A 56,969-nucleotide genomic window follows, 5' to 3' on the forward strand; every position below is an offset into this window, starting at 1 on the left:
TCGTTGCGACCGAAGACGTCAGAGGAAAGCGTAATCAGCGCGCCGGACAGGGACTGGTGCGCAAATCCACCGATGCACAGCAGCGCGATAGCGACGTAGGGGCTGGTGAACAGACCAATCATGCCCGGGCCAATCATCAGCAGGGCGCCCATGGTCACCACCATCTTACGGGAAACAATCAGGTTCACCCCAAACCAGCGCTGGAACAGCGGTGGCAGGTAGCCGCCTACAATACAGCCGAGGTCAGCGAACAGCATCGGCATCCAGGCGAACATCGCGATCTCTTTCAGGTTAAAGCCGTAGACTTTAAACATAAACAGTGGGATCCACGCGTTGAAGGTGCCCCAGGCCGGTTCAGCCAGGAAGCGCGGCAGGGCGATACCCCAGAACTGACGGGTGCCCAGGATCTGCCAGACGGACATCTTCTTGCCATTGTTGGTCTGATGCTGCGCTTCCTGACCACCAATAATGTATTCGCGTTCTTCCTCGGAGAGTTTTTTCTGATCGCGCGGGTGTTTATAGAAAACCAGCCACGCCATTGCCCAGGCAAAGCTCAGCACGCCAGAGATAATGAATGCCATCTGCCAGCTGTGCATCACGATGGCCCACACCACCAGCGGCGGCGCAATCATTGCGCCGATGGACGAGCCCACGTTAAAGTAGCCCACCGCGATGGAACGCTCTTTTGCCGGGAACCACTCAGAGCTGGCTTTCAGCCCCGCCGGGATCATTGCGGCTTCTGCCGCACCGACCGCGCCACGGGCCAGCGCCAGACCGCCCCAGCTGCCTGCCAGTGCGGTTGCACCGCAGAATACCGCCCAGGCGATGGCGAAGAAGGCATAGCCGATCTTGGTACCCAGAATATCGAGAACATACCCAGCAACAGGCTGCATGACGGTGTAAGCGGCAGAATAGGCCGCGATGATGTAAGAGTATTGCTGCGTGGAGATATGCAGCTCTTCCATCAACGTTGGCGCCGCGGCTGCCACGGTGTTACGTGTCAGGTAGCCCAGCACGGTGCCCAGCGTCACCAGTGCGATCATATACCAACGTAACCCTTTAATTTTACGCATCTAAAACCTCATCGTTATGTTATTTCCGCGCCAGAGCACGGCAACCTCTCAACCGTTGCCGGGAGCAGTTGTGTAACGGGAGGGGCGTAGCCGGGAGAATGTCCCGGAACGGCCCGAACCTTGCCATAAGTAAGCGTGCATAAGTCGGTATCCGTACCGTTAAATCCGATGTGTCTCACACCGGTAACGCATTCCGTCGGCTTAGTGTTTGCGACGGCGAAACGATAACTTGTCATACAACTTTAAAAGGTGAGTGACATCACAAATGTATGATTCTTTGTAGGGACATTAATCGCTGCGCGCAAAGCCAGCAATGGCGCGGCCTGTAGAAGGGTTTACCCCATTGAGGGTAATTTATTTGTTAGCGTTTATTGATCTCACTCACGAAAAAAGCTTCGGTGGGTGGAAATTGGTGTGATAACTTTGCAGCATATGAACATACGCTTTCTGACGCTCTCGTAATGAGGAAGACGATAATGACGCCGTTTATGACCGACGATTTTCTGTTAGATACCGAATTTGCCCGCCGCCTGTACCACGACTACGCTAAAGACCAGCCGATTTTCGACTACCACTGCCACTTACCGCCGCAGCAGGTTGCCGAAAATTACCGTTTCAAAAACCTGTATGATATCTGGCTGAAGGGTGACCACTATAAATGGCGCGCAATGCGCACCAACGGCGTGGCTGAGCGACTGTGTACCGGCGACGCGACCGATCGCGAGAAGTTTGACGCCTGGGCGGCGACCGTGCCGCACACCATCGGTAACCCGCTATACCACTGGACGCACCTCGAACTACGCCGTCCGTTTGGCATCACCGGCAAGCTGCTTTCTCCCGCTACGGCGGATGAGATCTGGGACCAGTGCAATGCGCTGCTGGCGCAGGATAACTTCTCCGCGCGCGGCATCATGAAGCAGATGAACGTGAAGATGGTGGGCACCACCGACGATCCGATTGACTCCCTGGAGCATCATGCCGTTGTCGCCAAAGACACCTCTTTTGACATTAAAGTGCTGCCAAGCTGGCGCCCGGACAAAGCCTTCAACATCGAACAGGCCACCTTCACCGACTACATGGCGAAGCTGGCGGAAGTGTCCGATACCGACATCCGTCGTTTCGCCGATCTGCAAACCGCGCTGACCAAACGTCTGGACCACTTCGCGGCGCACGGCTGTAAAGTCTCTGACCACGCGCTGGACGTGGTGCTGTTCGCGGAATCCAACGAAGCTGAACTGGACAGCATCCTGGCGCGTCGCCTCTCCGGTGAATCGCTTAGCCAGCATGAAGTAGCGCAGTTCAAAACGGCGGTGCTGGTGTTCCTCGGTGCGGAATACGCCCGTCGCGGCTGGGTACAGCAGTACCACATCGGCGCGCTGCGCAATAACAACCAGCGCCAGTTCAAACTGCTGGGCGCGGACGTGGGCTTTGACTCCATCAACGACCGCCCGCTGGCGGAAGAGCTGTCAAAACTGCTGAGCAAACAGAACGAGCAAAACCTGCTGCCGAAAACCATTCTCTACTGCCTGAACCCGCGCGATAACGAAGTGCTGGGCACCATGGTGGGCAACTTCCAGGGCGAAGGTATGCCGGGCAAGATGCAGTTCGGATCCGGCTGGTGGTTCAACGATCAGAAAGACGGCATGGAGCGTCAGATGACGCAGCTGGCGCAGCTCGGTCTGTTAAGCCGCTTCGTGGGTATGCTGACCGACAGCCGCAGCTTCCTGTCCTATACCCGTCATGAATATTTCCGCCGCATTCTGTGCCAGATGATTGGCCGCTGGGTGCATGCGGGTGAAGCGCCAGCGGATCTCCAGCTGCTGGGCGACATGGTGAAAAACATCTGCTTTAACAATGCGCGTGACTACTTCGCCATTGAACTGAACTAAGGCCGTCTGAGGTTGATATGCAATACATCAAAATCCATTCGCTGGATAACGTGGCCGTCGCGCTGGCAGATTTAACCGAAGGCACGGAAGTGGCCTTCGATAACCAGTCGGTCACGTTGCGCCAGGCCATTGGACGTGGACACAAGTTTGCCCTGATCCCCATTGCAAAAGGGGAGAACGTGGTGAAGTACGGTTTGCCCATCGGCCATGCGCTGGCGGATATTGCGCCGGGTGAATATATTCATTCCCACAATACCCGCACCAATCTCAGCGATCTGGACGAGTACAGCTATCAGCCTGAACTACCGAAGGCAGGCGTGCAGGCGGGGGATCGTGAGGTGCAAATCTACCGTCGCGCAAACGGTGATGTGGGGATCCGCAACGAGCTGTGGATCCTGCCGACCGTCGGCTGCGTGAACGGCATTGCGCGTCAGATCCAGACCCGCTTTCTGAAGGAGACCCACGATGCCGAGGGCATCGACGGGGTACATCTGTTCAGCCACACCTACGGCTGCTCCCAGTTGGGTGACGACCACATCAACACCCGCACCATGCTGCAAAACATGGTGCGCCACCCGAATGCGGGCGCGGTGCTGGTGATCGGCCTCGGCTGCGAGAACAACCAGGTCGACGCCTTCCGCGAGACGCTGGGGGAATTCGACCCTGAGCGCGTTCACTTCATGGTGTGCCAGCATCAGGACGACGAAGTGGAAGCGGGCGTTGAGGAGCTGCATCAGCTGTATGAGGTGATGCGCCACGACAGGCGCGAGCCGGGCAGGCTGAGCGAGCTGAAGTTTGGTCTGGAGTGCGGCGGGTCTGACGGTCTTTCCGGCATTACCGCCAACCCGATGCTGGGCCGCTTCTCGGATTACGTGATTGCCAACGGCGGCACCACGGTGCTGACCGAAGTGCCGGAGATGTTTGGTGCGGAGCGCATTCTGATGAGCCACTGCCGTGACGAAGAGACGTTTGAGAAGACCGTCACCATGGTGAACGACTTCAAACAGTACTTTATCGCCCACAATCAGCCCATTTACGAGAACCCGTCGCCGGGAAACAAGGCGGGCGGAATCACCACGCTGGAGGAGAAATCCCTCGGCTGCACCCAGAAAGCGGGGGCCAGCCAGGTGGTGGACGTTCTGCGCTACGGTGAACGCCTGAAAACCCACGGCCTGAACCTGCTGAGCGCACCGGGCAACGATGCGGTCGCCACCAGCGCGCTGGCGGGGGCGGGTTGTCACATGGTGTTGTTCAGCACCGGTCGCGGTACGCCGTACGGCGGTTTTGTGCCGACGGTCAAAATCGCCACCAACAGCGAGCTGGCGGCGAAGAAAAAGCACTGGATCGATTTCGACGCAGGCCAGCTGATCCACGGCAAAGCGATGCCGCAGCTGCTGACGGAGTTCGTGGATACTATCGTGGAGTTTGCTAACGGCAGGCAGACCTGTAACGAGAAGAACGACTTCCGCGAGCTGGCGATCTTTAAGAGTGGTGTGACGCTTTAAGTGTTTTGTCGGGTGGCGCTAGCGCTTACCCGACCTACTGAACTTTAATCGGTGCGGCCTGATGCGCTCACCCTGACCCTCTCCCTGTGGGAGAAGGTACAAACACTAAAAACGGCAACCTCAGGGTTGCCGTTTTGCTGTTAACCTCGCAGCGCGTTCTTCGCTAAACGCGCGTCTTCCGCCTGACAGGCCGCTGCGGTGAACAGCACGTCTGTAGAGGAGTTCAGTGCAGTTTCGCAGGAGTCCTGCAGCACGCCGATGATGAAGCCGACGGCCACAACCTGCATGGCGATCTCGTTCGGGATGCCGAACATATTGCACGCCAGCGGGATCAGCAGCAGCGAACCGCCCGCCACGCCGGATGCGCCACAGGCACACAGCGACGCCACCACGCTCAGCAGCAGCGCCGTTGGCAGATCCACAGGAATACCCAGCGTTTGCACGGCCGCCAGGGTCAGCACGGTGATGGTGATCGCCGCACCCGCCATGTTCACGGTCGCACCCAGCGGGATCGACACGGAATAGGTATCGCGGTCCAGGTTCAGCTTCTCCGCCAGCGCCATGTTAACCGGAATGTTTGCCGCCGAGCTGCGGGTGAAGAAGGCGTATACGCCGCTCTCGCGCAGGCAGGTGAGCACCAGCGGATACGGGTTACGGCGGATCTGCCAGAACACCAGCAGCGGGTTGATCACCAGCGCCACCAGCAGCATACAGCCGACCAGCACCATCAGCAGCTGCGCGTAGCCCCACAGCGCGTCAAAGCCGGTTGTGGCCAGGGTAGACGACACCAGGCCGAAGATACCGATGGGCGCAAAGCGAATCACGACCTTAACGATAAAGGTCACGGCGTTGGACATGTCGTTGACCAGGTTTTTCGTCGTTTCGTTGCCGTGACGCAGGGCGAAGCCCAGGCCGATCGCCCACACCAGGATGCCAATGTAGTTGGCATTCAGCAGGGCATCAATGGGGTTCGTAACCATGCTCATCAGCAGGCCGCGCAGCACTTCCACAATGCCTGAAGGCGGCGTGACGTCGCCCGCCGCAGAGGTCAGATGTAGCGTGGAGGGGAAGAGGAAGCTAAAGACCACTGCGGTCAGCGCAGCAGAAAACGTGCCCAGAAGATATAAAAAGAGAATCGGGCGAATGTTGGTTTTTTGTCCGTGTTGGTGATTGGCGATAGAAGCCATGACCAGCATCAGTACCAGCACCGGCGCAACGGCCTTCAGCGCGCCCACGAAAAGCGTTCCGAGAAGCCCCGTCGCTTCCGCGGCAGGTTTTGACACCAGCGCCAGCAGAATACCCAGAACCAGACCTACCAGGATTTGTTTAACCAGGCTACCCTGCGTCAGACGCGCAAGCAGGCCCTTAGATTGTGTGCTCATACTAAATTCCTAAGTGAAATTGTGTTCCATCCTGGATGTGCTCTCAGTCACATTTATTTCAGGATGTAAATATTTGTTTGCCTGGTTGAGTATCAAGGAAAGCGGGGAAAGGCGGAAGAGTAAAATGCTGGATTTTACGTGTCACATCATATTTTTTAACTATTGAGTCACAAAAGTGTGTTAACCCTCTCCCCTTTGAGGAGAGGGTTAGGGTGAGGGGATTACTCCGCCTGCTGCTTTTTATCGTGCTGGCGGTTAACCCAGGTATTGATAACCAGCGTCACCAGCAGAATGCCGAACACCACGCCAAGCGAAATGGCGATCGGGATGTGGTAGAAATCCACGATCAGCATCTTGATACCGATAAACACCAGGATCACCGACAGACCGTACTTCAGCATCGAGAATCGCTCTGCCGCGCCTGCCAGCAGGAAGTACATCGCACGCAGGCCGAGGATCGCAAACAGGTTAGAGGTCAGCACGATGAATGGATCAGTCGTCACTGCGAAGATTGCCGGGATGCTGTCTACCGCGAAAATCACGTCGCTCAGCTCGACCAGAATCAGCACCAGCAGCAGCGGGGTAGCAAACAGCAGGCCGTTCTTACGCACGAAGAAGTGCTCGCTCTCGATCTTGTCCGTCATGCGCAGATGACCACGGATCCACTTCACCAGCGGCTTATCACCGATACCGGTATCGTCTTCTTTCGCCAGCGCCATTTTGACCCCGGTAAACAGCAGGAACGCGCCGAACACGTACAGCAGCCATTCGAACTGGGTAATTAGCCAGCTGCCGGCGAAGATCATGATGGTACGCAGGACAATGGCACCCAGCACGCCGTAGACCAGCACGCGGCGCTGCAGGGCTGCAGGCACAGCAAAGTAGCTGAACAGCATCAGCCAGACGAAGACGTTATCAACCGCCAGGGCTTTTTCAATCAGATAACCGGTGAGGAAGGCGAGCGCCTGAGGATCGGCCACCGCACGGCCTTCAGTCGAGGCCAGATACCACCAGAAGGCGGCGCAAAAGAGGAGCGAGAGGGTAACCCAGACCAGCGACCAGACGGCGGCCTGCTTAACGCTCATGCCGTGCTCGCCGCGACGACCCTGCAAAAAGAGGTCGATCGCCAGCATGATGAGCACGACAACCGCGAATCCGCCCCACAGCATTGGAGTGCCGACAGAATGCATACTATTTTCCTTACACGTAAAAAACAAAAACGGCCATGGTCAGAAGACGATAGCCGTTAGCTTTTTATGCATAGACCTCGCCTTCCGGCAAGGTCTCACTTACAACCACGAAGGTTGCCCGGCGACCGGATGCATATTTAACGCATCGTAATGACGATCCACCGGCGAAGAAGTTACTCCCCTTTGCAGGTAACAAAATATGTCAGACCATCGGTTTCGTCAATGGCCTGCGCCGTTTCATTACACAGCTTTACGCGATCGCTTCCGCGCCTATGCCGTCTGCCGGGAACACCACGCCGGTCTGGCGGCGGATCTCGGTTTGCAGCTTCGCCGTGGTGCGGCTTACCGCAAGGCCTGGGTGATTCACTTCGTTGTCTTCCACCAGACGGGCGAAGACCTCTGCCTCATAGAGCATAGTGTTAATATGCTGAGGCTGCGTCAGTTCCTGCGCTTTGCCGCCGCGCGGCACGAAGCTCACCTTCTGGCATTCGGAGATCTTCTCGATGACCAGCGACCCGGCTTCGCCCTGAATTTCGCTCGGCAACACGGAATCGCTCACCTTGGAGTGCTGCAGCGTGACGCTGAAATCACCGTAATCCAGCACCACCAAACCGTGTGCATCCACGCCGCTCTCCAGCAGGCTGGCGGTGGCCGTAACGCCGTGCGGCTCACCCCACAGCGCTACGGCAGAGGCCAGGCAGTAAAAACCGATATCCATAATCGAGCCGTTTGAGAAGGCCGGGTTAAAGGTATTCGGATTCTCGCCGTCCAGATAGCGCTGATAGCGCGACGAATACTGGCAGTAGTTGATAAAGGCTTTGCGCACTTTGCCAATTTTCGGCAGGGACTGCTGCAGCAGAAGGAAATTCGGCAGGCTGGCGGTTTTGAACGCTTCGAACAGCACCACCTGGTTTTCGCGGGCAAGCGCAATGGCCGCTTCCACTTCCTCAATATTCGAGGCCAGCGGCTTCTCGCAAATTACGTGCTTTTTGTGGCCGAGAAACAGCGCCGTTTGCGGGAAGTGCAGGGAGTTCGGGCTGGCGATATAGACCGCGTCAATGGCGTCGCTTTGCGCCATTTCATCCAGGGAGGTGAAGAGATGCTCGACGAGGTAGTCGTTAGCAAAGCTCTGCGCCTGCTCAAGGCTGCGGGAATAGACTGCGGTGAGTTTAAGTTTGCCGGTTTCGTGGGCGGCGTCGACGAACTGGCGCGTGATCCAGTTCGTTCCAATGACTGCGAAACGTATCATAAACGTTTACGTACTCCGTAGCGGGGAACCTTTAGCCACTGTAGCACGGGATTATTGCAAAACCAGTGCGCTATTCCGCATTACCATTTAACGATAAATGCGTAAGCCACAGGCGGGTATCAAACTCCAGCTGGTGATACTGCGGCTCCATGTGGCAGCACAGGGAATAGAACGCTTTGTCGTGCTCTTTCTCTTTCAGGTGCGCCAGCTCATGCACCACGATCATCCGCAGAAAGGCTTCCGGCGCGTTACGGAAAACCGTCGCCACGCGGATCTCCGCCTTAGCCTTCAGCTTGCCGCCCTGTACGCGGGAGATGGCGGTGTGCAGGCCGAGCGCATTTTTCAGCACGTGGATCTTGTTGTCGTACATCACCTTGTTGATCGGCGGCGCGCTCTTCAGATACCGGCTTTTCAGATCCTGCGTATACTGCCAGAGCGCCTTATCGGTCGCGAAATCGTGCGTGCCGGGATAGCGTTTTTCCAGCACCGCGCCGAGCTTCTGCTCGGCAATCAGGCTGCGAACCTGAGTCAGTAAATGCTCCGGGTAGCCCTGGAGATAAGTAAGTTGGTTCATCAAAAGCCCAAATTAATGCGAAAACGGGTATACTCACGCACCCTTTTCAGGGATACGCCAAATTTTACCATTCAGGAGGGCCGATGAGCCACTTAGACAACGGTTTCCGTTCACTCAACCTTAAACGTTTCCCGGAAACGGACGACGTTAACCCGCTTCAGGCGTGGGAAGCGGCGGATGAATATCTGCTGCAGCAGTTGGATGAGACTGAAATCCGCGGCCCGGTTCTGATCCTGAATGACGCGTTTGGTGCCCTGGGCTGCGCCCTGGCAGAGCACACGCCTTACAGCATTGGCGATTCCTACCTGAGCGAACTGGCGACGCGTGAAAACCTGCGCCATAACGACATCGACGAGTCCAGCGTGAAGTTCCTCGACAGCACCGCGGACTACCCGCAGGCGCCGGGCGTGGTATTGATCAAGGTGCCAAAAACCATGGCGTTGCTGGAGCAGCAGCTGCGCGCGCTGCGTAAAGTCGTCACGCCGGAAACCCGCATCATTGCGGGTGCCAAAGCGCGCGATATTCACACCTCAACGCTGGAGCTGTTCGAGAAAGTGCTCGGCCCGACCACTACCACGCTTGCCTGGAAAAAAGCGCGCCTGATCAACTGCACCTTCAGCGCACCGGAGCTGGCCGACGCGCCGGAGACGCTGAGCTGGAAACTGGAAGGCACCGACTGGACCATCCATAACCATGCGAACGTTTTCTCCCGCACCGGGCTGGATATTGGGGCGCGTTTCTTTATGGAGCACCTGCCGGAAAACCTGGAAGGGGAGATTGTCGATCTGGGCTGCGGCAATGGCGTGATTGGCCTGACGCTGCTGGCGAAGAATCCGGAAGCCAGCGTGGTGTTCAGCGACGAGTCGCCGATGGCGGTGGCCTCCAGCCGTCTGAACGTAGAAACCAACATGCCGGAAGCGGTGGATCGCTGCGAATTTATGATCAACAACGCGCTCTCCGGCGTTGAGCCTTTCCGCTTCAACGCCGTGTTCTGCAACCCGCCGTTCCACCAGAAGCACGCCCTGACGGATAACGTCGCGTGGGAGATGTTCCACCACGCGCGCCGCTGCCTGAAAATCAACGGCGAGCTGTATATCGTGGCGAACCGCCACCTGGACTACTTCCACAAGCTGAAGAAGATTTTCGGCAACTGCGTCACCATTGCGACCAATAACAAGTTTGTGGTGCTGAAAGCGGTGAAGCTGGGGCGTCGTCGCTAAATAACCAGTGCAAGCTGGGTGCCCTGCGCAATCGCCCGCCGCGCATCCAGCTCCATCGCCACGTCGCACCCGCCGATCAAATGCACCGTTTTACCCGCTTCGCGCAGCGGATCGGCCAGATCGCGCTTTGGCTCCTGTCCGGCGCACAAAATCACATGATCCACGCGCAGCAGCTGCGGTTCACCACCGATCAGCACATGCAGCCCATCGTCGTCGATCTTCTGGTAGCTCACCGCCGGGATCATCTTCACTCCGCGCGAGAGCAGGGTGGCGCGGTGGATCCAGCCCGTGGTTTTGCCCAGCCCTTCACCCGGCTTGCTGGCCTTACGCTGGAGCATCACGATCTGGCGCGGGCTTTTCGGCAGCTGCGGCCCTTCCGGCCGTAATCCGCCGGACTGGCTCAGGCTGGTATCAATGCCCCATTCTACGCAAAACTCGGCGATGTTCTGGCTGGTGGCCTCGCCCGGCTGGCTTAAATACATCGCGGTATCAAAGCCGATCCCGCCGCAGCCGATAATCGCCACCTTCTCGCCAACGGGCGCTTTGTCACGCAATACGTCCAGATAGCTCAACACCTTCGGATGATCGATACCCTCGATTGCAGGCGTGCGCGGTGCGATCCCGCTCGCGAGGATCACCTCGTCGAAACCGATCAGATCCGCCGCGCTGACAAGCTGGTTAAGCCGCAGATCAACACCCGTCAGATCGATCATCCGGCGGTAGTAGCGCAGGGTTTCATAGAACTCCTCTTTGCCGGGGATCTGTTTGGCGATATTAAACTGCCCGCCAATTTCACCGGCGGCATCAAACAGCGTCACGCTGTGCCCGCGCGAGGCGGCATTCACCGCAAACGCCAGCCCAGCGGGGCCAGCGCCCACCACGGCCAGGCGTTTTTTATTGACCGTTGCAACCACCGGCATTTTGGTTTCATGGCAGGCGCGGGGGTTCACCAGGCATGAGGTGACTTTGCCGGCGAAGATCTGATCCAGACAGGCCTGGTTACAGCCGATGCAGGTGTTGATCTCATCCGCACGGCCGCTTTGCGCTTTGGAGAGCAGTTCGGCATCCGCGAGGAACGGACGCGCCATCGAGACCATATCGGCGTCGCCGCGGGAGATCACATCGTCCGCCACCTGCGGGTCGTTAATGCGGTTAGTGGTGACCAGCGGAACGGAGACTTTGCCTTTCAGCTTGCGCGTTACCCAGCTGAACGCCGCGCGCGGCACCGGCGTGGCGATGGTCGGGATGCGCGCTTCGTGCCAGCCAATCCCGGTGTTGATGATGGTGGCACCTGCGGCTTCAATCGCCTGCGCCAGCTGCACGGTTTCGTCGAAGGTGCCGCCGCCCTCCACCAGGTCGAGCATCGACAGGCGGAAGATAATAATAAAGTCCGCGCCCGCACGTTCGCGCACCGCGCGCACCACCTCCACGGCAAAGCGCATCCGACGGGCATAGTCGCCGCCCCATTCGTCGTCGCGCTGGTTGGTGCGGGCGGCGAGGAATTCGTTAATCAGATAGCCTTCAGAGCCCATCACCTCCACGCCGTCGTAGCCCGCCTCACGCGCCAGCGCGGCGCAGCGGGCAAAATCGTCGATCAGCGCCAGGATCTCGTCGTGGCTGAGGGCGTGAGGGGTAAAGCGGTTAATCGGCGCCTGAATAGCCGATGGCGCAACCAGCTTTGGCTGATAGCTGTAGCGCCCGGTATGCAGAATTTGCAGGGCGATTTTGCCGCCTTCGTTATGCACCGCGTCCGTGACAATGCGGTGATGCGGCAGCTGTGTCGCATCATTCAGGACTGCGCCGCCCTCCATCGTCACGCCTGAAGGGGCAGGGGCTACGCCGCCGGTGACAATCAGCGCCACCCCGTGGCGGGCGCGTTCGGCATAGAAGGCTGCCAGGCGCTCGGCTCCGTCCGGGCGCTCTTCCAGCCCGGTGTGCATCGAGCCCATCAACACGCGGTTTTTAAGGGTGGTAAACCCCAGATCGAGGGGAGCGAATAGCGACGGGTAGCGGCTCATAGTCTCTTCCAGTGTAAAATTATTGTTATGTGGTCGGATGAGTTACTAATTTAGCCAGCGGCAGCAGAAAGGTAAAAGCGGGATCGAATGATTGTGATAGATCTCAAAGAACTTCCCCGGTGGCGCTACGCTTACCGGGGCTACAAAACCCCAGGACGGATAAGCGCAGCGCCATCCGGCGTTATTTACGGCGTCGCTGCCCGCGCTAACCCCGGCGCCTGCCACATCGACGTGGTCAGCCCGCTGTCCACCAGCCCGAGCTGATCCGCGTACACCGCCTGCCACTTCTCCATCATGCTGTCGTATAGCTCCCGGTGCTGCGGGTTTGGCGTAAACTCGCGGCTCCACTTCACCAGACGCTCGCCCGTCGAGGCCATATCCGCAAACATCCCCGCACCCGTTCCGGCGGCAATGGCGCAGCCGAGCGCCGTTGCCTCTTTGACTTCCGGCACGCGCACCGGCAGGCCGGTGACGTCGCTTAAAATCTGGCTCCACAGGGCGCCCTTTGCGCCGCCGCCCGCAAACACCAGGCTATCAAACGTCACGCCGGAGAAGCGCGAAATCTGCGTCAGGTTACAGGCCGAGACGATTGCCGCGTTCTCCTCCAGGGCGCGGAACAGCGTCGCTTTGTTGCACTTTTCCGGGTCGATGGAGAGGTTAATAAACGACGGCGCAGCGTGGTACCACTGCTTAAAATGCATCGCGTCGGAGAAGATTGGCATTACGCCGTGGGAGCCAGCGGGTACGCGGCCCGCCATCTCTTCCAGCAGGGAATAGGTGTCCATCCCCATCCGCTCGGCAATCAGCTTCTCTTCGGCGCAAAAGGCGTCGCGGAACCAGCGCATGGTCAGCCCGGTAAAGAAGCTGATCGACTCCGCCTGTGCCATGCCGGGGATAACGTGCGGGTTCACGCGGATGTTCATCTCAGGGTCGGTGCGCACCTGCGGCAGGTTAACCACCTGCTGCCAGAAGGTGCCGCCCAGCACCGCCGTTTGTCCGGCGCGGACCACGCCCAGCCCCAGGCAGCCCAGCTGCACGTCGCCGCCGCCCATCACTACCGGCGTGCCCTCGCGTAAACCGCTCTGCTGTGCGGCTTCTTTCGTGATGGCCCCCAGCACGGTGCCGGTCTCTTTTACCGGCGAGAGAATATCGGCGCGCAGCCCGGCCATGTCGAGCAGCGCCGGACGCCAGTCGCGTGAAAAGAGATCCAGCATGCCGGTGGTGCCCGCGTTAGACGGATCGACCGCCAGCTCGCCGGAGAGCTTTGCCGCCAGCCAGTCGCTGATCATGGTGATGGTCGCGGCCTTGCGGTAGATGTCCGGACGGTGATGCGCCAGCCAGAGCAGGCGCGGCATGGCGCTAAGGGCAAGCGTCTGGCCGGAAACGTCATACACTTCGGATTCAAAACGGTAGTCGTGGATCTCTTTGAGTTCAGCCACCTCGCGGCTGGCGCGGGCGTCGACGTTGGCGCAGGCCCAGATGGCCTCGCCGCTGCGGTCGTACAGCACGATCCCTTCGCGCATCGAACAGCAGGCGACGGACTGAATATCCGCCGCGCTCAGGCGCGCGCGCTCCAGCGCCTGCTGAATGCACCGGCAGGCCAGCTGCCAGTTGGTGTCGAGATCGAACTCCATCGACCCCGGCACGTTCTCCACGCTCAGGTGCTTCCACTCGGCCTGGCCGACGGCAATCTGGTTGCCCTGTAAATCGAAAATCACGGCGCGAACGCTGCCTGTCCCTGCATCTAACGCTAAAAGGTAACTCATGAGCTTGCCTCGCTGTTAGCGCAGGGCGACTCTTATTCGGCCAGAGCCAGCACCGCGCGGGCTGTCGTCTCTTCCGTCACCAGGCCATTAATATGGCGACCTTTCAGTGCGGCATAAATCGCATCGGCTTTCTCTTCCCCTCCGGCTACGCCGACGATGGTGGGCAGTTGCGCCAGTTCATCGAGCGTGACGCCCAGCAGTTCTTTGTGGATCTCCAGCTCCTCGACGCATTCCCCTTCGGCGTTAAGGAAATAACCGAGGATATCGCCCACCGCCCCTTTACGGGCGTACATCAGCTGTTCACCTTCGCTGATATAGCCGGAGCGCAGTATCGTCGCGTCACGGCGCTGGTTCACGGAACCAATGCCGACCACCGCCACGTCAGCGGCGGTCGCGGCGAGGATCACGTCCCGCACGCTGGTTTCGCGCTTTAAGATCCCGGCGACTTCAGCGGATGAAACGCGAAGCGGGGCGGGGATCATGCTGACGCTACAGGCCGCATCCAGCTGGCCGATACCGGTCATATACGGTCCCACGCCGCCGGAAAGCGTCACCAGGCGGATCTGCTGCGAGCTGATAAAGCCGCTTAAGTGTTGCAGGCTGCTCATGGTGGTTTCACCGAACCCCACCGCCAGCAGCTGGCCGGGCTCCAGCACGCCCATCAGCGACTGCGCCGCGCCAATGCCCAGCCGCACGTTCATCGGCGGGGTATTTAGGGCAGGCATCACGCGCACCAGCTTCAGGCCAAAGCGCTGCTGTAGCTCGGTTTCCAGCGACAGGCAGCCCTCGTAGCGGGAGTTGATCTGCACGCGGATCACCCCGGACTGACGGCCTTTCTCCAGCAGGCGGGAGATCTTCAGGCGCGGCAGCCCGAGGCGTTCGCCGATATCATTCTGGGTCAGCCCGTCGTGGTAGTAGCACCAGGCGACACGCGCCACCAGCTCCTCTTCCGCCAGCGCCAGTCCGGCAAACCGTCCTTCTTCCGCAGTGCGTTTATCGCTCATAATTGAACTCTTATAAAAATTTAGATCATATGTTCGTAATGGCGCGGCGTGAAAATGTGAGCCACGCGGCAAAACGGATCATTTAGATCGTTTCTGGTTAATCTGAATCTCAATCGATAAAACTGTGATCCCTGCACGGTTGTAAATATAGTTCACCGTCTACGCTTTTGAACATTATTAAATCTAAAAATCATTTGTTCAATAGCGGAGCGATGATGACACCACTTCTCAACGCGCGAAATATCAGCAAGCAGTTCTCAGGCGTGCCGGTCTTAAAAGGCATTGATTTCACGCTGCTTGCGGGGCAGGTGCACGCGCTGATGGGCGGTAACGGCGCGGGAAAATCGACGCTGATGAAGATCATCGCTGGGGTGGAAACGCCGGATAGCGGTGAACTTTCGGTTGCGGGCGAGTCTTTTGCACGGCTTACCCCGGCGCAGGCGCACCGGTTAGGCATTTATCTGGTGCCGCAGGAGCCTCTGCTTTTCCCCAACCTGACCGTGCGGGAAAACATCCTGTTCCGCCTGCCGCGCGAGCGCGATCGGGAAAAGCGGCTGGCGGAGAAACTCCAGCAGCTGCAATGTCAGCTTAATCTCGACGCAACGGCCAGCACCCTGGAAGTGGCGGACCAGCAGATGGTTGAGATCCTGCGCGGGCTGATGCGCAACGCCAGAATTCTGATCCTCGACGAGCCCACGGCCTCGCTGACGCCCGGCGAAACCGAACGGCTGTTTCGCCAGATCCGCGCCTTACAGGCGCTCGGCGTCGGGATTGTCTTTATCTCGCATAAGCTGCCGGAAATCCGCACGCTGTCGAGCCACGTTTCGGTGATGCGCGACGGCACGGTGGTGCTCAGCGGCGAAACCGCCCAGTTTGACGACAGCGCCCTGATCGCCGCCATGACGCCGGTCAGCCGCGAGAAAGGCTTAAGCGATGCGCAAAAGCTGTGGCTGGCGCTGCCGGGAAACCGCCGCACCCAGCCGCAGGATTTTCCGGTGCTGCGCGTGGAAGATCTCACCGGAGAGGGCTTTATCGATCTCAGCCTGGAGATTTACGCCGGGGAGATCGTCGGCCTTGCCGGACTGGTCGGATCCGGGCGCACCGAGTTTGCCGAAACGCTTTACGGCCTGCGTCCCGTACGCGGCGGGCGGGTGTGGCTGGAGAGCCGGGAGATCACCTCCGATCCGGTGGGTTCACGTCTGGAAAAAGGGCTGGTTTATCTGCCGGAAGACAGGCAGGTGTCCGGCCTGTTTCTCGACGCGCCTGTCCGCTGGAACACGGTGGCGCTGAACGAGCCGTCGCTCTGGCAGCAGCGAAAGCGGGAGTCTGCGGTGGTGGAGCGCTATCACCGGGCGCTGGGGATCAAGCTCAATCATGCGGATCAAACCGTGCGCACGCTCTCCGGCGGCAACCAGCAGAAGGTGCTGCTGGCGCGCTGTCTGGAGGCCAATCCTTTATTGCTGATCGTCGATGAGCCGACGCGCGGCGTGGACGTGTCGGCGCGTGCCGATATCTACCAGCTCATCAAAAGCGTGGCGGCGCAGAACGTGGCGGTGCTGATGATCTCAAGCGATCTCGATGAGTTTCCCGGCCTCGCGGACCGCGTGCTGGTGATGCATCAGGGCGTACTCAGCGGCGAGCTGCCGCGCCACGCCGTCAGCCTCGATCGGATGATGGCGCTGGCGTTTGGAGGACAATCATGAAGATCTTACTCAAAAACCGCGAGCTGAGCGCGTTTCTTGCCATTCTGGCGCTGTTCGCCGTGCTGGTGGCGCTGAATCCGTCCTACTTCAGCCTGCAAACGCTGGGGATGATCTTCGCCAGCGCGCAGATCCTGATCCTGCTGGCCATCGGCGCGGCGCTGGTGATGCTGACCCGCAATATCGACGTTTCCGTGGGGTCTACCGTCGGGCTGTCCGCCATCGCCGTCGGCGTGGCGCTCAACGGTGGCTATAGCCTGCCGGTATCGATACTTTTTGCGCTGTCGATTGGCGCGCTGGCCGGGGCGTTCAACGGGTTGCTGGTGGTGGGGCTGCGCATTCCGGCGATTGTCGCCACCCTCGGCACGCTGGGGCTGTATCGCGGGGCGATGCTGCTCTGGACGGGCGGAAAGTGGATTGAGGGGTTGCCGCCGGGGCTGAAATCCCTCTCTGAACCCGCCGCCATCGGCATTTCACCGCTCGGCGTGGGAGTGTTGATTCTCGTTGTCGTTGGCGCGTGGGGGCTATCGCGCACCGCGTTCGGGCGTGATTTCTACGCCGTGGGGGATAACCTCGCCGCCGCGCGTCAGCTGGGCGTGGCGGTGAACCGCACCCGCATGATCGCCTTCACCCTCAACGGCGTGCTGGCGGCCTGCGCCGGGATTGTTTTTGCCGCGCAGATTGGCTTTGTGCCCAACCAGACCGGCAGCGGGCTGGAGATGAAGGCCATCGCCGCCTGTGTGCTCGGCGGTATTTCGCTGCTGGGCGGCACCGGCACGCTGGTCGGTGCGTTCCTCGGCGCGTTTTTCCTTACTCAAATCGACACCGTGCTGGTGCTGTTCAGGCTACCGGCGTGGTGGAACGACTTTATTGCCGGGCTGGTGCTGCTGGGCGTGCTGGTGCTCGACGGGCGGCTGCGCCAGGCGCTGGCGCGTCATCAGCGGGCGCTCAAGTACGGTCGCTTCCAGCCGGGCAACCGAGGGGGAAAGCACGTCACCCCCTTTACCAAACGCAACAAAGAGGTGGCGTAAATGAGGCTCAACTGGGAAAGCGCGCTACTGATATTGCTGGTGCTGGAGATCCTGCTCTTCGGCGCCATTAACCCGCGCATGCTCGACGTTAACATGTTGCTGTTCAGCACCAGCGATTTCATCTGCATCGGCATCGTGGCGCTGCCGCTGACGCTGGTGATTATCAGTGGCGGGATCGACATTTCGCTGGGCTCCACCATCGGCCTGTGCGCGATTGCGCTGGGGGTGATGATGCAGGCGGGGTGGCCCATGACGATCGCCGTTCCGCTGACGCTGCTGCTTGGCCTGCTGTGTGGGCTGGTGAATGCGGCGCTGATCCACTACACCGGCATTAGCCCTTTAGTCATTACCCTCGGCACGCTCTACCTCTACGGCGGCGGCGCGCTGCTGCTCTCCGGTATGGCAGGGGCGACGGGCTACGAGGGCATCGGCGGCTTCCCAGACAGCTTTACCGCGTTCGCTAACCTCACGGTGCTGGGGCTGCCGATCCCGCTGGTGCTGTTCGCGGTGATTACAGCCTTTTTCTGGCTGATTACCCATCGCGGGCGCTTTGGCCGCCATCTGTTTTTAATCGGCCAGAATCCGCGCGCGGCGCGCTATGCGGCGCTGTCGGTGAACGGCATGCCCTACGCGCTGTACGGTCTGGTCGGCGTGGCGTCGGCGGTGGCAGCGCTGGTGATGGTCTCCTATTTCGGCTCTGCGCGTTCGGATCTGGGGCGCGATTTGCTGATGCCCGCGCTCACCGCCGCCGTACTCGGCGGGGCAAATATTTACGGCGGTTCAGGATCGGTGCTAGGTACGGCGCTTGCGGCGCTGCTGGTGGGGTATCTCCAGCAGGGATTACAGATGGTCGGCATCCCCAACCAGGTGTCGAGCGCGCTGTCTGGGGCGCTGCTGGTTGTGGTGGTGATGGGACGTTCGCTAAGTCTGCACCGCGAATGGGTGCGATCTCTCTTCAGAAAACTATCCGGAGCGTAAGATGAAAACAAAACTGCTCGTCCTGGCAATGGCCCTCAGCTTCGCTTCGGCGCAAGCGGCGGACCGCATTGCCTTTATCCCCAAGCTGGTGGGCGTGGGTTTCTTCACCAGCGGCGGCAACGGCGCGAAAGAGGCGGGGAAAGATCTTGGCGTGGACGTGACCTACGACGGCCCGACAGAGCCGAGCGTTTCCGGCCAGGTGCAGCTCATCAATAACTTCGTCAACCAGGGCTATAACGCCATTATCGTCTCCGCCGTGTCGCCGGACGGCCTCTGCCCGGCGCTGAAGCGCGCGATGCAGCGCGGCGTGAAGGTGCTGACCTGGGATTCCGACACCAAACCGGAGTGCCGCAGCATTTATATCAACCAGGGGACGCCGGAACAGCTCGGCGGCCTGCTGGTGGAGATGGCGGGCAAACAGGTCACCAAGCCGAATGCCAAAGTGGCGTTCTTCTACTCCAGCCCCACCGTCACCGACCAGAACCAGTGGGTGAAAGAAGCGAAGGCCAAAATCGAGAAAGATCACCCCCAGTGGCAGGTCGTGACCACCCAGTTTGGCTATAACGACGCCACCAAATCTCTGCAGACCGCCGAGGGGATCTTAAAAGCGTATCCGGATCTGGACGCGATCATCGCGCCGGACGCCAACGCCCTGCCGGCGGCGGCGCAGGCGGCGGAAAACCTGAAGCGGGAAGGGGTGGCGATTGTCGGCTTCAGCACGCCGAACGTCATGCGTCCATACGTTGAGCGCGGGACGGTGAAAGCCTTCGGCCTGTGGGATGTCGTACAACAGGGCAAAATTGCGGTCAATGTCGCCGATCGTCTGCTGAAAAAGGGCGATCTTAACCCTGGCGACAGCGTGGACGTAAAAGGTATCGGCGCGCTGAAGGTGGAGCCGAACAGCGTGCAGGGCTATCAGTATGAGGCGAAGGGCAACGGCATCGTGCTGCTGCCGGAGCGGGTGGTGTTCACCAAAGAAAACATCAGCAAATACGATTTCTGACGGGGGAGCAAATGGCTGATTTAGACGACATCAAAGACGGCAAGGATTTTGGCATTGGCACGCCGCAGCAGAATGTGCCGTTCACGCTGAAGGGCTGCGGGTCGCTGGACTGGGGCATGCAGTCCCGCCTGGCGCGCATCTTTAACCCGCAGAGCAACCGCACGGTGATGCTGGCCTTTGACCACGGCTACTTTCAGGGGCCGACCACCGGCCTTGAGCGTATCGATCTCTCCATTGCGCCGCTGTTCGGTGAAACCGACGTGCTGATGTGTACCCGCGGCATTCTCAGGAGCCAGGTGCCCGCCGCGACAAACAAACCGGTGGTGCTGCGCGCCTCCGGCGGTAACTCCATTCTGGGGGAACTCTCGAACGAGTGCGTGGCGGTGGCGATGGAGGATGCCCTGCGCCTGAACGTCTGCGCGGTGGCGGCGCAGGTGTATATCGGAAGCGAGTTTGAGCATCAGTCTATCAACAACATCATCAAGCTTGTCGATGCAGGGGCACGCTACGGCATGCCAACGCTGGCGGTAACGGGCGTCGGCAAGGAGATGGCCCGCGACGCGCGCTACTTCTCGCTCGCCAGCCGCATCGCCGCCGAAATGGGGGCGCAGTTCGTCAAAACCTACTACGTGGACGAGGGCTTTGAAAAAGTGACCGCCAGCTGCCCGGTGCCTATTGTGATCGCCGGGGGCAAAAAGCTGCCGGAGCTCGAGGCGCTGGAGATGTGCTGGCGGGCGATTGATCAGGGGGCGTCCGGCGTGGACATGGGACGCAATATCTTCCAGTCCAGCGCGCCGCTCGCCATGCTGAAAGCGGTGAAAAAAGTGGTTCACGAGAACGTGAGCGCCCGGGAGGCGTTCCAGTTCTGGCAGGAAGAGAAACAGGGAGAAGCAAAATGAACGTGACGCTGGTTGAGATTAACATCAAGCCCGAGCGGGTGGACGAGTTTCTGGAGGTGTTTCGCGCCAACCACGAGGGGGCCATCAGGGAGCCGGGAAACCTGCGCTTTGACGTGTTGCAGGACCCGAGGGTGAAAACCCGGTTCTTTATCTACGAGGCCTACAAAGACGAAGCGGCGGTGCTGGCGCATAAGCAAACCCCGCACTATCTGGCGTGCGTGGACAAGCTTGAGGAGCTGATGTCGGAGCCGCGTAAGAAACGCAGTTTTGTGGGGCTGTTGCCGGAGTAATTCGATGCCCGATGACGCACTCATGCGCGTCATCGGGCATCCTGGCTTATCCTTTGGCTTTCTGGATCGCCATGATTAATGCATCGGAAGAGACGTTTCCTGACATCACGCTAATGCGCTGAATGACCGGATCTTTTTCCTGAGGTAAAACCACAAACGCCGGCGCGTTGGCAAAACCGATCTGCTTCACGAGCTTCACATTGTCCTGTAACACTTTGTTTGCCGACCCGGCCGAAGGCAATTTTTTAAAGATAAAACGGATATCCGGGTTGGCATGGATAAGCGTTTCTGTGACGTTGCAGTTCACGCATTGCTCATCCACAAAAGACACCACGGCGACTTTTGCGTTGGCGGGCCCGACAACAGGATCGCCGCCAGCAAGCAGCTGCTCGCGATGGAGGATGACATTTTGCACCATGGCCTGTTGCTGCGCTATCTCCTGACGCTGGCGAAGGCTTTCCCCTGCCGCAACTAAAAATTCAGGATGTTCAGCGAGATAGGTAGAGACAATTTCACCCATTTTTTCAGGATGGGCGGCGAAATACGCTTCGGCGGCTTTTCCTGTTTGTTCAATCTGCTGTGGCGTCGCTTGCTCTGCCAGCGCTGCGGCTGAGAAAGTCAGGGTCGCAGCCAGCAGAAGCGAAAGGCGATGAAGGGAGGTTGAAACTTCCATTGATGTTATTCCGTAAAAGAGAGAGACGGGACTAGGACGCCAGAGCCTGTGTACGAACAGGCATAATGCGTCCATAGTCATTAATCGCTTGCCAGCGCACCTGGCATACCCCTGGGTCTGGACAACCCTCGAGCTCTCGCTCGCTAAAAGGGGCGACAAGGCCGCCATCAGCGATGCGCTTACCGCCGAGGCTAAGCTGATAAAGCGTGATGTAGTAAGGCGTCGGATTATTCACAACGACGTTATTTTTGTTTCGTGACCAGCGTAAGGCCTGATAAGCATCATCAGGATTGCCGGTGAGCCCGGTGGGCCGATAAAAAAGTTTAAAGCGTGAACGTACCGCCGTTTGCACACCCGTGGTGTGCGGATTAGCGGAAGGGATCGCCGCAACGTTTAACGTGAACAGCGTTTCCCGGTTCTCGGGTAACTTTCCTCCCGTAAATATCAGCCGAATCGTGTTTTCGCGTTGCGGACGCAATGAGAACAGCTGCGGCGTGGCCACAAATGCGGATTGAACCCCGTGTGGGGCATCCGCCCCAGTCCACAGGCCACCCGGCTCGACTTTGGTGTAGATCAGATACGATTCGTCAGAAGGGTTACGCACGGAAAAGCTGATCGATTTTTCACGTTCCGGATAGACAAACCGCGTTCCGCCGATCACCACGCCAGCTTGCGCCTGAAGCATGATGGTGGAGAGAAAAAAGAGAAGCAGGATCTTCGCCGGATAAACACACTTACGCATAATTGAGAATAAAGGTTGTCGTCGCATTTGCCGTTCCCGTGGTGACCTTGTTTGCGGTGGCAACATAGCGGGCGTAAAACTGGAGAGTCGCGTCGCTTTGATTAGGAATAATCATCGTCTTCTGGCTTTTACTTCCCATAGAGATGAGCGACTTGTCCTGGTTGTAAATTCCTACGCCGATACCGGTTGCGTAGCCTTCACCGCCGATGAGCGTCAGTAAATCCGGGTTTGCTGTATCGGGTGTGCCGTCAAAGGTAATACTTACTGAGCCTTCTGTTCCGGCACAGTTTTCCACATTAATAGCAAACGGATGATAATCAGCGCCCATACCTGACTGGGTGAAATATTTACTTTGCACGCTGTCCATTGTGACGGTCAGGTTCTGAGAATCAGGCGCGATACTGCACGTCTTTTTATGGATCACGCCAGTGATATAAATTGTACCGTCGTGCGCCAGTGTACGCGCTGAAAAAAATGGCACCAGAAAAAGCGCGGTGAATATTATTGTGAAAAACTTTTTCATTTCCGCATCCTACTGATAGAGCAGATCAAAATACATGATGGCCGTAGCATTCCCTGTCGTAACCTCGGGCAGGGTCGATTTGTACCGTAAATTAAACGTCAGGCTATTATCTCCCTGCTTTAAGGGATAAATTTCGGATTCCGTATTATTTATTTTAATCGGATTCATTCCGGCATTGAGAAGCTCCACGCCAATGCCCGTCGCCATTTCGCCAGCCGTTCCTTTACCCGTGTCGCTGAGCGCCAGCAGGTCCGAGTTATTGGTATCCGGCATACCGCTGAACCAGATTTTTGTCCCCTGAATGGCGCGTGAACAATTTTTAAGATCGATCGTGAACGCTTTTTCCGGCGTCGTTGTTCCGGTTGCGGGAAATTCAGATATATCGAATGCGCCTAAATCAACCGTTTGTTCTTTACTGTTCACCTCAACTTCACACGATTCGCCGATAATTGTGCCGTATATCTGGAGGTTAACTGTAAAACCCTCATCGGCGTACGTTGTTGCTATGCCAGAGAATAGCGTCGCCAGGGCGACAAAATACAAGACTCTCATTTTTCACCCTTACGCAAAATCGATACGTAAACAGGCCAACGCAGTAAACAGACCTTCTGCCGGGGCCTTCCCTGTCGTGCTGATGGGGTAGGTTTTTAACGTGACATCAGCATGGCCCGAACTATCAGTAACAAAATCAGCGGTGCTGGAGGCGTCGTTAGGTATCATGACGGTGCCATTTTCGTTGGTTACCACCACGCCGACATCTTTATTATCCGTAGCGATCGCCTGGCCGACGTTGCTGTCTGCGTTGGCGACCAGTCGAAGCGTAAGATGCGCAGGCGAAATCACGTCCGCATTACACTCGATGGGAACATTAAAGGTTTTTACCGGCGCATTAGAAGGTTTCTCACCCGCTTTCGTGAATGAAGAACTGTTGAGTTTTCCCAGGTCAACCGTAATGATTTGCCCCGCATTAATGATGCAGTTTTGCGGCACCGTGACCGCGCCGCTGTATGTTATTTGATAAACAATATCATTCAACGGGTCGGTATTTTCGGTGGTGATATAAACATTAAACATCACTTTACTGGGGATAATGACCGTGCCGATAAAAGGTTTGATAATTTTTAACCGGAATACCAGGTTGGAGTCATATACCGGGAAAGGTATGTTCATATCCTCTTTATCCACCCTGTAATCTTTACCCATATGGATATAGTCTCCAGGCGGAAAATATTCACCAATTTCGGAATCGGTTATCCGCATCGCCCCTGCAATATAGATCGGGTCAAGATTCATATACTGCCACTGGTCTTCCGTGAAAATCACCGGGTAGGTATTCCTGTATGAGCGATAGGTACGAGAATCGCCGTCCGGATGATAGTCACATATGGCGTTGACGCCCACATCCTGTGATTTAACCAGTTCAACTGCCTGCCCCAGCTGGTTTTGTTCTTTTGTCAGCGAGGCCGTCAGATCGTAATTAACATTAGTAATGCTGTGTGTAAAGTTATGGCAGACCGCTGCCAGACTTTGCGTAGAAGCCGTAAGGCTGAGTAATAAAAAAATAATGCGTACTTTCACTTATCGGCACTCCGCTTTTAAATGCACGAGGGACTGCTTTGTTTCACTTAGCTTGTAAACGGCAACACATTTTTTATCATCTGTGTCGCCCCATTGCGCTGTCAGACTCCCTGTCTCGCCCAGCCCAGACAGATACGCTTCGCCGTTATCGCCTACGATGGTGTCCCCACCTTCATCGCTGCGCGTAACAACCGCGCCAAAGGGCACAGGGCGCCCGTTATGCATGAGTGCAATCATCGCGCGCGTTCCGGAGCGCGCCTTAAAGGTGGCGCGAACCAGGGCGCCCTGGGTTGGAACTACGTGGGTTACGGCCTCGTCAATGTCTATATCGTCGCTGAGTGAGTTGGTGTTCAGCGCCATGCGGTTACGGTGGTATGCGCTGGCATACGGCACAACCGCATAACCACGCCAGTCGGTATGGATCCCGGGTCCGTCTTCGACCTTAACGTTGCTTGCGCCCGGCGCGGCGATCAGGACATTGGTATCCCCCAACGGCTGGCTTAAGGTGATGCCGTTGCGATGCGCGACGATACCGCCGCTGAGGCCGTAGTTGATCTGCTGATAATCGCCATTGTTGCTGTAGTTGTAACCCAGGCTCGCATTACCGTAGGCGCTATCATATTCCGTGCTGATGCTTCCACTGGCACCGGTATGTTGGTTCTGGTATCCCTGCTGAACGCTGTAGCTGAGGTTATTGTCTTCAAGCAGCGTTCCGTTGATGCCGGCAGTATTATTGACCCTGCCGTCGTTATCGGTGCTCATGCCGTATGTGGCGTAAATGCTGTTTAAACGTTTGGTCACATCTCCACCTGGATGAAGCCACAGATTGAGCGGGAAGGAGAGCGTTAAAGAATAAATACGATCGCTTTCACTCATGCCAGGGGATTTATTGTAGTTGTAGGTCAGGTTATAGGTTACGCCCGCAACCGTTCCGCTATAACCCAGCTGAATAAGCGTATTTTTTTCATCGGTATGCCAGTACGTTTGCTGGCTGCCGTTGAGGAAAATCGACCCGGCAGTGCCCAGCTGTTGGGAAATATTGGCCTGCAGCTTGCCGCGTTTGGTGTAGTACAGATTGTAATAATCGGTCCACACGGGCTGATTGTCGTCGGTGTGGTCGTTGGGATCGTCCTGGCCGACATAACCCTTCATTTGCTTATAGGTGGTTTCATCCAGGGTATAAAAACCGGATGTTGAATAGCGATAGCCTAACAGCTGGAAATTGGTGCCCATGCCGTTCAACGATTTTGCATATAAGAAACGTATTGACTGCCCGTTATGTGAGCTACCGTCGCTCAGTTCGCTTTGTGCGGAGGTGAGATCGGCCGATACGGCGCCAAAATTCCCCAGGTTCACCCCGGTACCCAACGCAAAGGCAGAGTATTTTTCCGTCAGCTGCGTACCACCGTAGACGGTAAATCCTTTTGGTAACCCCCAGATAAGCGTTCCCTGGACAAAGTTTGTGTCCTCCTGCTGGTCGCTGTTACTGCGATAGCGGGCCGCGGTGGCGGCATATTTTACGGTGCCTTCACGCTGTAAAACCGGAACCGCGGAATAGGGCACAGAGTAGCTGCTGATCGTTCCGTCAGATTCTTTGACCTCCACATTCAGGTCACCGCTGGAGGAGGTGGGGTACAGATCGTTAATGGCAAACGCCCCGGGCGGCACATAGCTTTGATAAATGGTGTAACCGTTTTGTTTGATGGTGACCTGGGCGTTAGATTTAGCGATCCCATGAATGGTTGGCGCAAAACCTTTCATACTATCAGGCAGCATGTTGTCATCAGAATTGATCTGCACCCCGCGGAATGGCAGGCTGTCGAAGACATCCGAAGTGGTATAGTTCTCGCCGATTGTTAGCTTGCTTTTTAGCGGGATAACGGCACGTTCAACATAGGTTTTAATGTGTTCCCAGTTGGTGTAGGTCTCTGAGCCGCTGCTGTTGTAGCTCCATGTAGAGAAATCCCGCAGCCGCCACGGCCCCAGGTTTAATCCACTGTTAAGTCCCAGAAAATAGTTGTCTGTCGTCGAACCATAATCACCGCTATTGTGACTATGCGAACCCGAAAAGTCATAATTCAGCAACAGGGCGTTAATGCCTTCGTCCCATTGCTCAGGGGGAATGTACCCGCGCGCGTTATTACGCAGCGCCGCTTGCGGAATACTGATATTCAGGCGCTGGTGTTCAAAATCAAAAAATGTGGTGGCAGCGGGAATGGCTGCCGGCAAATCGACACAGTTGCCCGCTTTTTCGTCCTTAAGACCGGGTAAGACATCGACATTTACCCCCATCGCATCAAGTGACTTACGCGAGAGGCAGGGCGTCAGCCCCGTATCGTCATCCGTAGGTGTTGAATTTTTGCGCACGTTAAACGTGACGTCGCGCGTGGCTAAAAAATTGTCATTCAGCCATACGTCTACGCGATAGACCCCTGGCGCCTGACCAGCATTACTAAAACGTGATAAATCAGCAACCGCCGCAGGATCGCTTGAAAGAAAGGCAGGGTTGAAATAATAGCCCGCATCCGCATTAACGGATGCGAATGCGCCGAGCATGGCCAGCGTGAGAGGGGCCAAACGATGATTGACTATCCTTGTCTGATACTTGCGAAACTTCATTTTTCTCTGCCTGCTTCAACGCGCTATGTTCGGTATTTTTCCGGGAAAATTATGCTCCAGGGCATGTCTGAACAGGGGTGGTAGCACCGAAATCGTTAACGGTCTGGAACGTCACCTGGCTCCCGCTACCGGCAGGTAGATCAACGACCAGGCTGTTCATTGGCGGAACCATGTTATTGGTTAACTTTGCGTTTCCCGCTTTGAATTGCACCAGCGACACGTAATAAGGCGACGCGTTTTTGATGGTCAACTTGCCGTTACTGACCGTGCAGCGCAGCGCCTTTGGCGCGTCAATTGACGGGGTAGGCAATTTTTTTGGGCGAATAAAAAGCTTAATGACGCTCTGCGTCGCAATCTGCAATGTATTTCCCTGCAACTTACTTTTATCCACGGCGGGGATAGCTTTGCTGTTGAAATAAAAAACGCTTTCTCTGTCTTTCGGCAAATCTGGGCCAGCGTACATAATCCGGATGGTGTTTTCTTTTTTAGGATGCATAACAAAAAGTGGAGGCGTAACAATAAAGTCTGTGGACTTCGATTGATCGGCGTTCGCAACCCACGATTGCACCAGGAAAGCATTGCTTTGAGACGAGTTCGTAATAGGTAACGAAATCTGTTTATCACCCTGAGGGTAAATAATACGCGTTGCGCCCAGGCCTATCCCCCCAGCGTGAGCCGTAGTCAGCACCGTAGCTGCGAATAAAAAAGAATGCGTAATCAGCTTCGTTATCAAAGATACAGTATTAATTCGTTTCATTTATATATCACTTCATTGAATACATAATCAAATACATAGAATAAAACATGCCGTTTAAGCCTATGTATTTAATCTATATAAAACGGTCGGTTATATTAAAAATCCCTCCTTCGTACAGGCGTACGAAGGAGGGATGACAGCATCCTAATTCGATTAGGAATAAACCATCTGGAAGGTAGCGGTGGATGCTACGTTACCTGGTGTTGCTGCGCCTGTAGCGATATAGTCAACGCTCAGTGGGATAATGTTTTCACCGTTGATCAGGCCGATTGCAGAAGAGGTGGTACCCAGATCCAGGTTTTTACCGTCCGGTCCAAACAGCTGCAGAGCCACGTTCTGTGCGGAACCTGCACCTGCGGTATTCGCCATAGCGCCCGGCTGAGTTGCATCCTGCTGCGCGTTGAAAATAACCGCTGCGTTCTGGCTGACAGTGGTGTCGCAATCTTCCAGTTTAATGTTGAAATCTTCTTTCTGATTCGCCAGCATTCCGCTTTGAGTCAGCTTCACGGTACGAACCTGGCTCAGGATAACGGTCTGGTCAACAGAATCGGCAGCAACTGAACAGGCAGCGTTAACAACCTGACCGACGAAATTAACGGTACCGCCGCTTACTGTGGTGGTGTCTGCCTGTGCGTTCATCATCACGCCGCTTGCCATAGATGCAGCAACAACCATTGCTAAAACATGCTTTTTCATACAAATCCTTTTAAATAAACAGTTTTCTGTCAAGTTGAAACAAAATTAAAGGTGACTTAATACAAGACTATTCAGATTAAAAATCATGAATATACAGAATCATACAGTACGCTGTGTTTTGCACATTCTCGTGATGTTCCGAAAGCGTATTTTATGAGGCGAGACATATTATATCAATCTATTGCTGGTTGATTTTTGCTTAGAAATTCTTAAATGGGTTTTAATTAAAAATTTATTAGTTTTTAGAATGGGAGGGTATGTTTGATGCGCTATTTAGCCTGATTCAGTAAGGTGCAATCGCCGAGAGTGATATTTCTGCATTGTTATTGAACGCTATCCTTTTATTAAAATTAAATATTAATTTAAAACGGGAATTGTTCTTTAGGGCAATGTAAGAGTGATTTTCAATATGCCATGTTTAATTACAAATTGAAATGAAATTAGAGTGGATATAACTCCCTCCTCCATAAGAGGAGGGATTAAATCATACTTCTTCTACTCTTACCCGCAGCGCTGCCAGCGCCTTGCGCGCCGCCTTCAGCACCTGCTCACACTGCTCTATGGTCAGCGTCAGCGGTGGCTCAATGCGGATGGTTTTCGAGTTGTTGAGCGTGCCGGCTACCAGCACCCGCTGGCGGAACATCTCGCTCGCGAAGCTGTAGCCGATTTCATTGTCGACAAACTCGATTGCCATCAGCATCCCTTTGCCGCGCGCCTCCTGCACCAGATCCGGATACTCACGCCCCAGCTGGCGGAAGCCGTCCAGCAGCATGTCGCCTTTCTGCTCCGCCTGCGCAGGCAGGTTTTGCTCCAGCAGCACGTTGATGGTGGCCAGCGCCGCCGCACAGGCCAGCGGGTTACCGCCAAAGGTGGTGGTGTGCAGGAACGGATTGTCGAACAGCACCGAGAACACCTCCTCGGTGGCAACCGTTGCACCAATCGGCATCACGCCGCCGCCGAGCGCCTTCGCAAGACACAGTATGTCCGGCTGAACGTTCTCGTGCTCGCAGGCAAACATCCTGCCGGTGCGCCCCATCCCGGTCTGCACTTCGTCGAGGATCATCAGCGCGCCAAACTCATCGCACAGCTGACGCACGGCGGGCAGGTAGCCCTGTGGAGGCAAAATCACGCCGCCTTCACCCTGAATCGGCTCAAGGATCACCGCCGCCACGTCGTCACCGGTTTTACGGCATTCGCTCAGCACGGTGCGCATGGCGTTAATGTCGCCGAACGGCACGTGGCGGAAGCCCGGCAGCAGCGGCATAAACGGTTTGCGGAAGGTGGATTTGGCGGTCGCAGACAGTGCCCCCAGGGATTTCCCGTGGAACGCGCCGCTGGTGGCGATAAAGGTGAATTTCCCGCGTGGCGACTGGTACGCCTTGGCGAGCTTGATCGCCGCCTCGACCGACTCGGTGCCGCTGTTGCTGAAGAAGCTGTATTTCAGCTTGCCGGGCGTTAAGGCCGCCAGCGTTTTCGCGAGCATGGCGCGAAGCGGGTCGAGCAGTTCCTGACTATGGAGAGGTTGTTTCGCAAGTTGATTCTGTACGGCGGAAACCACTACTGGATTACGGTGCCCCACGTTAAAGATACCGAAACCACCCAGGCAATCTATAAATTCCTGTCCCTGGGTGTCGACAAGCGTGTTGAGACTTCCCGCTTGCCACTCTACGGCTCCGTAATCCCCGCCGGCGGTAACAGATTTGCGATACTCCAGAAAACCAGGATTCACATGCTCTTTAAAGTAATCAATGACCTCTCGGTTAAGTTGTTTCATCTCCTCATGATCGAGCGTTCGCTTCTCAATGAGATTCAGTGCGTGCGCGGTACAGGCAAGAGCCGAGGCGCTGGAAGGTAACCTGTTCAAAATATGCTCCCGGGGATCGCGTATCACATGATACTGAGTTAAGTATTGCAGGGATTACGCCACTTCAGATGACTTAACGAAAATCGGGATAAACGCCAGGTTAAAATTATGTTGCGCAATATTTAATCATGCCGGAGCAATCGAAACGGGATTTAGGGGGACAGGGCAACCCGCATTCTCAGGTGCACAAAAAGGCAATTGCACTAAAGGAGTGCATGGCTTGCGGCTTAAGTGGGCGTTAACAGGTCATGCTTTATAGGTAATTTCTTTACGAAAGTATTTGGAATCAATGAATTATAAAATCTCACAAAAAGTGCGGTTTAAGTGAAATCTGCGATCTCCATCAAGTTTAACAACTAAAGATAAATTGTTTACCGCCGAAAAAATAATAAACCACAAAATTAACATTCGAATAACCTGCAAGGAATGCCCGTCATGTCTTCTCCTTCCTGTGTCACCCAGAATAATTATCCTCTGGACGATGACACCACCTTAATGTCGACCACCGACGTCCACAGCTATATGACCCATGCAAACGACACCTTTGTGCAGGTGAGCGGCTATCAGCTTGATGAGCTGATGGGCCAGCCGCACAATCTGGTGCGCCATCCCGACATGCCAAAAGCGGCGTTTGCCGATATGTGGTACACCCTGCAGCAGGGTGAGCCGTGGAGCGGCATTGTCAAAAACCGGCGTAAAAATGGCGATCATTACTGGGTGCGCGCGAATGCGGTACCGATGGTGCGGAATGGGCAGGTGACGGGGTATATGTCGATCCGCACCAAAGCCACGGAGGAAGAGATCGCTGCCGTAGAGCCGCTCTACCGGGCGCTGAATAACGGGAGCTGTAAAAAACGCATCCAAAAAGGACTGGTGGTGCGTAAGGGCTGGTTGGGTAAACTTCCTTCCATGCCGCTACGCTGGCGCGTACGCAGCGTGATGGCGGCGCTCTTTGCCGCGCTTGCCGCTACCCTGGTGACCACCTCCGCAGGCTGGGTGCCGCTCGCCGCGGCCGCCGTGATAACGCTGTTGGGAACGCTGCTGTTTGAGCAGCAAATTGTCCGCCCGATCGAAAACGTCGCGCATCAGGCGCTGAAGGTGGCGACAGGCGAGCGCAACAGCGTGCAGCATCTGAACCGCAGCGACGAGCTGGGGCTGACCCTGCGCGCGGTAGGACAGCTGGGGCTGATGTGCCGCTGGCTCATCAATGACGTCTCAAGCCAGGTGATGAGCGTCCGTGACGGCAGCGACAGGCTGGCGCAGGGGAACGAAGCGCTGAACGATCGTACGCGTCAGACCGTGGCGAACGTGCAGCAGACCGTCGCAACGATGAACCAGATGGCCGCTTCCGTTCAGAGCAACTCAGAAACCGCCGCCGAAGTGGACAAACTCTCCGTCGCCGCGAGCAGCGCGGCGACGAAAGGCGGCAACGCGATGCAGACCGTGGTGAAAACGATGGATGACATCGCCGATAGCACGCAGCGCATCGGCTCGATTACCTCCCTGATTAACGACATCGCTTTCCAGACTAATATCCTGGCGCTGAATGCGGCTGTTGAAGCGGCAAGAGCCGGCGAGCAGGGGAAGGGCTTTGCCGTGGTCGCGGGGGAAGTTCGCCACCTTGCCAGCCGCAGCGCGAATGCGGCTAACGATATCCGCAAGCTGATTGATGCCAGCGCCAGCAGGGTACAGTCCGGCTCCGAGCAGGTGCACGCCGCAGGCCGCACGATGGATGACATTGTCGAGCAGGTGAAAAACGTCACGCAGCTCATCGCGCAGATCAGCCACTCGACGTCCGAACAGGCGACCGGGTTGTCAGAGCTAACCCGCGCGGTGGCGGAACTGGACAGCATTACGCAAAAAAATGCCGACCTGGTCGAGGAGAGCGCGCACATCTCTGCCATGGTGAAACACCGCGCCGGGCGTCTTAAGGATGCGGTGACGGTGCTCCATTGAGCCAGTAATGTTCCGGAAAAGTCGTTTATACCGTAAGGAATAAACGGCTTTTTTATTTTGGGTTGTGACTATTAATGTTTTTTATTGTTAATGAGATATTAAATAACTAAAGAAATTGTCTCAGTTATTTATCCCTGCCTAAGTCAGTTTTCCCCGATGCTATTTTGCAAAACCCTGTTCTGGTGGTCTGGTAACGATCGATGGGGCGGAATTAATAGACTCTACCTATCCATTGTGATGGTTATGAAATAAAAAAACGATCAAAGTCATAAAGTTAGCGGATTCGTTACCGATAACAGCGATCGTCTGAGAAATAATCACATCGATGGAGTAAATATGTTCTTACATGACGTAAAGATCGGCACGAAATTATTTCTGGCGTTTGGATTCTTTATTGTCCTGATGGTGATCAGCGCCAGTATGTCCTTACTGAGCCTGAACCGGGCTAACAACGGGATGCAATCCATCATTACCCATGATTATCCCACCACGGTAAAAGCGAACCAGTTAATCGACAACTTCCAGGAATTTATTAGCACTCAGCAGCTCATGCTGCTGGATGAACAGGGAACGTACACGGCACAGTCGCAGCAGCATCTTAAAGAGATCAGCGAGCATATCACGGTGATTTTGGGCGAGCTGAATACGGTGTTGCAGGACCCGAAATCGCAGCAGGTCCTTGCCGAGATCCGCGACGTTCGTCAGCAGTATCTGGACTCGCGCTATCGCATTTTGCAGGCGGTGCAGAATAATGACCGTGCGGGTGCTATCCAGGAGATGATGACCCATACCCTCACCGTGCAGCAGGCCTATAAAGCTAAAGTGCAGGAGCTGATTGCGATTCAGAACCATGAGATGCAGAGCGCGGGGGCGCAGGTGGAAGGAGACTTCAGGTCCAGCCGACTGCTGCTGATCCTGATCACCCTCTTTAGCGTCGCCGCTGGCAGCCTGATTGGCTGGTTTATCGTGCGCGCTATTACCCGCCCACTCGGCGAGGCGGTGAATTTTGCCAATGCCATTTCAGAGGGCGACCTGACGGGCAGCATCACGCCGCACGGCAAAGACGAAACGGGCCTATTGCTGCACGCGCTGATGGAGATGAAAAACCGCCTTCTGGATATTGTGCAGCAGGTGCAAACAGGCTCGGAGAATATCTCCAGCGCAGCCGCGCAGATTGTCGCTGGTAACCAGGATCTTGCCGCGCGCACCGAGGAGCAGGCAAGTTCCGTTGAACAGACCGCCGCCTCGATGGAGCAGATCACCGCGACGGTGAAAAACACCGCCTCGCACACCGGGGAAGCGACTAATCTCTCGGCAGATGCCGCTACGGTGGTCAAAAACAACGGGGAGATGATGAAGCAGGTGACCAGCAAAATGCGCCTGATTAACGAGACGTCGAACCGGATGTCCGACATTATCGACCTGATCGACGCCATTGCATTCCAGACCAACATTCTGGCGCTCAACGCAGCGGTGGAAGCCGCCCGTGCCGGTGAACACGGTCGCGGCTTCGCGGTGGTTGCGGGGGAAGTGCGCCAGCTTGCCCAGAAGAGCGCGTCGTCTGCCAGTGAAATTCGCGAGCTGATAGAGACCTCCACCAGCCAGACCCAGGACGGGATGAATCTGGTGGAAAAAGCGAGCGCGTTGATCAACGGCATGGTCGGCAACGTGGAGGAGATGGACACGATCCTGCGCGAGATCCGCCAGGCCAGCCACGAGCAGACGGAGGGGATCTCGCAGATCAACAGCGCGATTGGCCTGATTGATGCCACCACCCAGCAGAACTCTGCGCTGGTGGAGGAGTCCGTCGCGGCGGCGGCATCCCTTAACGAGCAGGCGATGCACCTGAAAGAGTTGGTACGCGTATTCCGAGTGAGCGAGCACGCGCCGGCTTAATCCAGCTGGGAGATCTCCAGCGCCGCGCGGTCGATTATGCCGATAATCTGCTTGAGCTGCGCGTCGCTGAGCTCTCCCTGATTTACCTTCAGGTCTAACACCGCTTTAAAGTTATCCAGCGCCCGCTTCATCTGCGGGTTTTTGCGCAGCTCAAAGCCGACGCTGCGCGCCTTAATACGCACCTGGATCTGTTCCAGCTGTTCCCCGTTTTCGTCCAGCCAGCGTTGTCCTTCAGCGGTAATCGCAATCTTCTTACGACCGCTCTCTTCTTCCGTAATGGTGATAAAGGTTTGATCCTGCAGATAATCCAGCGTCGGGTAGATCACACCGGGGCTCGGCGTGTAGTGCCCCTGGGTCAGGTTCTCGATCTCTTTGATCAGCTCATAGCCGTGGCTGGCGCTGCGGGTCAGGATATCCAGAATCACCAGTCGCAGGTCGCCGTGGCCGAAAAAGCGCGGTCGGCGTCCGCCGCCGTCGTGTTCATGTCGCATGATATGTCTCTTAATTTGATATATCTAAACTATATCTAAGATATATTCAGATGCAATCTAAAAAATCTTGCTTTTTTACTGATTAGTAATCATTATCATTTAAAAATCAATTCCGATATATCGTATTCACCAGAGAAGAGGCTAAAAATGGCATCTACCCGTTACCCACAGCGCGTGCGTAATGACCTGCGCTTTCGCGAGCTGACGGTGCGCCGCGTTGAGCGCATTAGCGCAGGCTTTCAGCGCATTGTTTTAGGCGGCGAGGCGCTGGAGGGCTTTAGCTCCCGCGGCTTCGACGACCACACCAAAGTCTTTTTCCCTGCACCTGGCACCACGTTTGTCCCGCCGAAGGTCACCGATGAAGGCATCGACTGGGGCGACGGCGTACGTCCACAGGCGCGCGACTATACGCCGCTGTACGATGAGGCAAATCATGAACTGGCGCTCGATTTCTTCATTCATGACGGCGGGATTGCCAGCGGCTGGGCAGTCGAGGCGAAGGTGGGCGACAGGTTGACGATCGGCGGCCCGCGCGGTTCGCTGGTAGTGCCGGAGGATTACGCCTGGCAGCTGTACGTGTGCGACGAGTCCGGCATGCCGGCGCTGCGTCGACGTTTAGAGAGCATTGCTAAACTGCCGGTTTGTCCGGAGATTCACGCGGTGGTGACCGTAGGTGACGAATCTTATAAGGACTATCTGGCGCACCTGAGCGAGTTCGACATCACCTGGGTGGTGGGCCACAGCGAGCAGGCAGTGGCTGACCGTCTGGCGGCGCTGGCCGTGCCGGCGGAGGATTACTTTATCTGGCTGACCGGAGAAGGGAAGGTGGTAAAAAGCCTGAGCCGCCAGTTTGAAACCAACGCGATTGACCAGCATCTGGTGCGTGCCAGCGCATACTGGCACGCTAAATAATCAGGCTGCCGAATCCATCTGCGCTTCGTTAACCTGGTGTTCGAGCGAGGCGCATACCTCTTTTAGCGCTTTCTCCTGCTGAGCAAAGTACGCTTCCATATTGCTCAGCGACGATACCAGCAGCCAGGACTCCTCTTTTTCCAGCTCCGCCAGCTCGTTCACTAAGGTGTCGATTTGCTCGCGGACCTGCGCCATTTTTTTGCGGATACGCTCCAGATCGTTCAGCCTGTCGCTCGCCATCAATGGCTCGAACCCCTGCTGCAGGCGGGCCACCAGCGAGCGAATGGTTTTGACGTCGCCGCGCTGTTTGGCCTGGTTGAGCTGCACCATCATCGCGTTGGCTTCCTCTTTCAGATCGTCTGCGACTAAATCCGGATGGCAGAGCTTGCTCGCCTGCCGCCAGAGGCGCTTGAGTTCGTTCTGATCTTCTTCCGAGAGATGTTTGCCCTTGCGCAGCCGCACTTCGGCATCGTGATGCTGTTCGCGATACTTCTCGTACTCTTCGTTGGCCTCGTCGCGCGCCTGACGCGCGGGCTCTTCTTCGCGCGTTAAGCCGCTTTCCAGTTCGAGCGCTTCGGCCAGCAGGTTGGCAATCAGATTGCTTTGCTGCTCCAGATGCTTACGCGCCTGAGCGGCCTGGACGGAGTCAGCCGGGAGATCGCGCCAGCGCTGGGTAAGCGTCGCCAGCACCTCCACCGCCTGCGCCATATAGCGCTGACAGCGGCGGTAATCCTCCTCGCGACGACGTGCCTCCGCCTGCTGACGACGCAGGTTCAGCTCCGCCAGCGTTTTACGCAGGGCGAGGATCTGCTGCATCAGCGGTCCGAGGCGGGAGAAATAGAGATCGTTGAACTCATCAAGCTGCTGCACGCGCGCGTTGCGGCGGTCAATCAGATCGCGCAGACGCTCTTCCAGCGCCTTCAGCTCCAGCTTGCTGGCGGCTACCTGTGGGTCACGCCACTGGGTCACGGCGCGTTGGCCCTGCAGCCAGGCGGTTATGGCCGCCATGGCCGAGGTATAGTTCTTTTCCTCAAGCGCCACGACGATTGCCTGTAGCTCATCGTCAAACGCTTCATTTTTCAGGCGTGTCAGCTGGCTCTGGATGATGTCGTCATCTTCCAGTTCAATGGCATTTTTAATGATTTCTAGCCGTTTGATCGGTGTGCTCATGATGCCTTTCGCTTTGGCGCTTAAGTATTTGAGTTAAGGGTAGTTGTTGTAAAAGCTACAGGAAATAATACACACGGATGATGATCGGCGCGATGGGGGATTTCTTTAGATTTGCAGTTTGTGAGGGTGAGCTGCAGGCCGGGCTACGTGTGATTGATTCCGTATGTGCTTGCATAGGGGGCAGCAAAATCAAAGGAGGGATACAGCCTGGCGAATGCTTGGGGGAAAACTCAGGGGACAACAAGATGGTACCCGTTATTCAGCCAACAAAAAAGCCACTCGCTAGAGTGGCTTAATCATATGATTCTAAAACTAAAATTTGGTGGCCCCTGCTGGACTTGAACCAGCGACCAAGCGATTATGAGTCGCCTGCTCTAACCACTGAGCTAAGGGGCCGTGGCGGTGAATTATAAAGTAACTCCCCGCAGCAATCCAGCCATTCACACCTGCCTGCTGTTTTTATAAACAACGCATTATCAATCCTTTATACTTCCATTACGACGTATCAGCGGGAGTAAAGATGATCAACGACATTCTGGCCCCAGGCCTGCGGGTGGTGTTTTGCGGAATCAATCCAGGAAAGTCCTCGGCGCACACAGGCTTTCACTTCGCCCATCCGGGCAATCGCTTCTGGAAGGTGATCTATCAGGCCGGGTTTACCGACAGGTTACTCAAGCCGGAAGAGGAGCAGCACCTGCTGGACACGGGCTGCGGAATTACCATGTTGGTCGAGAGGCCGACGGTACAGGCAAGCGAGGTCAACCTGCATGAGCTGCGCAGCGGCGGGCGGGAACTGGTAAAGAAGATTGAAGACTATCAGCCCGCCGCGCTGGCGATCCTCGGTAAGCAGGCCTACGAGCAGGCGTTTAGCCAGCGCGGGGCTAAGTGGGGTAAGCAGAACATCACCATCGGCGTTACGCAGGTGTGGGTGTTGCCGAATCCTAGCGGGCTCAACAGAGCGACGCTGGATAAGCTGGTGGAGGCCTACAGGGAGCTGGATGAGGCGCTGATGGTGCGGGGGCTTTAGCTCCTTTGCGGCCTGATGCCCTCACCCTGGCCCTCTCCCACGGGGAGAGGGAATAAACAAAAAAAGCTCCCGATTGGGAGCTTTTTGCTGTTTACCAGGATTAGTCGTCCAGGAAGCTACGCAGCACTTCAGAGCGGCTTGGATGACGCAGCTTACGCAGCGCCTTCGCTTCGATCTGACGGATACGTTCGCGGGTCACGTCGAACTGTTTACCCACTTCTTCCAGCGTGTGGTCGGTATTCATGTCGATACCGAAACGCATACGCAGCACTTTTGCTTCACGGGCGGTCAGTCCAGCCAGAACGTCGTGCGTGGCGGCACGCAGGCTCTCGGTAGTTGCCGAGTCCAGCGGCAGCTCGAGGGTGGTATCCTCGATGAAATCCCCCAGATGCGAATCTTCATCGTCACCGATTGGTGTTTCCATGGAGATTGGCTCTTTGGCGATCTTCAGCACTTTACGGATCTTGTCTTCCGGCATCAGCATGCGCTCGGCCAGCTCTTCCGGCGTCGGCTCGCGGCCCATCTCCTGCAGCATCTGGCGGGAGATACGGTTGAGCTTGTTGATGGTCTCAATCATATGAACCGGAATACGGATGGTGCGTGCCTGGTCCGCGATAGAGCGGGTGATAGCCTGACGGATCCACCAGGTTGCGTAGGTGGAGAACTTGTAACCACGACGGTATTCAAACTTATCTACCGCTTTCATCAGACCGATGTTGCCTTCCTGAATCAGATCCAGGAACTGCAGACCGCGGTTGGTGTATTTCTTGGCGATAGAGATAACCAGACGCAAGTTCGCCTCAACCATCTCTTTCTTCGCACGGCGGGCTTTCGCTTCACCGATGGACATGCGACGGTTGATGTCTTTGACCTGCTCGATGGTCAGGCCGGTCTCTTCTTCAATTTGCTGTAGCTTCTGCAGACCGCGATAGACATCGTCCTTCACGTCGTGCAGTTTTTCAGACCACGGCTTGTTCATCGCGATAGCCGCGTTGAACCAGGTTTCGCTGGTTTCGTTGCCGGTGAAGAGGGTGATGAAGTTCTTCTTCGGCATTTTGCACTGCTCAACGCACAGCTTCATGATGATGCGTTCCTGGGTGCGTACGCGATCCATCATCACGCGCATGCTGTTTACCAGGTAGTCGAACTGTTTTGGCACCAGGCGGAACTGTTTGAACACTTCAGACAGCTTCAGGATCTCTTCCTGAGCGGCGGCATGGCTGCGGCCTTTCGCTTTGATGGTGTCACGCGTTACTTCGTACTGGGTACGCAGCTCGGCAAACTTCTCGCGCGCCAGTTCCGGGTCGATGCTGTTGTCATCGTCCGCGCTATCGTCGTCTTCTTCCTCATCTTCATCTTCGTCGTCATCCATCTCTTCCTGAGACAGCTCAGAACCGACGTGAGTGGCGGTAGGCGCCATATCTTCTTCAGCGTTCGGGTCGACAAAACCGGTGATCAGGTCAGACAGGCGCGCTTCTTCCGCTTCAACGCGATCGTACTGCTCCAGCAGATAGGTAATCGCTTCCGGGTATTCGGCAACAGAGCACTGAACCTGGTTGATCCCGTCTTCGATGCGTTTTGCGATGTCAATTTCGCCTTCGCGGGTCAACAGTTCAACGGTACCCATTTCGCGCATGTACATGCGGACCGGGTCAGTGGTACGCCCGATTTCAGATTCCACGCTGGACAGGACCTGTGCAGCAGCTTCTTCCGCATCTTCGTCAGTGTTGTTGGAGGTTTCAGCCAGCAACAGATCATCGGCATCCGGTGCTTCTTCCATCACCTGAATGCCCATGTCATTGATCATTTGGATGATGTCTTCGATCTGGTCTGAATCGACGATATCTTCCGGCAGATGGTCATTGACCTCGGCATAGGTCAGATAGCCTTGCTCCTTACCGCGTTGGACAAGAAGTTTCAGCTGTGACTGCGGGTTTTGCTCCATAAGACGGTATCCACACTTAATTCGTTTGATTGGTGTCGGCGATGGTGCTGCCAACCTTTAAAGCGAGGGCGTACTTATATTTTTGCCGCTGCCTCTCAGTGCGGCTGCCGGGGGCTTCCCGATCGATATTCGGCACTTAAGCCGTTAAATTTTTTTATTTCTTCGCCAGTTCCTGGTTAATCATCCAGAGCTCCCGGCGTTCTTCGCTGCTTAAGCCATGGGTGCGCTCGCGAGCTATCAACTCTTCCTGGCGCAACTCAAGCATCGAATCAAACATATGGTTGAGCGAGTCGGTGAACGTTTTTTCTGCAATTTCCTTATCTGCTATATCGTCCCACATCGACAGTTTTTCAAGGGTAGCGGCCTCTTTTGTGCCGCGATAATGCTCTAAAAGTTGTCCGGTGGTCAGACCTGGCTGAGACAAACAAGTGTTGACCAGTTCTGAAAATAAGCCAAGTCCGGGCAACTTTTCGTGGTTCAAACCCGCCAGCGACGGCACTTGCGGAGCAAGTTCGGGGTTTTGCACCAGTAACCCTATCAGTATACGCATGGTTGTGCGTTTTAGCTGAGGCGCGGGGCGAACCGTGCCGTTTTCAGCCTGTTTAGGCATTAAACGTTCAAGCTGGCTGTCATCCAGGATACCGAGCTTGTTGCCTAACTCCTGACGCAGGTAGATGCGCAGCGTTTCGCCGGGCACCTGGCTGATTAACGGCAGCGCCAGGGTACTGAGCTGCGCGCGCCCGTCAGGGGTACTCAAATCCACCTGCGGCATCAGGCTGTTAAACAGAAACGTCGAGAGCGGCTGTGCCTGCTCCATCCGCGCTTCGAATGCCGCTTTGCCCTCTTTACGCACCAGCGTATCCGGGTCTTCACCGTCGGGCAGGAACATAAAGCGTAGCTGACGTCCGTCGGTCATATACGGCAGCGCGGTTTCCAGCGCTCGCCAGGCGGCGTCGCGTCCGGCTCGGTCACCGTCGTAACAGCAGATGACGTTGTTGGTCACCCTGAACAGCAGTTGAATATGATCGGCAGTGGTGGACGTACCTAACGACGCAACCGCGTAGTTAATGTCGTACTGCGCCAGCGCAACGACGTCCATATAGCCTTCGACGACCAGCAGACGCGGAGGTTCCGCATTGTCCTGCTGCGCCTCATAAAGACCGTACAACTGGCGGCCCTTATGGAAAATATCGGTTTCCGGAGAGTTTAGGTATTTCGGCAGGGCATCACCCAATACGCGACCACCAAAACCAATTACCCGGCCACGCTTGTCGCGGATCGGGAACATCACCCGTTCACGGAAGCGGTCGTAGCTTCGTCCCTGGTCGTTAGTGACCAGCATGCCTGCGTCGATGAGGGATTTACGATCTTCGCTATTGCCGCCAAAACGCTTTAACACGTTGTCCCAGCCGGGCGGGGCGTAACCAATAGCGAAACGCGCAATCACATCGTCGCTCAGTCCGCGCTTGTTCAGATACTGACGCGCAGGCTCAGCCGCAGAGTGCTTAAGAGACTGTTGGTAAAACGAATTCAGGCCATCCATCAGTTGATACAGCGTTTGCCGCTGATGGCGCTCGATCTGACTTGGCCCACTGCCTGCTTCATACGGCACTTCAAGATTATGCATCGCCGCCAGTTCTTCGACGGTTTCAACGAACTCGAGCTTGTCGTAGTTCATTAAAAAATCGACGGCATTACCGTGTGCGCCACAGCCGAAGCAATGGTAAAACTGCTTTTCACCGTTTACGGTGAAGGAGGGGGTTTTTTCGTTATGGAACGGACAGCACGCATGGTAGTTCTTGCCCTGCTTTTTCAGCTTTACCCGCGCGTCGATGAGATCGACGATGTCGGTTCTGGCGAGCAGGTCATTGATGAAAACGCGTGGGATTCTTCCGGCCATATGCCCCAAAAATTTAAGCGACTTATAAACGAAAACAAGCCGCGCATTCCTTCCGGAAGCACGGCCTTACGACTACTACTCTGTCTGTCAATTGAGGGCGTTGGCCCTCAACAGATTAGTACAGACGAGTACGGCGTGCGTTTTCGCGAGCCAGTTTCTTCGCGTGACGTTTCACAGCGGAAGCTTTAGCGCGCTTACGTTCGGTCGTTGGTTTTTCATAAAACTCACGACGACGAACTTCAGCCAGAACACCTGCTTTCTCGCATGAACGTTTGAAGCGACGCAGTGCTACGTCGAACGGCTCGTTTTCACGTACTTTAATTACCGGCATGTAACTCTCACCTTTAATAAATTCGGTTTGCCGCTGGCATCAACGCCAGCTTATTTCAAAATGGTGCGGAATTTTACTGCAAATGCTGCTGCTTTGTAAAGCACCGATGCGATTTTGAAAGGGACTTTAATAAGGGTGAGGAGTATACACGAGCCTTCTTCCTGGGGCGAACAAAGTTTTACATCAACCCGCCCAGGCTCTACACTGCGCGGTATTGAAACGAGGTAAAACAAGTCATGCGTGTACTGGGTATTGAAACATCCTGCGATGAAACCGGCATCGCCATTTACGACGACGAAAAAGGGCTTCTGGCCAACCAGCTGTATAGTCAGGTGAAATTGCACGCTGACTACGGCGGCGTCGTACCTGAACTGGCCTCTCGTGACCACGTGCGTAAAACGGTGCCCCTGATTCAGGCGGCGCTGAAAGAGGCCGGATTAAGCTCAACCGATATTGACGCCGTAGCCTATACCGCCGGTCCGGGCCTGGTCGGCGCGCTGCTGGTCGGCGCAACGGTGGGGCGTTCGCTGGCCTTCGCGTGGGACGTTCCCGCCATTCCGGTTCACCACATGGAAGGGCATCTTCTGGCACCGATGCTAGAAGAGAATCCGCCTGAGTTCCCGTTCGTGGCGCTGCTGGTCTCCGGTGGGCATACCCAGCTGATTAGCGTAACGGGTATTGGCAAGTACGAGCTGCTGGGCGAGTCGATCGATGACGCCGCCGGTGAAGCCTTCGATAAAACCGCCAAGCTGCTGGGCCTGGACTACCCTGGCGGCCCGATGCTCTCTAAAATGGCGTCGCAGGGAACGGAAGGGCGCTTTGTCTTCCCGCGCCCGATGACCGACCGTCCGGGGCTGGACTTCAGCTTCTCCGGGCTGAAAACCTTCGCGGCGAATACTATCCGCAATAACGACGACAGCGACCAGACCCGCGCCGATATCGCCCGCGCGTTCGAAGATGCGGTAGTGGATACGCTGATGATCAAGTGCAAGCGTGCGCTGGATCAGACCGGCTTCAAGCGTCTGGTGATGGCGGGCGGCGTCAGCGCCAACCGCACGCTGCGCGCGAAGCTTGCGGAGATGATGCAAAAGCGTCGCGGGGAAGTGTTCTACGCGCGTCCGGAATTCTGTACAGATAACGGGGCGATGATCGCCTACGCCGGTATGGTGCGCCTGAATGCGGGGGCAACGTCCGACCTGAGCGTGTCCGTGCGTCCGCGCTGGCCGCTGGCGGAACTGCCTGAGGCGTAACCCCCTCACCCTAACCCTCTCCCCACAGGGGAGAGGGAAATTTACGACTACACCCGCAGCATCCCTTTCTCTTCCAGAAACGCAATAATCGTCCCCAGGCCGTCACCCGCCTTCAGGTTGGTAAAGGTCCACGGGCGCTCGCCGCGCATGCGGTTGGTATCACGCTCCATCACCTCCAGCGACGCCCCCACATATGGCGCAAGATCGGTTTTGTTGATCACCAGAAAATCGGATTTGGTGATCCCCGGCCCGCCCTTGCGCGGGATTTTTTCCCCTTCGGCCACGTCGATCACGTAAATGGTCAGGTCCGCCAGCTCCGGGCTGAAGGTCGCGCTCAGGTTGTCGCCGCCGCTTTCAACGAAGATCAGATCCAGATTACCGAACTTCTCGCTGAGTGCTTCTACCGCCGCGAGGTTCATTGAGGCATCTTCGCGGATGGCGGTATGTGGGCAGCCGCCCGTCTCCACGCCCACGATGCGCTCCGGCTCAAGCGCGCCCGCCTCGGTGAGGATGCGCTGATCCTCTTTGGTGTAGATATCGTTAGTGACCACCGCCAGATGGTACGTGTCGCGCATCGCCTTGCAGAGCGCTTCCAGCAGCGCGGTTTTGCCCGATCCTACCGGACCGCCCACGCCCACGCGCAGGGGATGTTTGTAATCAGCCATGTTGACTCCTCAGGAACGGAATAGTCGTGAATATTGTGTTTCGTGGCGCGCGGAGGCGATGGCCGACAGTGGCGTAGCTGCCCCCAGCGCGTCGTCGCCACGTAAAAATGCCTGTTCAAACCCGTCGGCAAAATGGTCGCTCAGGTCGATAATCAGCTGCTGTGCGGCCTGCTGCCCGAACGGCACCAGCTTGACGCCCGCCATCACCGCGCTCTCTATCCAGCTGTAGCCGAGGCTCAGCGCCAGCTCGCGCGCGCCAATGCCCCAGCGCACGCCGAGCCACGCCATGCCGCAGAGCTGGCTCTGCGCAAACAGCGGCAGCCACTCTGCCGGGCAGTTCGGCTCCCAGCTTTTAATCAGGCGCGTAAAGGCCGCACCACGGTTGCGCTCCTCTTCGCGCAGCTCGCGCGTTTCCCGGCAGGCGAGCAAATATGCCGTCCAGCGTTTTGCTGCCGCGACGTCCTGCTGTTCGCAGGCCCGGAACAGCCGGATAAACATCGGCAGATCGACGCAGAAAAAGCTCTGCTCCATCTGCTGGATCTGCCAGCGCCTGAAGGCGTCGGTGCTCGTAACCCAGCCCGCCTCAACGGCCCACTCCAGCCCCTGCGACCAGGTAAACGACCCGACCGGCAGGCTGCTGCTGGAGAGCTGCATCAGGCGCAGCCGCTGGCGGGCATGCTCCATCAGCTCATCAGCGCCAGCAGGGCGGAGACGATCAGCCCGCCGCCGAAGGTTTTACGCAGACCGTCGTGGCGGCGCAGCAGCAAGCCTGCGGCGAAACTGGCGCCCAGCACCGTCGCGCTGGCCAGCATAAAACCGCTGGTGAACAGCCAGAAGCTGTGGCCAGACATCTCCACGCCGTGCGCCCAGCCGTGGAACATCGCCAGGGCAGGCACCGCCAGCAGCAGGCGGTTTTCGGTTTTAAACATCATCACGCCGCAGACCGCCAGCGAGGCGATAATCAGCATCTCCATGCCGCTAAAGCCGCCGAGCAGGCTGCCCGCAACGGCGCCGACAAGCATCATGCCGAGGGTGGCAAACGGCAGCAGGAGCTTGCGGCCGCTCAGGGCAGATAGCACGCCAGCCCCGGTCAGCATCAGCAGGTGATCCAGCCCGGTCAGCGGGTGGAGAAAACCGGCCTGAAAGCTGTCGGCGCCGTGGCCGGGATGCGCGAGCGCGGGAACGGAAAAAGCCAGCAGTAACAGCGGTAAATACTTACGCATGATTGATCCTTAATGTGAATGGGCGTGAGAATGGCTATGGCTGTGGGTATCGCTGGCGTAAGCGCCCGCTTCCGGTTCAAACGGCAGGCTGGCGAAGGTTACCTCCAGCCCGAACTGGCGCAGCATATCGTCGAGAACGTGATCGTGGTGATAACGCAGCTCGCCGGGCATGACCTGCAGCGGTACGTGGCGGTTGCCCAGGTGGTAGCAGGCGCGGGCGAGTAGGAACGGATCGGCGCAGCGCACCACGGAAATCGACTCCGGGGCGGCGATCACCTCAATCACCTCGCTGCCGTCTTCGTTACAGAGCAGGTCGCCCCCGCGCAGCAGCAGGCCGCGCGGCAGCATCAGTCCGGCTTCACGACCGTCGTTCAGCGATACGCGGGCGCGGCTTTTCACCCGCACGTCAATCGGCAGCGTGACGCTGGCGGTGATCGGGTGCGCGTGGTCCAGACGTTGTGTTAAGTAGATCATCTTCACTCCTTAAAACAGGAAATAGCGTTGCGCCATCGGCAGAACGTCAGCCGGTTCGCTGGTTATCAGTTCACCGTCGACGCGCACCTCGTAGGTTTGCGAATCGACGGTGATGTTCGGCTGCAGGGCGTTGTGGAGCATGTCCGCCTTTTTCACCGTCCGGCAGCCTTTTACCACCGCCGTGGCGCTCTGCAGGCTGAGCTGCTGCGGGATGCCGTTAGCGTGGGCCGCCTGAGAAACAAACGTCAGCCGCGTGGCGTGACGTGCTGCGCCCAGCGCGCCAAACATCGGGCGGTAATGCACTGGCTGCGGCGTGGGGATCGAGGCGTTGATGTCGCCCATCGGTGCGCAGGCGATCATCCCGCCTTTGACGATGGTGGCCGGTTTTACACCAAAGAAGGCGGGGGACCAGACCACCAGATCCGCCAGCTTGCCCGCCTCAATCGAGCCCACTTCATGGGCGATGCCGTGGGTCAGCGCCGGGTTAATGGTGTATTTGGCGACATAGCGCTTCACGCGGAAGTTGTCGTTATCGCCCGTCTCTTCCGGCAGCGCGCCGCGCTGGACCTTCATGCGGTGCGCCACCTGCCAGGTGCGGATAATCACTTCCCCGACGCGGCCCATGGCCTGCGAATCTGACGAGGTGAGCGAGAACGCGCCGATATCGTGCAGCACGTCTTCCGCGGCGATGGTCTCCCGGCGAATGCGGGATTCGGCAAACGCCACGTCCTCGGCGATATCCGGGTCAAGGTGATGGCAAACCATCAGCATGTCGAGGTGCTCGTCGATGGTGTTCACCGTGTAGGGCAAGGTCGGGTTGGTGGAAGAGGGCAGAATATTCGGGTGCGCGCAGGCGGTGATGATATCCGGCGCGTGGCCGCCGCCCGCGCCTTCGGTGTGGAAGGTGTGGATCGTGCGCCCGCCGATGGCCGCCAGCGTGTCTTCGACAAACCCGGACTCGTTCAGCGTGTCGCTGTGCAGCGCCACCTGAATATCCATCTCTTCGGCCACCTCCAGCGAGCAGTTAATCGCCGCGGGCGTCGCGCCCCAGTCTTCGTGGATCTTCAGCCCGATGGCGCCGGCGGCGATCTGCTCGCGCAGGGCATCCGGGTTGGAGCCGTTACCTTTGCCGAGCAGGCCAATATTCACCGGCAGCGTATCGGCGGCCTGCAGCATGCGGGCGATATACCACGGCCCCGGCGTGCAGGTGGTGGCGTTGGTGCCCGCCGCCGGACCGGTGCCGCCGCCAATCATGGTGGTGATGCCGGAGACCAGCGCCTCTTCCGCCTGCTGAGGGCAGATCCAGTGGATGTGGGTGTCGATCCCGCCAGCGGTGACGATCTTCCCCTCGGCGGCAATCACTTCCGTCGCGGCGCCGATCGGGATCGTCACGCCGGGCTGAATGTCCGGGTTCCCGGCTTTGCCGACGGCGAAGATCCGCCCGTCCTTCACACCGATATCGGCCTTCACGATCCCCCAGTGATCGACGATCAGCGCGTTGGTGAGAACCAGATCCACGCAGCCGTCAGCGGTCATCTGCCCCTGACCCATGCCGTCGCGGATCACCTTCCCGCCGCCGAACTTGACCTCTTCGCCGTAGACCGTGAGATCGTCTTCCACTTCGATCCACAGCTCGCTGTCCGCCAGCCGCACCTTATCCCCGGTAGTGGGGCCGAACATGTCGGCATACGCCTGACGTGAAATTTCAGCCATGTTTCACCTCGCCCATTACCTCGCCGCGAAAGCCAAAAATGCGCTGCGCGCCCGTCACCTGCACCAGCGTCACCTCTCGCTTCTGGCCTGGCTCGAAGCGCACGGCGGTGCCCGCCGGAATGTTCAGCCGGTAGCCCCTGGTGGCTTCGCGATCAAACTTCAGCGCGGGGTTGACCTCGTAAAAGTGGTAGTGCGATCCGACCTGGATCGGCCTGTCGCCGTGGTTTTCCACAATCACGCTTTGAGTGTCTCGCCCGACGTTGATCGCAATAGTGCCGGGCTGGATCTGGTATTCACCTGGGATCATCACGTGCTCCTTACACGATCGGGTTGTGGACGGTGACGAGCTTGGAGCCGTCCGGGAAGGTGGCTTCCACCTGTATATCCGGGATCATCTCCGGCACGCCCTCCATCACCTGATCGCGCGTAAGGACGTGGCGGCCCGCCTCCATCAGCGAGGCGACGGTTTCGCCATCGCGCGCGCCTTCCATGATGAAGGCGCTGATCAGCGCGACCGATTCCGGGTAGTTGAGCTTTACCCCGCGCGCAAGGCGGCGTTCGGCAACCAGCGCGGCGGTAAACAGCAACAGCTTGTCTTTTTCTCTGGGGGTCAGTTCCATAACGTTTCTCTTATGTCTGCCAGATGCGCGGCGAACAGGCGGTTTTGGTAGTAAGAAGCGGGCGAAGCGACTGCCAGATGTCGCGCATCGCCCGCTGGCAAATCAGGTTGTCGTGGGAGAGAAAACGCACCGACAGCAGATCGTCGGTGAGCGTTGCCCCCGCAAAATGGCCCAGAGGCGCGAGCAGCGCGCGCACCGTGTCGAGATGTTCTTCCCGGGCCGGATAGAACAGCAGGGTGCCGATCCACGGGTGTCCGGCAACGGGCGTGAGATCGCCGTCGCCGAGGTGCTGGCGCTCTATCAGGCGCGGTTCGTCATCCACCCACACCTCAAGGCGGCTCTCCAGCGTGCCGTGGCTGAAGGTCTCACCGATTACCGGGCGGCCCAGGCAGTACAGCTCCCACGCCAGCAGCGTGCTGGAGGCCTTAAGGTGGAAGACGGAACACAGCGCGGCGTTCGCGCCGGGAAAGATAATGGTGTCCTGCGGCAGCCACTCCAGCGTGGCGTTTTCATCAAGATAAAAGTGCTGGCTCAGACGCGCCTGCGGGCCGCTGCTGCGGTAGAACTTGCTGGCGCCGGGCATGGTGATAAGCGCGTGGCTTTTGGCATCGAGCCGAACGGAAATATCCAGCGTATCGCCGCCCACGACGCCGCCGGGCGGGTGCAGCAGATAGAGGTGGCAGGTTTTTCCTTCGGGGTAAAACGGACGTTGTACGGTGAGCGGCCCGACGTGGCGCGCGGAACGCAGGAGGGTTTTCTCAGGGGCGTGACAAAACTGCAGGGCAAGCGACGCCTGCCAGCCTTTATACGTATTATCAGTGACCTGAGCTGCTAACATGCTGCTTCCATCTGCGCATCATCGGGGTCGTTTCAGTATGCCCTGGCGGAAATGAAGGCTGTCATATGAGTCGCTTATGGATAGAGGGAATTAAAAAGCACGGCCCGGGGCCGTGCTCTGTATGAAGCATGACGATCCTATTTCAGGTGGTCATGCAATGCTGCACCTGCCTGCTCAAGGGCGACTTTAACCGTTGGCTCCTGGCTCAGCGGGTTAAGCAGGCCGTAATCGTGGATCATGCCGTTATAGCGCGTGACGGTCACCGGGACGCCAGCCGCATCCAGTTTACGCCCGAATGCTTCACCTTCATCCCGCAGAACGTCCAGCTCAGCTGTCTGAATCAGCGTCTCCGGGAAGCCTTTCAACTGTGCAGTGCTGGCGCGAAGCGGAGAGGCAAGGATATTGTTACGATCGGCAGCGCTGGTGGTGTAGTTATCCCAGAACCATTTCATCATGTTTTTTGACAGGAAGTAGCCATTTTCGAACTGGTGATAGGAAGCCGTATCAAAGCTGGCGTCCGTCACTGGCCAGAGCATCACGTTGTAGCGAATTTTTGGCCCATTAAACTGTTTGGCCTGCAACGCCACTGAAGCCACCATGTTGCCGCCCACGCTGTTACCTACCAGGCCCAGACGGCTGCCGTCCACGCCAATTTCCTGGCCGTGCTCGGCTACCCATTTTGTCGCTTCATAGGCCTGATTGATTGCCACCGGGAAATGGGCTTCAGGTGACGGTGTGTAATCAACGTAAACCGCTGCGGCGCCTGATGCGCGAACCAGATCGCGGATTAAACGTTCGTGGGTTGGAAAATCACCCAGCACCCAACCGCCACCGTGGAAGAACATAAATACCGGGAGCGTACCGGCAGCATGTTCAGGCTTCACAATTTTAAGGGCGATCGTCTGGCCATTGACCTGGATCGTTTTTTCAGTCACCTGAGCGGGCGGCAATTTTGCTCCTTGCTGTGCGCCGATCAGTACCTGGCGGGCCTCCTGCGGGGTCATCTGTTCCATCGGTTTCCCTTTGCCAGCATTCAGGACATCAAGAAATGCCTGTACGCCTGCGGTCGGGGCTGGAGTATTGGTGGTTTGAGCGGATGCCGCGGCTGACGCGAAGACGGAAGAAATCAGGATGGCGGTTAATGTTTTCATGGTGGTACCCCTTTTAACGTATTTGATTGGATAACTAAATAGTGCGCTACTTAATTGTTGGTGTAATACTTGCGCGCAAGATACTTTTAGTCAAACATTATTTATAATTTTTTTTAGACAACAGATTCAGGGTTGATAGAAAAATGAAAGAAAACAAAACACTAGATGATTTATTGTGCTTCTCGCTGTACTCGGTCACCAATGCGTTCGTGCGCCAGTATCGCCCCCTGCTGCAGGAGATGGATCTGACCTATCCGCAATTTGTTGTTTTGATGGCGCTTTATGAGAAAGACAACATCCCGCTTCGCGATCTCAGCGATAAAACCTATTTTGATTCAGGCACATTGACCCCGCTGGTTCAGAAGCTTGAGGCAAAAGGTTTTCTCAACCGTATCGCGGTTGTGGGGGATGAAAGGATGAAAAATGTCGTATTGACCGATAAGGCGAAAGAACTGAAAAAGCAGGTGATGGCGCTGCCGGACCAGATTCGCTGCAGCATGCGGATGAATGATGATGAGCTGGAAATGCTAAAAAAACTCTCCCGAACGCTGCTGGAAGATTTGTAAGCGCACTTCGGTGGGGCTGAACCCACCGAAGCGATGTGTCGTTACCGGTAGTCCTCCGCATCCACATCATACCCGGACGGCTCCCAGCGGATCGCCAGCAATGACGCCAGACCGATAAACGGCGCCAGCGCAATCACCCAGAACACGGCGGTGTCGAGAGACGCGACCAGCAGCGGGAACAGAAACAGCGACAGCGTGGAGCTGCTGCGCATCAGCGTCTGGTTGAGACCCACGCCCACACCGCGCAGCGAGGTCGGGTAGCTCAGCGAGGCGAACGTCATGGTATGCGCGCCCGGGCCAAATCCCTGACCGAACAGGAAAAGCGCCAGCATCGCCACGGCAAGCACCCCTTCAGAAGCACCGTCCGGTCGACCAATCAGCGCCAGCCCCAGCAGCGCCACAAGCTGACAGGCGTAACCCGCCAGCGACATCCGCCAGGCGCCGAAGCGCGGCACGTAGCGCACCGCCAGTAATCCGCCGATAAACGCAAAAAGCAGGTTCAGCGCCAGCGAGATCACAATAGTGGTCAGCATAGACTGCACGAAGAAGCTTGAAATAATCACCGGCAGGCCAAAGGCCACGGCGTTATAGGCGAACGAGGAGACGACGGACAGCAGCGTGGCGAGCGTGGTACGCCGCAGATAGATGCCGCGGAACAGGTTCAGATAGTTCGACCATTTGGCTTTATTCACGACAGGCGCAGGCTGGGTGAGCGCATCCTGCGGGACGTGGGCGTTAATATTGTACGACTGCCGCAAAATGGACGCCGCCTCTTTCAGGTTGCCCTGATTCGCCGCCCAGACCGGCGATTCGCTCATATAGCGGCTGCGGATGGCGATAATCACCAGCGCGGGTACTGCACCAAAGCCGAGAATCAAACGCCACAGCCAGTCGCTGTGGCTTTCCGGCAGCACGGCGTAGAAAAAGAGAACCAGAAGGTAAGAGATGCTGATCGCCGCATACCAGGTAGGGCACCACATCGCGACGCTGGAGGCCTTATTGCCCGGCCCTTTCAGCCTGGCAAACTCGCTCAGGAACGCCATCGCCACGGGAAGGTCGATCCCCACGCCAAGGCCCATCACAAAGCGCGCGCCCGCCAGCACATATTCATTCGGGGCCAGCGCGCAGGCGATAGCGGCGACGACAAAGAATACCATGTCGGCCATAAAGACGCGGTAGCGCCCGATTTTATCCGTTAGGTAACCGCCAAGCAGCGCCCCGACAATCGCACCAAAGGTAATCGCCGAGGCCACCATGCCGGTACCGGCGGGCGTCAGGTTAAATTCGCGTGTGATGTCTTTAATGCCGAACGCCAGCGCGCCCAGATCGTAGGCATCGAGGAAAATCCCGCCCAGAGCGATACCCACCACGATCCGGGCGTTAGCCCGGCCCTGTGAGCCGTCATTAACGAGACGTGAAACGTCCGATGCACTGCGCACCCACTGAATGTCGCCATCAGGGGGAATTCCTGCCGTTGAAAGGGGAGTGGTGTCTGTGATTTCTGCCATTTTCTTTTTGTGTGGTTGTGTTGTGTCTCTAACAGTTACCACAGGCAGAAGGTGACAAAAATCACATTTGGTTATAAGGCATAACTAACCGCCTACTCGGGATCTTTTTTCTTTCGCTTGAGCTTCGTCCAGATCTTCGTTTCCTGGCGTCGCCACAAGCGCTGGATATTGTCGTGATGACGCAGCAGAATCAGGCAGGAGAGCATCGATACCGGGAAGGTGAATTGGGGTTTAAACCACCAGACGTAAAACGGGGCAATCAGCGCGCTGACGATGGCACCCAGCGACGAATAGCCGCTCAGCAGAATGGTCAGCAGCCAGGTCCCGGCCATGACGCCGGTTAAGTCCCATCCGATGGGCGCGATGGCACCAAAGGCGGTCGCCACCCCTTTGCCCCCTTTAAAGCCGAAGAATACGGGCCAGATATGGCCGACGCAGGCGGCGATGGCGATGAGCCCCAGCCAGAATGGCGTGACGCCCAGCGCATACGCGCCCCAGACGGGTAGCATCCCCTTCAGAACATCAAAAATCAAAACCGCTACGGCTGCTCCCTTGCCGCCAATTCGAAGCACGTTGGTCGCTCCCGGATTCCCGGAACCACTTTCACGCGGGTCAGGTAACCCGGCAATGCGGCAGACCAGAATGGCGCTGGAGATTGAGCCGCAAAGATAGGCGAGGAGGATCATTCCAGGCGCGATTGCACTCATAACGCTGTTCCGTTTTGAAAATGTATCTGTATTCTCAGCATCTGTGGATAATACGCATAATTCGCCGGAAGTGGTATCCGGTTTAGCCAAAAAGCAGGCAGGTCGTGATGGATATTGTATTTATAGAGCAACTTTCGGTAATCACCACAATTGGTGTTTACGACTGGGAACAGACCATCGAGCAGAAACTGGTGTTCGATATCGAAATGGGATGGGATAACCGCAAATCGGCAAAAAGCGATGACGTGAATGACTGTCTGAGCTATGCCGACATCAGCGAAGCGGTGATCGGCCACGTGGAAGGACAGCGTTTTGCGTTGGTGGAACGGGTGGCGGAAGAGGTGGCGGATCTGCTGCTGACCAAATTCAACTCACCGTGGGTACGCATTAAGCTGAGCAAGCCGGGCGCGGTGGCGCGCGCCGCCAACGTAGGCGTGATTATCGAGCGTGGCACAAATCTGAAAGGAAAGATTTAACGTCATAATTGCTAAACCATTTTAGGTTATATCGGTCTTAAGGCTGTATCTTTCACGGTAGCCGTTAGGGGCGACCGTTTTTTTATATCTTTTTTAGGGGTTTATAGATGAGCGATATGCACTCGCTGCTGGTGGCGGCAATTCTGGGTGTGGTCGAAGGATTGACGGAGTTTTTGCCGGTTTCCAGTACGGGCCATATGATTATCGTTGGCCATCTGCTGGGCTTCGAAGGCGATACCGCAAAGACGTTTGAGGTGGTAATTCAGCTGGGCTCGATTCTGGCGGTGGTGGTGATGTTCTGGCGTCGCCTGTTTGGCCTGATAGGCATCCATTTTGGCCGTCTGCCGCAGCGTGAAGGAGAGGGCAAAGGCCGCCTGACGCTGATTCACATCCTGCTCGGGATGATCCCGGCGGTGGTATTGGGGCTGGTATTCCACGACACCATTAAATCGCTGTTTAACCCGATTAACGTCATGTACGCGCTGGTGGTGGGCGGTTTCCTGCTGATTGCCGCGGAAGTGCTGAAGCCAAAAGTCCCGCGTGCGGAAGGCCTGGACGATATGACCTATCGTCAGGCGTTTATCATTGGCTGCTTCCAGTGTCTGGCGCTGTGGCCGGGCTTCTCCCGTTCAGGTGCGACCATTTCAGGCGGGATGCTGATGGGCGTGAGCCGCTATGCGGCGTCCGAATTCTCGTTCCTGCTGGCGGTGCCGATGATGATGGGCGCCACCGCGCTGGACCTTTACAAAAGCATTGGCTTCCTGACCACAGGTGATATTCCGATGTTTGCCGTGGGCTTTATCACCGCCTTTATCGTGGCGCTGATTGCCATCAAAACCTTCCTGCAGCTGATTAAGCGTATCTCGTTTATTCCGTTCGCGATCTACCGCTTTATCGTCGCGGCTGCGGTGTACGTGGTCTTCTTCTGATAACCGATTGCCCTCACTCTTTCGGCTGAGGGCAACGCTTTTCCTTCCACGCGGTAACCGCGTCAATCCGCCGTTTGGTTAGCTCCTCGCGAATCTCCGGGCCTTTAAATCCTGCCTCAACCACGTCTTTCGTTGGCACCGCTTTTGCGACTTCCCACGCTTCGCGCAGCAAACGCCCCTGGGGATAATCGGACGCTTCAAACCCGGTGCGACCGCGCACGTCCGCTTCGCTGGTGAGCGCAATCTGCTCCACGCGCTGCGGCTTGCGCCAGGCGTCGATATTATCGAACAGCTTCACGATGGTGGCGGGCTTCAGGATCGGGAAGGTATGGATCAGGTCGTGGAACTCGGCGACCAGCTTTGCCAGATCGCGGATGTCATTCGGCACGCGCAGACGCTGGCAGAGCCCGTCAACCAGCTTTACGCCCGCCGGACCGTGCCCGTGATGGCGCGGCCAGAACTCTTTCGGCGTTAAGCCTTTGCCGAGATCGTGGCACAGGGTGGAAAAACGTACGTCCACCTCAGGGCTGAGCATGGCGGCCATGCTCAGCGTCATCAGCGTGTGCACGCCGGTATCAATTTCGGGATGCCATTTCGCCGGTGCGGGCACGCCAAACAGCGCGTCGATTTCCGGGAACAGCACCTTCAGCGCGCCGCAGTCGCGCAGAACCTGGAAAAAGACCTGCGGGTTGCGGGTGGTGAGGGCATTTTCCGTCTCTTTCCAGACGCGCTCCGGCGTCAGGTGTTCCAGCTCGCCCGCCTCGGTCATGGCCGTCATCAACGCCATCGTCTCATCCGCAATACGGAAGCTCAGATGCGCGTAACGCGCGGCAAAACGCGCCACGCGCAGCACGCGGAGCGGATCTTCAGAAAATGCCGGGGAGACGTGACGCAAAAGACGATCGCGCAGGTCGTCCTGCCCGCCGTAGGCGTCGATGATATGGCCGTTTTCGTCCTGGGCCAGGGCGTTAATGGTGAGATCGCGGCGCAGCAGATCCTGCTCCAGCGTCACATCCGGCGCGGCGTAGCAGGTGAAGCCGGTATAACCGGAACCGGATTTCCGTTCGGTACGCGCCAGGGCGTACTCTTCCCGGCTTTTCGGATGCAGGAACACGGGAAAATCGCGGCCTACCTGCTGGTAGCCCGCGTCGAGCATCTCTTCCGGGGTGGCGCCCACCACCACCCAGTCTTTATCTTTGACCGGCAGACCTAATAACGCATCACGTACCGCACCACCGACCAGATAACTCTTCACGCCCAACTCTCCCGTTTTCTCTTTTCCAGAATGATACGTAAGTCTGGCAGAGAAGACGAATTAGTTCATCCAGCGATCTTTACGCTTACGGCTTGGGATCAGATGTGGCAGAACCAGACCCAGCACCAGACCAACGCCCAGCACGCCGCCACCATACATAAACCACTGCATGATAATGGTGCGCTGTTTGTCATCAAGCTGCAGGTTCGCGGCGTTCACTTTTTTCTGCGCGACGATCAGCTCGTTTTTGAGCTTTTGATTCTCTTCTTTCAGACCGTTGATCACGCCGTCGCTCTGCGCCACTTTCTGCTGCATTTCAGCGGTGCGCTGGTTCCAGGTCCCGTCGATGTTGTTCAGCTTGTCGGTGAGGGTCTTCACCTGATTTTCCAGATCCGGCACGCGGGTGCGCAGGCTTGGCACGGTGCTCAGCTCTTTCATTGGGATCCAGGAGGTACGGCCGGAACTGTCGCGAACCTGACCGTAATTGGTCTCCGCGTTGGTCTGCAACAGGGTGACTTCCTCGCCGGCATTCACCGTGCCCACGAGGCGATAATTATCTCCGGGGCCACTGCGCACCCAGGTGTTAAGTTCGTCAGAAACGTAACGCTTCTCTTCAGCGTGCACTGCGGTTGCGGCGCTAAAAGCGAGTAAAGTAAGTCCAATCAGGCGTAATTTAAGCATCATTAGTCGTTATTTTCATAAAAAGTGGAACGATAGTAGTGGCAACAGTGTCTCTACGCAAAGCATTCATCAGCAATCAGAATCATCTGTGTCACGACTCTACACATTTACGCCCGACAAATTGCTCATTGCATGGCAATTTGGCGCAAAATACTATGTACTGACAAATAAATGGCGAGGAAGTTCGCCCTCATTGACGCGTCTGTGACGCCCGCAAAAGTACAAGGCTATGGCTCAGGAAATCGAATTAAAATTTATCGTCGAAAAAGACAGCGTTGACGCGCTCCGTCAGCATCTGAATACGCTCTCCGGCGAGCACCATGAACCCGTACCGTTGGTCAACATCTACTACGAAACGCCGGACAACTGGCTGCGCAACCACGATATGGGGCTGCGCATCCGCGGCGCGAACGGACGCTACGAGATGACGATGAAAATCGCCGGCCGCGTGGTCGGCGGTTTGCATCAGCGCCCGGAATACAATATCGACATCAGTAAGCCAGAACTTGAGCTGGAACGTTTCCCGGCGGAAGTCTGGCCGGAAGGCGAACTGCCCACCACGCTGGCTGGGCAGGTGCAGCCGCTGTTCAGCACCGATTTCGCTCGCGAGAAATGGCTGGTGACGGAAGGCAAAAGCCGCATTGAAATCGCGTTGGATTTAGGCGAGGTGAAGGCGGGTGAGTTCCAGGAACCGATCTGCGAGCTGGAGCTGGAACTTCTGGAAGGGGATGCGAGCGACGTGCTGAAGCTGGCGCGCAAGCTGGTAAGCCAGCCGGGTTTACGTCAGGGCAGCTTGAGCAAAGCGGCGCGGGGCTACCACCTGGCTGCCGGAAATGCGCCACGCGTGCTGAGAGAGACTCCGATTTTGCGCGTCGTCCCGAAAGCCAGCATTGAGCAGGGCATGGAAGCGGCGCTGGAGCTGGCGCTCTCCCAATGGCAGTACCATGAAGAACTGTGGGCGCGTAACGTCAAAAATGCCAAAAAACAGGTGCTGGCCGCTATCGGACTGGTGCGTCATACCCTGACGCTGTTTGGCGGTATCGTACCGCGTAAAGCTAGCGC

General features: G+C 57.0%; 53 protein-coding genes and 1 tRNA gene (2 of these 54 running past the window's edge). 18 read left to right on the plus strand and 36 right to left on the minus strand.

Features of this window, described 5'->3' with window-relative positions; all coding sequences use genetic code 11:
* Window positions 1-1,073 carry the 5' portion of an MFS transporter gene (locus IM313_RS03550; protein WP_059357219.1) on the minus strand. It extends 226 nt beyond the left edge of the window, so only the first 1,073 of its 1,299 coding nucleotides appear in the window; it begins with the start codon at window positions 1,071-1,073; its stop codon lies off the left edge, out of view.
* Window positions 1,074-1,549: 476 nt separating this feature from the next.
* Here IM313_RS03550 and uxaC point away from each other — a divergent pair, with 476 nt between their 5' ends.
* Both uxaC and IM313_RS03560 read left to right on the plus strand, forming a co-directional pair.
* Window positions 1,550-2,962 carry a glucuronate isomerase gene (gene uxaC, locus IM313_RS03555; protein WP_192971916.1) on the plus strand — a complete coding sequence of 471 codons (1,413 nt, stop codon included), beginning with the start codon at window positions 1,550-1,552 and terminating at the stop codon, window positions 2,960-2,962.
* A 17-nt stretch (window positions 2,963-2,979) separates the two neighbouring features.
* Window positions 2,980-4,467 carry a UxaA family hydrolase gene (locus IM313_RS03560; protein WP_028014503.1) on the plus strand — a complete coding sequence of 496 codons (1,488 nt, stop codon included), beginning with the start codon at window positions 2,980-2,982 and terminating at the stop codon, window positions 4,465-4,467.
* 140 nt (window positions 4,468-4,607) lie between these two features.
* On the opposite strand, the gene sstT is transcribed toward IM313_RS03560, so the two are convergent.
* The 4 genes from sstT to IM313_RS03580 form a co-directional block, all read right to left on the minus strand.
* Entirely contained in the window at window positions 4,608-5,849 is a 1,242-nt protein-coding gene (sstT, locus tag IM313_RS03565; protein ID WP_041907970.1) for a serine/threonine transporter SstT, read from the minus strand.
* A 221-nt stretch (window positions 5,850-6,070) separates the two neighbouring features.
* Entirely contained in the window at window positions 6,071-7,039 is a 969-nt protein-coding gene (locus IM313_RS03570) for a TerC family protein (protein ID WP_047367080.1), read from the minus strand.
* 250 nt (window positions 7,040-7,289) lie between these two features.
* Window positions 7,290-8,288, minus strand: coding sequence for a Gfo/Idh/MocA family protein (locus tag IM313_RS03575; RefSeq protein ID WP_028014500.1), 999 nt, complete (start codon window positions 8,286-8,288; stop codon window positions 7,290-7,292).
* A gap of 70 nt (window positions 8,289-8,358) precedes the next feature.
* Window positions 8,359-8,862 carry a YgjP-like metallopeptidase domain-containing protein gene (locus tag IM313_RS03580; RefSeq protein WP_023333531.1) on the minus strand — a complete coding sequence of 168 codons (504 nt, stop codon included), beginning with the start codon at window positions 8,860-8,862 and terminating at the stop codon, window positions 8,359-8,361.
* 83 nt (window positions 8,863-8,945) lie between these two features.
* Here IM313_RS03580 and rlmG point away from each other — a divergent pair, with 83 nt between their 5' ends.
* The gene (gene rlmG / locus IM313_RS03585; protein ID WP_028014499.1) at window positions 8,946-10,082 is read left to right on the plus strand and encodes a 23S rRNA (guanine(1835)-N(2))-methyltransferase RlmG; all 1,137 of its coding nucleotides are present in this window, start codon (window positions 8,946-8,948) and stop codon (window positions 10,080-10,082) included.
* Here the strand turns inward: rlmG and IM313_RS03590 are convergent.
* The 3 genes from IM313_RS03590 to lsrR all read right to left on the minus strand — a co-directional run bounded on the left by IM313_RS03590 (window position 10,079) and on the right by lsrR (window position 14,870).
* Complete coding sequence (locus tag IM313_RS03590) at window positions 10,079-12,100, minus strand: NADPH-dependent 2,4-dienoyl-CoA reductase (RefSeq protein ID WP_049000040.1); 2,022 nt, start codon at window positions 12,098-12,100, stop codon at window positions 10,079-10,081. The genes rlmG and IM313_RS03590 overlap by 4 nt on opposite strands.
* 185 nt (window positions 12,101-12,285) lie before the next feature.
* Window positions 12,286-13,866 carry an autoinducer-2 kinase gene (lsrK, locus tag IM313_RS03595; RefSeq protein WP_049000037.1) on the minus strand — a complete coding sequence of 527 codons (1,581 nt, stop codon included), beginning with the start codon at window positions 13,864-13,866 and terminating at the stop codon, window positions 12,286-12,288.
* Window positions 13,867-13,898: 32 nt separating this feature from the next.
* On the minus strand, window positions 13,899-14,870 hold the full coding sequence (gene lsrR / locus IM313_RS03600; RefSeq protein WP_192971915.1) for a transcriptional regulator LsrR: 972 nt from the start codon (window positions 14,868-14,870) through the stop codon (window positions 13,899-13,901).
* 215 nt (window positions 14,871-15,085) lie between these two features.
* Here lsrR and lsrA point away from each other — a divergent pair, with 215 nt between their 5' ends.
* From lsrA to lsrG, 6 genes are read left to right on the plus strand one after another with little or no spacing between them, the layout of a single operon-like run.
* Complete coding sequence (lsrA, locus tag IM313_RS03605) at window positions 15,086-16,573, plus strand: autoinducer 2 ABC transporter ATP-binding protein LsrA (RefSeq protein WP_192971925.1); 1,488 nt, start codon at window positions 15,086-15,088, stop codon at window positions 16,571-16,573.
* Window positions 16,570-17,601, plus strand: coding sequence for an autoinducer 2 ABC transporter permease LsrC (gene lsrC / locus IM313_RS03610; RefSeq protein ID WP_192971914.1), 1,032 nt, complete (start codon window positions 16,570-16,572; stop codon window positions 17,599-17,601). The genes lsrA and lsrC overlap by 4 nt, the downstream gene beginning before the upstream one ends.
* Entirely contained in the window at window positions 17,602-18,579 is a 978-nt protein-coding gene (lsrD, locus tag IM313_RS03615; protein ID WP_126327101.1) for an autoinducer 2 ABC transporter permease LsrD, read from the plus strand.
* Between the two features lies 1 nt (window position 18,580).
* Window positions 18,581-19,582 (plus strand): autoinducer 2 ABC transporter substrate-binding protein LsrB, encoded by a 1,002-nt coding sequence (gene lsrB / locus IM313_RS03620; RefSeq protein ID WP_045260120.1) that lies wholly within the window; start codon window positions 18,581-18,583, stop codon window positions 19,580-19,582.
* 11 nt (window positions 19,583-19,593) lie between these two features.
* Entirely contained in the window at window positions 19,594-20,481 is an 888-nt protein-coding gene (lsrF, locus tag IM313_RS03625; protein WP_028014491.1) for a 3-hydroxy-5-phosphonooxypentane-2,4-dione thiolase, read from the plus strand.
* Window positions 20,478-20,771, plus strand: a complete 294-nt coding sequence (gene lsrG / locus IM313_RS03630) for a (4S)-4-hydroxy-5-phosphonooxypentane-2,3-dione isomerase (RefSeq protein ID WP_028014490.1) — start codon at window positions 20,478-20,480, stop codon at window positions 20,769-20,771. Before lsrF ends, lsrG begins: the two co-directional genes overlap by 4 nt.
* A gap of 46 nt (window positions 20,772-20,817) precedes the next feature.
* Here the strand turns inward: lsrG and IM313_RS03635 are convergent, their stop codons facing one another.
* From IM313_RS03635 to ygjG, 9 genes are all read right to left on the minus strand, one after another.
* On the minus strand, window positions 20,818-21,444 hold the full coding sequence (locus tag IM313_RS03635) for a hypothetical protein (RefSeq protein WP_192971913.1): 627 nt from the start codon (window positions 21,442-21,444) through the stop codon (window positions 20,818-20,820).
* Window positions 21,445-21,475: 31 nt separating this feature from the next.
* Window positions 21,476-22,213 (minus strand): molecular chaperone, encoded by a 738-nt coding sequence (locus tag IM313_RS03640; protein ID WP_028014488.1) that lies wholly within the window; start codon window positions 22,211-22,213, stop codon window positions 21,476-21,478.
* Window positions 22,179-22,709, minus strand: coding sequence for a fimbrial protein (locus IM313_RS03645; RefSeq protein WP_028014487.1), 531 nt, complete (start codon window positions 22,707-22,709; stop codon window positions 22,179-22,181). Before IM313_RS03645 ends, IM313_RS03640 begins: the two co-directional genes overlap by 35 nt.
* 9 nt (window positions 22,710-22,718) lie before the next feature.
* On the minus strand, window positions 22,719-23,261 hold the full coding sequence (locus IM313_RS03650; protein WP_049000026.1) for a fimbrial protein: 543 nt from the start codon (window positions 23,259-23,261) through the stop codon (window positions 22,719-22,721).
* A gap of 9 nt (window positions 23,262-23,270) precedes the next feature.
* Window positions 23,271-24,287, minus strand: a complete 1,017-nt coding sequence (locus IM313_RS03655) for a fimbrial protein (RefSeq protein WP_192971912.1) — start codon at window positions 24,285-24,287, stop codon at window positions 23,271-23,273.
* Window positions 24,288-26,906, minus strand: a complete 2,619-nt coding sequence (locus IM313_RS03660) for a fimbrial biogenesis usher protein (protein WP_192971911.1) — start codon at window positions 26,904-26,906, stop codon at window positions 24,288-24,290.
* 49 nt (window positions 26,907-26,955) lie between these two features.
* Window positions 26,956-27,663, minus strand: a complete 708-nt coding sequence (locus tag IM313_RS03665; RefSeq protein WP_028014483.1) for a fimbria/pilus periplasmic chaperone — start codon at window positions 27,661-27,663, stop codon at window positions 26,956-26,958.
* A 153-nt stretch (window positions 27,664-27,816) separates the two neighbouring features.
* Window positions 27,817-28,359, minus strand: a complete 543-nt coding sequence (locus IM313_RS03670) for a fimbrial protein BcfA (protein WP_028014482.1) — start codon at window positions 28,357-28,359, stop codon at window positions 27,817-27,819.
* 484 nt (window positions 28,360-28,843) lie between these two features.
* On the minus strand, window positions 28,844-30,223 hold the full coding sequence (ygjG, locus tag IM313_RS03675; protein ID WP_049000022.1) for a putrescine aminotransferase: 1,380 nt from the start codon (window positions 30,221-30,223) through the stop codon (window positions 28,844-28,846).
* Between the two features lie 435 nt (window positions 30,224-30,658).
* Here ygjG and IM313_RS03680 point away from each other — a divergent pair, with 435 nt between their 5' ends.
* Window positions 30,659-32,179, plus strand: coding sequence for a PAS domain-containing methyl-accepting chemotaxis protein (locus IM313_RS03680; RefSeq protein ID WP_063943009.1), 1,521 nt, complete (start codon window positions 30,659-30,661; stop codon window positions 32,177-32,179).
* Window positions 32,180-32,515: 336 nt separating this feature from the next.
* Window positions 32,516-34,075: a methyl-accepting chemotaxis protein gene (locus tag IM313_RS03685; RefSeq protein ID WP_192971910.1), complete on the plus strand. Its 1,560-nt coding sequence runs from the start codon at window positions 32,516-32,518 to the stop codon at window positions 34,073-34,075.
* Here the strand turns inward: IM313_RS03685 and IM313_RS03690 are convergent.
* Entirely contained in the window at window positions 34,072-34,566 is a 495-nt protein-coding gene (locus tag IM313_RS03690) for a PadR family transcriptional regulator (RefSeq protein ID WP_192971909.1), read from the minus strand. The two genes, IM313_RS03685 and IM313_RS03690, sit on opposite strands and share 4 nt — an antisense overlap.
* 147 nt (window positions 34,567-34,713) lie before the next feature.
* Here IM313_RS03690 and IM313_RS03695 point away from each other — a divergent pair, with 147 nt between their 5' ends.
* On the plus strand, window positions 34,714-35,478 hold the full coding sequence (locus tag IM313_RS03695) for a siderophore-interacting protein (protein ID WP_192971908.1): 765 nt from the start codon (window positions 34,714-34,716) through the stop codon (window positions 35,476-35,478).
* Here the strand turns inward: IM313_RS03695 and IM313_RS03700 are convergent, their stop codons facing one another.
* Together IM313_RS03700 and IM313_RS03705 are read right to left on the minus strand one after the other, a co-directional pair.
* A complete protein-coding gene (locus tag IM313_RS03700; protein WP_041908017.1) occupies window positions 35,479-36,648 on the minus strand; it encodes a DNA repair protein in 1,170 nt (389 codons plus the stop codon).
* A 320-nt stretch (window positions 36,649-36,968) separates the two neighbouring features.
* A tRNA-Ile gene (locus IM313_RS03705) sits at window positions 36,969-37,044 on the minus strand.
* A 124-nt stretch (window positions 37,045-37,168) separates the two neighbouring features.
* Here IM313_RS03705 and mug point away from each other — a divergent pair.
* The gene (gene mug / locus IM313_RS03710; RefSeq protein WP_048998545.1) at window positions 37,169-37,675 is read left to right on the plus strand and encodes a G/U mismatch-specific DNA glycosylase; all 507 of its coding nucleotides are present in this window, start codon (window positions 37,169-37,171) and stop codon (window positions 37,673-37,675) included.
* Window positions 37,676-37,775: 100 nt separating this feature from the next.
* Here mug and rpoD read toward each other — a convergent pair whose 3' ends face one another.
* The 3 genes from rpoD to rpsU all read right to left on the minus strand — a co-directional run bounded on the left by rpoD (window position 37,776) and on the right by rpsU (window position 41,851).
* Window positions 37,776-39,620 carry an RNA polymerase sigma factor RpoD gene (rpoD, locus tag IM313_RS03715; RefSeq protein ID WP_028014473.1) on the minus strand — a complete coding sequence of 615 codons (1,845 nt, stop codon included), beginning with the start codon at window positions 39,618-39,620 and terminating at the stop codon, window positions 37,776-37,778.
* Between the two features lie 154 nt (window positions 39,621-39,774).
* Entirely contained in the window at window positions 39,775-41,520 is a 1,746-nt protein-coding gene (gene dnaG / locus IM313_RS03720; protein WP_028014472.1) for a DNA primase, read from the minus strand.
* A gap of 115 nt (window positions 41,521-41,635) precedes the next feature.
* Window positions 41,636-41,851, minus strand: a complete 216-nt coding sequence (rpsU, locus tag IM313_RS03725) for a 30S ribosomal protein S21 (protein ID WP_001144069.1) — start codon at window positions 41,849-41,851, stop codon at window positions 41,636-41,638.
* A 236-nt stretch (window positions 41,852-42,087) separates the two neighbouring features.
* Here rpsU and tsaD point away from each other — a divergent pair, with 236 nt between their 5' ends.
* A complete protein-coding gene (gene tsaD / locus IM313_RS03730) occupies window positions 42,088-43,101 on the plus strand; it encodes a tRNA (adenosine(37)-N6)-threonylcarbamoyltransferase complex transferase subunit TsaD (RefSeq protein WP_028014471.1) in 1,014 nt (337 codons plus the stop codon).
* 47 nt (window positions 43,102-43,148) lie between these two features.
* Here the strand turns inward: tsaD and ureG are convergent, their stop codons facing one another.
* From ureG to IM313_RS03775, 9 genes are all read right to left on the minus strand, one after another.
* Window positions 43,149-43,766 carry an urease accessory protein UreG gene (gene ureG / locus IM313_RS03735; protein WP_022651876.1) on the minus strand — a complete coding sequence of 206 codons (618 nt, stop codon included), beginning with the start codon at window positions 43,764-43,766 and terminating at the stop codon, window positions 43,149-43,151.
* 9 nt (window positions 43,767-43,775) lie between these two features.
* On the minus strand, window positions 43,776-44,450 hold the full coding sequence (locus tag IM313_RS03740) for an urease accessory protein UreF (protein WP_192971907.1): 675 nt from the start codon (window positions 44,448-44,450) through the stop codon (window positions 43,776-43,778).
* On the minus strand, window positions 44,450-44,989 hold the full coding sequence (locus IM313_RS03745; RefSeq protein ID WP_049000588.1) for a HupE/UreJ family protein: 540 nt from the start codon (window positions 44,987-44,989) through the stop codon (window positions 44,450-44,452). Before IM313_RS03745 ends, IM313_RS03740 begins: the two co-directional genes overlap by 1 nt.
* 9 nt (window positions 44,990-44,998) lie before the next feature.
* Window positions 44,999-45,463, minus strand: a complete 465-nt coding sequence (gene ureE / locus IM313_RS03750) for an urease accessory protein UreE (RefSeq protein WP_192971906.1) — start codon at window positions 45,461-45,463, stop codon at window positions 44,999-45,001.
* 9 nt (window positions 45,464-45,472) lie between these two features.
* Window positions 45,473-47,176, minus strand: coding sequence for an urease subunit alpha (gene ureC, locus IM313_RS03755; RefSeq protein WP_192971905.1), 1,704 nt, complete (start codon window positions 47,174-47,176; stop codon window positions 45,473-45,475).
* Window positions 47,169-47,483: an urease subunit beta gene (locus IM313_RS03760; protein WP_049000594.1), complete on the minus strand. Its 315-nt coding sequence runs from the start codon at window positions 47,481-47,483 to the stop codon at window positions 47,169-47,171. Before IM313_RS03760 ends, ureC begins: the two co-directional genes overlap by 8 nt.
* Before the next feature lie 10 nt (window positions 47,484-47,493).
* Window positions 47,494-47,796, minus strand: coding sequence for an urease subunit gamma (locus tag IM313_RS03765; RefSeq protein WP_003862556.1), 303 nt, complete (start codon window positions 47,794-47,796; stop codon window positions 47,494-47,496).
* Window positions 47,797-47,806: 10 nt separating this feature from the next.
* Complete coding sequence (locus IM313_RS03770; protein WP_192971904.1) at window positions 47,807-48,634, minus strand: urease accessory protein UreD; 828 nt, start codon at window positions 48,632-48,634, stop codon at window positions 47,807-47,809.
* A gap of 137 nt (window positions 48,635-48,771) precedes the next feature.
* Complete coding sequence (locus IM313_RS03775; RefSeq protein WP_028014463.1) at window positions 48,772-49,785, minus strand: alpha/beta hydrolase; 1,014 nt, start codon at window positions 49,783-49,785, stop codon at window positions 48,772-48,774.
* Between the two features lie 143 nt (window positions 49,786-49,928).
* On the opposite strand from IM313_RS03775, the gene IM313_RS03780 reads away from it, so the two are divergent.
* A complete protein-coding gene (locus IM313_RS03780) occupies window positions 49,929-50,351 on the plus strand; it encodes a MarR family winged helix-turn-helix transcriptional regulator (protein WP_047367377.1) in 423 nt (140 codons plus the stop codon).
* A 41-nt stretch (window positions 50,352-50,392) separates the two neighbouring features.
* Here the strand turns inward: IM313_RS03780 and IM313_RS03785 are convergent, their stop codons facing one another.
* Complete coding sequence (locus IM313_RS03785; protein ID WP_028014461.1) at window positions 50,393-51,859, minus strand: MFS transporter; 1,467 nt, start codon at window positions 51,857-51,859, stop codon at window positions 50,393-50,395.
* A 92-nt stretch (window positions 51,860-51,951) separates the two neighbouring features.
* Window positions 51,952-52,566 carry a glycerol-3-phosphate 1-O-acyltransferase PlsY gene (gene plsY, locus IM313_RS03790; RefSeq protein WP_014833311.1) on the minus strand — a complete coding sequence of 205 codons (615 nt, stop codon included), beginning with the start codon at window positions 52,564-52,566 and terminating at the stop codon, window positions 51,952-51,954.
* A 107-nt stretch (window positions 52,567-52,673) separates the two neighbouring features.
* On the opposite strand from plsY, the gene folB reads away from it, so the two are divergent.
* Both folB and bacA read left to right on the plus strand, forming a co-directional pair.
* Window positions 52,674-53,042 carry a bifunctional dihydroneopterin aldolase/7,8-dihydroneopterin epimerase gene (gene folB / locus IM313_RS03795; protein WP_028014460.1) on the plus strand — a complete coding sequence of 123 codons (369 nt, stop codon included), beginning with the start codon at window positions 52,674-52,676 and terminating at the stop codon, window positions 53,040-53,042.
* Window positions 53,043-53,149: 107 nt separating this feature from the next.
* Window positions 53,150-53,971, plus strand: a complete 822-nt coding sequence (gene bacA, locus IM313_RS03800) for an undecaprenyl-diphosphate phosphatase (RefSeq protein WP_028014459.1) — start codon at window positions 53,150-53,152, stop codon at window positions 53,969-53,971.
* A gap of 13 nt (window positions 53,972-53,984) precedes the next feature.
* Here bacA and IM313_RS03805 read toward each other — a convergent pair whose 3' ends face one another.
* Together IM313_RS03805 and IM313_RS03810 are read right to left on the minus strand one after the other, a co-directional pair.
* The gene (locus IM313_RS03805) at window positions 53,985-55,226 is read right to left on the minus strand and encodes a multifunctional CCA addition/repair protein (protein WP_028014458.1); all 1,242 of its coding nucleotides are present in this window, start codon (window positions 55,224-55,226) and stop codon (window positions 53,985-53,987) included.
* A 60-nt stretch (window positions 55,227-55,286) separates the two neighbouring features.
* Window positions 55,287-55,907 (minus strand): TIGR04211 family SH3 domain-containing protein, encoded by a 621-nt coding sequence (locus tag IM313_RS03810; RefSeq protein ID WP_028014457.1) that lies wholly within the window; start codon window positions 55,905-55,907, stop codon window positions 55,287-55,289.
* A gap of 229 nt (window positions 55,908-56,136) precedes the next feature.
* Here IM313_RS03810 and IM313_RS03815 point away from each other — a divergent pair, with 229 nt between their 5' ends.
* On the plus strand, window positions 56,137-56,969 hold the 5' portion of the coding sequence (locus tag IM313_RS03815) for an inorganic triphosphatase (protein ID WP_192971903.1). The gene runs 469 nt beyond the window's last position; the window shows 833 of its 1,302 coding nt (coding positions 1-833); its start codon is at window positions 56,137-56,139; the stop codon falls past the right edge of the window.

Origin of the sequence: Enterobacter cloacae complex sp. P2B, from assembly GCF_014895985.1 — a bacterium.
GTDB lineage: Bacteria > Pseudomonadota > Gammaproteobacteria > Enterobacterales > Enterobacteriaceae > Enterobacter > Enterobacter bugandensis.

What these genes read in the sequence shown, in the direction of transcription:
- IM313_RS03810 (WP_028014457.1), bottom strand. Translation starts at nt 55,907, where the DNA reads ATGCTTAAATTACGCCTGATTGGACTTACTTTACTCGCTTTTAGCGCC.
- tsaD (WP_028014471.1), top strand. Translation starts at nt 42,088, where the DNA reads ATGCGTGTACTGGGTATTGAAACATCCTGCGATGAAACCGGCATCGCC.
- lsrK (WP_049000037.1), bottom strand. Translation starts at nt 13,866, where the DNA reads ATGAGTTACCTTTTAGCGTTAGATGCAGGGACAGGCAGCGTTCGCGCC.
- IM313_RS03780 (WP_047367377.1), top strand. Translation starts at nt 49,929, where the DNA reads ATGAAAGAAAACAAAACACTAGATGATTTATTGTGCTTCTCGCTGTAC.
- lsrG (WP_028014490.1), top strand. Translation starts at nt 20,478, where the DNA reads ATGAACGTGACGCTGGTTGAGATTAACATCAAGCCCGAGCGGGTGGAC.
- ureG (WP_022651876.1), bottom strand. Translation starts at nt 43,766, where the DNA reads ATGGCTGATTACAAACATCCCCTGCGCGTGGGCGTGGGCGGTCCGGTA.
- IM313_RS03690 (WP_192971909.1), bottom strand. Translation starts at nt 34,566, where the DNA reads ATGCGACATGAACACGACGGCGGCGGACGCCGACCGCGCTTTTTCGGC.
- mug (WP_048998545.1), top strand. Translation starts at nt 37,169, where the DNA reads ATGATCAACGACATTCTGGCCCCAGGCCTGCGGGTGGTGTTTTGCGGA.
- rpoD (WP_028014473.1), bottom strand. Translation starts at nt 39,620, where the DNA reads ATGGAGCAAAACCCGCAGTCACAGCTGAAACTTCTTGTCCAACGCGGT.
- ureE (WP_192971906.1), bottom strand. Translation starts at nt 45,463, where the DNA reads ATGATCTACTTAACACAACGTCTGGACCACGCGCACCCGATCACCGCC.
- folB (WP_028014460.1), top strand. Translation starts at nt 52,674, where the DNA reads ATGGATATTGTATTTATAGAGCAACTTTCGGTAATCACCACAATTGGT.
- IM313_RS03580 (WP_023333531.1), bottom strand. Translation starts at nt 8,862, where the DNA reads ATGAACCAACTTACTTATCTCCAGGGCTACCCGGAGCATTTACTGACT.
- IM313_RS03765 (WP_003862556.1), bottom strand. Translation starts at nt 47,796, where the DNA reads ATGGAACTGACCCCCAGAGAAAAAGACAAGCTGTTGCTGTTTACCGCC.
- uxaC (WP_192971916.1), top strand. Translation starts at nt 1,550, where the DNA reads ATGACGCCGTTTATGACCGACGATTTTCTGTTAGATACCGAATTTGCC.
- IM313_RS03740 (WP_192971907.1), bottom strand. Translation starts at nt 44,450, where the DNA reads ATGGAGCATGCCCGCCAGCGGCTGCGCCTGATGCAGCTCTCCAGCAGC.
- sstT (WP_041907970.1), bottom strand. Translation starts at nt 5,849, where the DNA reads ATGAGCACACAATCTAAGGGCCTGCTTGCGCGTCTGACGCAGGGTAGC.
- IM313_RS03640 (WP_028014488.1), bottom strand. Translation starts at nt 22,213, where the DNA reads ATGCGACGACAACCTTTATTCTCAATTATGCGTAAGTGTGTTTATCCG.
- IM313_RS03650 (WP_049000026.1), bottom strand. Translation starts at nt 23,261, where the DNA reads ATGAGAGTCTTGTATTTTGTCGCCCTGGCGACGCTATTCTCTGGCATA.
- IM313_RS03760 (WP_049000594.1), bottom strand. Translation starts at nt 47,483, where the DNA reads ATGATCCCAGGTGAATACCAGATCCAGCCCGGCACTATTGCGATCAAC.
- lsrC (WP_192971914.1), top strand. Translation starts at nt 16,570, where the DNA reads ATGAAGATCTTACTCAAAAACCGCGAGCTGAGCGCGTTTCTTGCCATT.
- IM313_RS03635 (WP_192971913.1), bottom strand. Translation starts at nt 21,444, where the DNA reads ATGGAAGTTTCAACCTCCCTTCATCGCCTTTCGCTTCTGCTGGCTGCG.
- dnaG (WP_028014472.1), bottom strand. Translation starts at nt 41,520, where the DNA reads ATGGCCGGAAGAATCCCACGCGTTTTCATCAATGACCTGCTCGCCAGA.
- IM313_RS03680 (WP_063943009.1), top strand. Translation starts at nt 30,659, where the DNA reads ATGTCTTCTCCTTCCTGTGTCACCCAGAATAATTATCCTCTGGACGAT.
- plsY (WP_014833311.1), bottom strand. Translation starts at nt 52,566, where the DNA reads ATGAGTGCAATCGCGCCTGGAATGATCCTCCTCGCCTATCTTTGCGGC.
- IM313_RS03685 (WP_192971910.1), top strand. Translation starts at nt 32,516, where the DNA reads ATGTTCTTACATGACGTAAAGATCGGCACGAAATTATTTCTGGCGTTT.
- IM313_RS03660 (WP_192971911.1), bottom strand. Translation starts at nt 26,906, where the DNA reads ATGAAGTTTCGCAAGTATCAGACAAGGATAGTCAATCATCGTTTGGCC.
- IM313_RS03700 (WP_041908017.1), bottom strand. Translation starts at nt 36,648, where the DNA reads ATGAGCACACCGATCAAACGGCTAGAAATCATTAAAAATGCCATTGAA.
- lsrF (WP_028014491.1), top strand. Translation starts at nt 19,594, where the DNA reads ATGGCTGATTTAGACGACATCAAAGACGGCAAGGATTTTGGCATTGGC.
- IM313_RS03785 (WP_028014461.1), bottom strand. Translation starts at nt 51,859, where the DNA reads ATGGCAGAAATCACAGACACCACTCCCCTTTCAACGGCAGGAATTCCC.
- IM313_RS03645 (WP_028014487.1), bottom strand. Translation starts at nt 22,709, where the DNA reads ATGAAAAAGTTTTTCACAATAATATTCACCGCGCTTTTTCTGGTGCCA.
- IM313_RS03665 (WP_028014483.1), bottom strand. Translation starts at nt 27,663, where the DNA reads ATGAAACGAATTAATACTGTATCTTTGATAACGAAGCTGATTACGCAT.
- IM313_RS03570 (WP_047367080.1), bottom strand. Translation starts at nt 7,039, where the DNA reads ATGCATTCTGTCGGCACTCCAATGCTGTGGGGCGGATTCGCGGTTGTC.
- lsrD (WP_126327101.1), top strand. Translation starts at nt 17,602, where the DNA reads ATGAGGCTCAACTGGGAAAGCGCGCTACTGATATTGCTGGTGCTGGAG.
- ureC (WP_192971905.1), bottom strand. Translation starts at nt 47,176, where the DNA reads ATGGCTGAAATTTCACGTCAGGCGTATGCCGACATGTTCGGCCCCACT.
- lsrB (WP_045260120.1), top strand. Translation starts at nt 18,581, where the DNA reads ATGAAAACAAAACTGCTCGTCCTGGCAATGGCCCTCAGCTTCGCTTCG.
- IM313_RS03695 (WP_192971908.1), top strand. Translation starts at nt 34,714, where the DNA reads ATGGCATCTACCCGTTACCCACAGCGCGTGCGTAATGACCTGCGCTTT.
- IM313_RS03775 (WP_028014463.1), bottom strand. Translation starts at nt 49,785, where the DNA reads ATGAAAACATTAACCGCCATCCTGATTTCTTCCGTCTTCGCGTCAGCC.
- IM313_RS03770 (WP_192971904.1), bottom strand. Translation starts at nt 48,634, where the DNA reads ATGTTAGCAGCTCAGGTCACTGATAATACGTATAAAGGCTGGCAGGCG.
- IM313_RS03590 (WP_049000040.1), bottom strand. Translation starts at nt 12,100, where the DNA reads ATGAGCCGCTACCCGTCGCTATTCGCTCCCCTCGATCTGGGGTTTACC.
- bacA (WP_028014459.1), top strand. Translation starts at nt 53,150, where the DNA reads ATGAGCGATATGCACTCGCTGCTGGTGGCGGCAATTCTGGGTGTGGTC.
- lsrA (WP_192971925.1), top strand. Translation starts at nt 15,086, where the DNA reads ATGACACCACTTCTCAACGCGCGAAATATCAGCAAGCAGTTCTCAGGC.
- rpsU (WP_001144069.1), bottom strand. Translation starts at nt 41,851, where the DNA reads ATGCCGGTAATTAAAGTACGTGAAAACGAGCCGTTCGACGTAGCACTG.
- rlmG (WP_028014499.1), top strand. Translation starts at nt 8,946, where the DNA reads ATGAGCCACTTAGACAACGGTTTCCGTTCACTCAACCTTAAACGTTTC.
- IM313_RS03575 (WP_028014500.1), bottom strand. Translation starts at nt 8,288, where the DNA reads ATGATACGTTTCGCAGTCATTGGAACGAACTGGATCACGCGCCAGTTC.
- lsrR (WP_192971915.1), bottom strand. Translation starts at nt 14,870, where the DNA reads ATGAGCGATAAACGCACTGCGGAAGAAGGACGGTTTGCCGGACTGGCG.
- IM313_RS03745 (WP_049000588.1), bottom strand. Translation starts at nt 44,989, where the DNA reads ATGCGTAAGTATTTACCGCTGTTACTGCTGGCTTTTTCCGTTCCCGCG.
- IM313_RS03670 (WP_028014482.1), bottom strand. Translation starts at nt 28,359, where the DNA reads ATGAAAAAGCATGTTTTAGCAATGGTTGTTGCTGCATCTATGGCAAGC.
- IM313_RS03560 (WP_028014503.1), top strand. Translation starts at nt 2,980, where the DNA reads ATGCAATACATCAAAATCCATTCGCTGGATAACGTGGCCGTCGCGCTG.